The following is a 57,671-nucleotide window of genomic DNA, read 5'->3' as shown; positions in this document are numbered from 1 at the left end:
CATCTTTCATGCTGGCGAGCACGGCGCAGGACAAGTCGCAAAAATCTGCAACAATATGCTGTTAGGTATTCTGATGGCAGGCACGGCAGAAGCGATTAATCTAGGTGTCAAGAACGGCTTAGACCCCAAGGTGCTATCAGACATTATGCTACAGAGTTCAGGGCGTAATTGGACACTAGAAGTTTATAATCCTTATCCAAAAGTCATGGAAAATGTGCCTTCTAGCAATGGCTATCAAGGTGGCTTTATGAGCAAATTGATGCAAAAAGATCTAAACCTTGCGATGCAGACTGCTCAAGACACTGAAGTAGACACGCCAATGGGTGCTAAAGCAACAGAATTATATGCCTCACATACTGTAGAGAATGGTGATAAAGACTTTTCTAGTATTATCGGACGTCATGATGTCTCATTATTGTCTTAAACATGACTCTCTTAACTGTGTCTCTTTTGGGTGTAACCTTCTTAGACATATCAATTTTTAGACATGCTAACTCTTAAAAATACTAATATTAAGAATTTTTAGTATCACTAGTAGATGGCATTAATTAAGAGAATGCATTTGCTAAAAAGAAAAAGGTCTACGCTAAAATCATAGCGTAGACCTTTTTTGATGGCTAATAGATAGTATTAGCTCTGCAGATCATAGACGAGCGTCTGAACGTCTTGTGCGGCTTCTTGCAGTCTTGGTACGTGCGTCAGCAAATCATCTAAGGAGACGCGTATGGTGGGCGCATGCAGATAGAGAGAAGCCAGATAGCGTTGCTTTTTATCCAAGATAGGTACAGCCACTGCCACCATCTCAGAGATAAACTCCTCATTATCAATGCCGATACCAGTATCAGCGATACGATCAAGCTCGGCATTTAATGCATTGATATCAGTAATCGTATTCTTAGTAAACTTATCTAATGGCAACCCTTGTAGAATTTTCATACGGCTAGTTGTAGATAGTTGGCTTAGATAGAGCTTGCCAGTCGCTGTACACCACATGGGTGATTTTGCTCCGACAGGAAGATAAATCTGTAGTGGTAAGGTCGTTTGAGCACGGTTGGTATAGATCATATTCATATGATAAGGAATACCAATGCCGCAAGTTTCTTTTAGCTCGTCAACCAGCTTTTGCAAAATCATCTGCCGTTCGTTAAAAAATAACCGTTGCTGCCAGAGCTCAACGCTCAAATTGCGTACGCGCTTACCAGGGATAATACCGCCACCAATATCAACAGTCAAAAAACCATCATCAACCAAGTTTTGAATCAATCTATGAATGGTCGGTTTAGGGATATCTAGCTCCTGTGAGAGCTCAAGTGGAGAAAGCGGTTTTGAAGCATAGGACACTGCTTCGATGATTTCTAGTACACGGGTAATCGACGATACTTTAGGCATATATATGGCTCAGTAGGAGTAAAGAAATAGAGCAGGCAGCATCACAAGGTTTTCATAAATAAGACAAATAGTGACATTACTAACGTTCTATAACAAATCTATTATAACAACTAATTTAGCATAATATTCGCTTGAGGCAAGCGTTAGTCGCGTTATATGAGATCATTTATATCGTTTTATTTGTTGGCGTAGATTTGCCTATATACGTAACAATAGATACGTCAACTCACAAGGCACACTATTCTGTAAGGTTGAGCCATATAATTGTCATTGATTCAAAGTGCGTTCTAGATAACTATGTGGACATGTTTTGCAATACCCTTACATAAACATTAAGCAAGCGAAGTCTCATGTTTACGCTGTTTGGTTACTTTAAGGACGTTATGTAACATAAAAGCGAATTTTTACAGATTGGTGTAGCAATTATTACAGTACCTATGCAATCTTTACATAATGGCAAATAAAAACAGCATCAGTAGGGGTGACTTTTCAAGTCAGAATTGTTTTAATCACCTCAACAAAATGATGGTTTAACAAAAGCACAATCATCGTTTTTTATGGGCGGGTTTATTTCACACTTTAGGAGAATAATTATGAAATTTATTAAATTGACGGCAATCTCTGCTGCTGTTCTAGCATCAACTGCTGCATTAGCTGCTGATCCAGTTATCGTTGTTGATGACAACGCTGCAGTTGCATATGAAGTTGAGCCAGTTGCTGTTGCCTATCAAGCAGAACCTGCTTCTTACGCATATGATGCTAACGCTGGTGTAGTAAGCAACACTACTGGCGCTGTTGTTGGTGGTACTAAAGGTTTCTTCAGTAAAGTAGTAAACCCAGCATCAGTTAGCGCTGAAGTTGGTACTCTAGGTTATGGTGCGAATATCGGTTGGTCACTTAACGAAAAAACTGAATTGCAAGCTGGTTGGGCAGGTGGCGATGTAGCTGACCTTTTCGGCGGTGATTTTGACGCAAATGACATCAATTATGATGTTGATAGTGATTTTAGCAATCCTTACTTAGGTGTGCAATTGCGTCCTACTGGTAACTGGTTCACGATGGGTGCTGGTATCATCGTTCCTGACAACGATATTGATGTGCGTGCAAATCCTGAGGGTAGTGGTGACGACGCGTATTACAGTGTTAATGGTGAAGAGTATCTATTAAGTGACGTAGGTGCTTTAGAAGGGACTATTGAACATCGTAACAAGTTAGCACCTTACCTAACAGTTGGTTTCCGTCCTAATATTACTAACAATTTTGGTTTGTTTGGTGAAGTTGGCGCAGCATATATGGGTAAAACCACTGCAACAATTAATCGCGTAGCTGGTAATACTAATCCAGATGCAGAACTTGTAGCTGACCAAGCTGAGAAAGATTTAGAAGATAAAGATTGGTTAGAGTGGTTCCCAATTGTTAAACTTGGTGCAACTTACCGTTTCTAATCTAATCACAGTTTAAAGACTGTCATTAGTAGAAAATAAAAAAACGATCCTTTTTAGGGTCGTTTTTTTATGCTTAAAATAAAGTATTAAAAGATATTCTAAAAATCAGGTTTGAACTTTACTTAGAAAACCTTGCTCAAAAAACGATGACAGTCTGCTGCGATTGTAACGCGGCAATACGATAAACAGATTGGTAATCCGTATCCTCACTATCATTGAATACAGAGTCAGAGTTAATCTCTTTGTTATTTTCAATCAAGCTAGGAATAAGGTGAGAGTAATCCATACCCAAGCCTTGAGCTAACGTATATTGGTTCACTTTGATAAAGCTTTCTTTTATTTGCCATAACAGTTTGGCAGCGCGTTCTCGCTGATCTGTAGATAGCTCTTGTAAAATAGCCAACTCACTCTCTGAGTAGAAACGTTTGACTACATGCCATGCAATATTATTGGCCTCTATATCGATACCAGCAGGACGCTGATGACTGATAACAACCGCTATTTTGCTGTGTAAATGCGTAAAATTTGTCTGATTCGATTCTGTAGTTTGCTTTGAACTACTAACTCCTGTATGACTAAAGCATACGTAATGCTGACTATTAACGAGCCGATAGGGAAAGCTTGACTCATCTAAGGTGTCATCTATTTCTAGTTTTCTAAGCAGCTCTTGCAATAGTTGCCTGACGCCTTGTCGCTGCTGCTGACGCTGTTTACGTGCTAGAGTAGGTACTGAGTGTCTAGGTGCTGCTGTCGCCACTTTATAGTGCCATTTTAAGCTACTGAACTTGATGATGTCTTTATACGATGTATTACATGATGACAACCATAATGACTTTTTCCACAAGCTCTCAGTGACTGAATGACTGATTGACTCGCTCACTTGGGCCGTCACACACCATGTCTTGGTGTCGAGTTGAGTATACTGTATCTGGGTAAGGTTGAAAGTCGGCATATATTACTAGTCGTCAAAAACGATTATTATAGAACTGAATATATAAGAGTATGTAAGTTTGAACGCTATGTATTGTCTAAATAATCTATATTTAATTATTTGGTCAAAAATATCAAAAACCCAGCAATATACTTTTGCTGGGCTTTTATTTAATCATCGAACGCTATAAATAACGCTAAATCACAATTTAGTAAGACAGCTCAGCACGACGGTTTTGTGCATACGCGTCTTCTGTGTTACCAGCTGCTGCAGGGCGCTCTTCGCCATAGCTAATCACACGGATGTTGTTTGCAGTGACACCTTGAGCAGCAAGGTAGTTACGTGCAGCTTGTGCGCGTCGCTCACCTAGTGCCATGTTGTATTCACGGCTACCGCGTTCATCAGTGTGACCTGCGATAACGACAGTCGCTGCTGGGTTTGAATTTAGCAGACTTACGTGTTGGTTAAGGACGCTCGCTGATTGAGCAGTAATTTCGCTGCTATCAAAGGCAAAGTAGACTACTGCTTGGATATTCTCAGCGCCAGTAATGACAGCGTTTGAGTTATCAACGATAACCGCACCATTATAGCCAACTTGTCCACCTGGAATACCTAGCGGAGCAACAACAACTTCTGAGGTAGAACGCTTGGTCGCACAACCAGTGGTTAGTGCAACGGCACTTGATAGCACAGCAAGAACAGCGATCTTAGAAAAACTGATTGACATGACGAGCTCCTAAAATTTTAATTAAATTTGTTTTTTTAAACTGCTTCCGATAAAACTTAGGCAATCTCTATCTATAATATACTAAATGTTAATTTATGTAAGTATTTTTACTGTAAATTACGATAGATAAAATTGAGTGTATTACCAGCGATGCTTGCCCCAGTTTTCAGGGTTGGCCCAGTAGTCAGCATTGAGCCAATTTGGTAGTTGTTTGTAGTCATATAGATTAAATTGCCAAAGCGTCGCAGTAACGGTTGATGAGGTAATAGATTGAATGTCATCAATATTTAGAGATGGCTCATTCAATATATCAAATGGCGTAAAGCCATAAGGTTTCAAATCTATCGAGCTGTCCAATGCAATAAGTAAATGCGCGGCATACAGGTCACGGTAGCGCATCAGTAGCGGCACATAGTGTTGAGTCAGCTCTTCTGACAAAGTAGGCAGCCAAAAGCAAGCAAGCTCATAACGATCAGGTACATGCTGTTTAGCAAGATCTGATAGCGTTGATAAGTGTCGTGCGTTCAGCCTTGATTTAGTGTTCTCATTAGTAGATGTAGTATCGTCAAGTTGTGCTTGTAGTGCTAATAAGTCGGCATGGTTATGTGTTACCCATAATGCTTCACTATTATCTTTATTATGCTCAGGTGACTGTTCTGTCTGAGTCGTCAATGAGGGTAGTAGTGCCTCAACATACTCCATAAGCAAAGGTAGGGTAATGTCTGCACGTTTCACCGTATTTTTTGTCATATAATAGGCCGTTAGTTAAATGATTGGTCATCAGTACGACTATTAAATCATTTTCAACGACATTATCCAATTGATAACGTATGTTTCATATTTAAATCATCTTGAACCGACGATATCTTACTATACATACTTGAAATTTGGCGATTTAGGTCAATCTAGCTATAAGCTTAAAGAGAAGGTAAGATTAGCGATTAAAATTAGCTTAATCATTGCAAAGCTTTGTCTATGTGCTTAGTTTACTAAGTGCTTAGCTGATTAGTTAGCCTAAAGATAAAGTCTTTATTTGCACTAGAGCCTTCTGCAAATAGCGAAATGATATTACTCATTACTATCTTACTCATTCCCAGTAAAAATAACTTATAACCAAACCACCGATAATAATAGGACACCATATGTCTACTGCTGAAACTGATGCACAAATCATCAATCCTGAAATGCCAGATGTGCCGCCTCATGCGCCAAGCAAGATTAACTTAAAAGACTATACCAAACCAAGTTTTGATGTCGAGACAGTGCATTTAGATATTAAGCTGTTTGAAGACTATGCGCAGGTAGACAGTACGCTTGAGATGGTACGTCAAACGGCAGGGGACATTGTTTTATTTGGCGAGTCATTAGAGCTGCTAACGATTACGATGAATGGTAAGGTACTGAGCACTGAGGATTATCAGCAGGAAGCGGGTAAGCTGACGATTCATAATTCTCCTGAGCGAGCTACTTTAGATATTCAAGTGCGTATCTGCCCACAGACCAATACGGCGCTTGAAGGTTTATATATGGCGGGCAGTGGCGACGATACTATGTTTGTCACTCAGTGCGAGCCAGAAGGTTTCCGTAAGATAACTTTTTATCCGGATCGCCCTGATGTGCTAGCGATATTTACCACGCGACTTGAAGCAGATAAGCGCTATCCGACGTTATTGGCCAATGGTAACTTAGTCGAAGCAGGTGAAGTGGCCGATGCGCCAGACCGCCATTATGCCATCTGGCACGATCCAACCAATAAGCCAAGTTATCTATTTGCCTGTGTGGTTGCTGATTTAGACGTATTGACAGATTCTTATACGACCAGCGAAGGTCGAGAAGTGTTGCTTGAGTTGTACGCCAAGTCTGCTGATATCGATAAATGCGATGTCGGTATGCAAGCCCTAAAAGATGCCATGGAGTGGGATGAGGTCAATTATGGTCGAGCCTACGATCTAGATCGCTACATGATTGTGGCGGTCAGCCAATTCAATATGGGGGCGATGGAAAATAAGGGCTTGAATATTTTTAACACTGCTTGCGTGTTATCTAGCCCTGATACGACCACTGATGCCCGTAGTTTTAGCGTAAAAGCCATTATTGCTCATGAGTATTTTCATAACTGGACAGGTAACCGTATTACTTGCCGTGATTGGTTTCAGCTGTGCTTAAAAGAAGGTTTTACCGTTTACCGTGATCAGTCATTCTCAGCAGATCAGCAGTCAAGTGCGGTGCAGCGTATTGATGACGTAGCGACTCTACGTGCCCATCAATTCAGCGAAGATGCAGGCCCATTAGCACACCCAGTACGTCCAGAAAGTTTTGTTGAGATTAATAATTTTTATACGACAACTGTCTATGAGAAAGGCGCTGAAATTGTGCGTATGATTGCCAATACATTAGGGCCAGATGATTTCCGAAAAGGAACAGATGAGTACTTCCGTCGTTATGATGGACAAGCAGTAACGGTTGAGGACTTCTTGTCAGCGCTGAGTATCACTGATGACAAAATCGAGAATTTTATCGATTGGTATCGTCAACCTGGTACACCAGTAGTATCAGGCTCTCAAACCTATGATAGCACCGCACAGACGCTGACCATCACTTTGAATCAGCAGACACGCCATGTCAAAGGCTTTGATGCACCAAAACCATTGCCGATCCCTGTAGCAACAGCATTGTTCGATAAAGACTCAGGTGCTATCGTCGCTGAGCGTATGTTATTGCTTGACGAGGCGACGCAAACGTTTGTCTTCGAAAACGTTGCGAGCGAGCCTGTTGTGTCATTACTACGTGATTTTAGCGCGCCAGTACAGCTTAACTATGACTACCAAGATGCAGACTTAGCGTTCTTGCTTAAGCATGAAACCAATGGGTTTAACCGCTGGCAGGTTACTCAAATGCTAGTAAATCGTATTTTGCTGCAAGGACAAGGTGCGAAGAGCAGCCCTGATGTATACCTAGAAGCATTGGCGCAGACGCTGCCTGTCTTAGCGGCTGATGATGCGATGCTAGCGGCACGATTGCTTGATATTCCATCAGCGCAAGAGTTGGCTTCTGCTATTTCTAAAGACTACGATCCAGTGCTGGTTAAAGAGCAGCGCGATGGGCTATATAAGCAAGTAGCTGGTAAGTTAAAAGACCAATGGGTTGAGTTGTACAACAACTTGCCAATGCAGGCTTATGAGGATAGCGCTGAAGCTCGAGGCATTCGTGCGCTGCGTAATGTCGTGCTTGACATGGCGTTGACTGCCAATGTAGATGATGCAGCAGACTGGGCGCAGCAGCAGTATGATAATGCGAGCTGTATGACTGAGCGCTTTGGTGCATTGAAGGCCATGGTCAATCATCAATTGGTAGATGCGGATAAGTACTTAGCGGACTTCTATGAGCGTTTCCAAGCAAATGATTTGGTTATCGATCTGTGGTTCAGTGTACAAGCTGCCGCTGACGATGTAACGCCTGATATGGTCAAGTCGCTACTGACGCACACAGACTTTGATTGGAATACGCCTAACCGTGTCCGTTCGGTTATCAGCGTTTTTAGTTCGCAACCGACGGTACTTTGGACGGCAGAAGGTCTAGAGATGTATACAGGTGTGATTCAGAAATTAGATGATGCCAACCCTGTACTGGCATCGCGCTTACTGCAAGTACTAGCTCGCTGGAATACGTTGGCTGAGCCTCGCCGTCAAATGGCGCATGAGCAGCTGGTAGATTTACGAAAGAATGTCTCGTCTAAGCATGTGCTCGAAAGCTTGGAGAGTGTGTTAGGTGCTGCAAATAGTTAATTGAGAGCAGTGCAATATGCATTGACATGTAATATCAATGTTATAAAAATACTAATGTAAAAATAAGGCTAGCTCTGACCAATTAACGAAACATGTATCGTTGCTGGTCATTGCTAACCAAGTCTTAGAATAGAGTGTTTCTTATAGAATATTCATAAATAAAAAGCCCCTTTCGCACTGGTGCGAAAGGGGCTTTTTATTATTTGCTCGACGATAATTTATCGCGGATAGCTATTAGCGATTTGGTAGTACATCTTTTACCATATCACGTAAGTCACGTAATGCTGTGACGGTGCTATCCCAATCTAGGCAGCCATCGGTGATTGATTTGCCGTACTCAAGCTGGCTCAAATCAGCAGTCAGTTTTTGATTGCCGCCTTTTAAGTGACTCTCAATCATCATACCGATAATTGATTTATTGCCGTTTTGAATTTGTTCGGCAACGTTTTTGATAACCATCGGTTGTAGGTAAGGGTCTTTACCGGAGTTGGCATGGCTTGAGTCAATCATAATCTTGCTATTGGTCTTGCCTTTTGCCAGCTCGTTTTCAACTTGGGCTACCGCAGTTTCATCATAGTTAGGCTTGCCATTACCACCGCGAAGTACCACGTGCGCGTAAGGGTTACCTTTAGATTTGATGATAGAGACTTTACCATCTGATGATAGACCTAAGAAGCTATGACCTTCTTTAACCGCTTGCATGGCATTTACAGCAACTGTCATACCACCATCAGTACCGTTCTTAAAGCCAACTGGGCATGATAGGCCAGAGCTCATTTCGCGATGCGTTTGGCTTTCAGTGGTACGTGCACCAATGGCTGACCAGCTGATTAGATCCTGTATGTACTGCGGTGTATTTGGATCAAGTGCTTCGGTCGCGCAAGGTAGACCTTTTTCATTCAAATCAAGTAGCAATTTACGAGCCGTGCGCAAGCCTTTTTCTATATCAAAGCTGTCATTCATGTCAGGGTCGTTGATCATGCCTTTCCAGCCAACCGTCGTACGAGGTTTTTCAAAATAAACACGCATGACCACAAATACACTGTCTTCAATTTCTTTTGCCAATACGGCCAAACGATCGGCATATTCGTGAGCGGCTTTGATATCGTGAATAGAGCAAGGGCCAATGACCACAAACAAACGCTTGTCTTTACCATCCAAGATATCTTGAATAGTATTACGACCTTTTAGTACGGTGTTATACGCGTCGTCTGACAGAGGCAGCTCGGCTTTTAGCTCGGCGGGGGTAATCAAAGGAATAAATTTTTCAATATTCACGTCGTCAATATCTGCATTATGGGTAACTGATGTTGTCATGGTTATATATCGTCTAGCTGATTTATAGGAATAATCATTATGCGGACAAAAGTGTTGGTTGACAAGGGTAGTCGAGCAGTTAATTGACTGATAACTGGAATGAGGAAACTAAAACTTAGTTATACTTATAGAGACTTAGCGTGATATTTGACGTTCTAAATGCACGTTTAGCATTTGGTTTTTCTATCTATTAATAAGAGTTGGTTGAGTTTTTGATGCATAACGTTCAGATTTTATGTATGAATTTCGCTATTTGTACCATCGTCAAGTATGATAGCAACATTAGCGATGGATGGCCCAAACTGTGGTATTAAAACAGTACGGATGAGTGCGCATATTATTCATGAGGTCGTATCGCTGATTTATTGCGTTATATTTTATAATAACGGTTTATTTTATTTTGTGTATTTCTAATATCGAGAGCTTGTCATGACAGATTCTGCTACGTCTCATCACCATACTGACCTCATTTATCAAGCCGAGACGGATTCTCAAGTAGCAAATATAAATGCTACGCCGCTAGTGATAGGCATCGTCGCAGGTGAGGTATCTGGTGACAGCTTAGGCGCAGATTTTATGCGGCAAATGAATAATCTACGTGATGATATTGTCTGGGTAGGCGTGGGCGGTACAAAGATGCAAGCACAAGGGCTACAGAGTATTTTTCCGTTAGAGCGCTTGGCAGTGATGGGTCTGGTTGAGGTCATGTCGCAGCTACCGGATTTGCTCAAAGCACGTCGCGAGCTATTGAGCGCATTTAAGGCTGCTAATATTGATTGGTTCGTCGGTATTGATGCACCTGATTTCAATTTACGCGTGTCCAAAAAACTAAAGCCCCAAGGCGTGTTTTGTGTGCAGTACGTCAGCCCTTCTATTTGGGCGTGGCGCGAGTCACGTATCCATAATATTAAAGCGGCGACCAATTTAGTGCTATGCCTATTCCCATTTGAGTTGCCAGTTTATGAGCGACATAACCATCCAGCGATCTGTGTGGGTCATCCCTTACTACGAACCATTGATCAGACCCTTATCGATACACCAATCAATCAACGTCGCAGTGAGCTCGTTTGGGACAATGATGGGTTGCAGCAGTTCTTCATCGAACGATTTGATGATGTGAGTCAGCTTATTTGTGTGATGCCAGGCTCTAGGCGCGGTGAAATTATGGCCATTTTGCCATTGATGCTTGATGGTATTCAAAAGTTAATCCTGTTAGATCCTAAGCTGTGCTTCATCATTCCAACGGTCGATCAAAACCATCAATATATCGTGCAAGAAGTGATCGACCAACGCTCAGAGCAGCTACGTGCAGCAATTGTGGTGGTCTATGATGATACCCAGCCAGAGTTTAGCCAACATGCCATGGCGGCATCAGATATCGTGATGCTAGCATCTGGGACAGCAACGCTAGAGGCAATGCTGCTTGAACGTCCGATGGTAGTAGTCTATCAATTAAATCAGCTCACTTACCAAATTGCCAAGCGTCTGGTAAAAGTACCATATGTGGCATTGCCTAATATATTGGCTAATGCACCAATCGTACCTGAGCTGATTCAAGAGCAAGCGAGCGGTGACAATATCTGCCGCATGGTAATGCGATTGCTACAACCACGCGCTTATGCCGAGCAATTACACGACTTACTAGTGACAAAGCAGTCACTACAACAGCAAAGTAACCATGAGCCTGCAAACAGCGTGATTGAACAGTGGTTTATCCAAAATACCGATACCGTCAATCCTAATTAAACGAGAAAGACCTCCTAATATTATGCATATCAACCAACATACAGAAAGCTCAGTTCAAATAATTGACATAAATATTGAGCACATTGATGTTAAAGGACAATATATTCAGTTAGCAGCGCCCATACGTTTATATGGGCAAATGAATACCGCTGAATTGCTTACTCAATATCTGTCTAATGATAACCAAGAGATGGAGCAATCAATACTGCAAATCGGCGTTGATGAAGCAGGGCGCGGCCCATTACTAGGTAGCGTCAATGTGGCGGCGGCAATATTACCTGCGACCTGGTCAGGATTGATTGAGGAACAACCGCTCAAAGACACGCCGTTATCGATACTGACAGATTCCAAACAACTGAGTGAAAAAAAGCGCGATATCCTTTATCCATTGGTTCAGCAGCATGCTATCGGTTATATCATCGCTGATATACCAGCAGCAGTAATCGATCAAGTGAATATCTTGCAGGCAACAATGCTTGGTATGCGCTTATGTACCGAATCGTTGCTAGAAGTGATTTTTAAAAGCTTTTCGACCGCGGAAAATGCTAAAAGTACGTCGCTCAATCAACTTAAAGTCGAAGTACTATTTGATGGAAATCGTTGTCCTGACTTGAATTATGATAGCTTTAAAAAGTTAGAGGTAGCGCCATTTGCAATTGATTGTCAAGCATGGGTAAAAGGCGATGCGCGTCATACTAGTATTGCAGCGGCCAGTATATTGGCAAAAGTAAGTCGTGATGAATCGATGTATACACTGGATGCTAAATATCCGGAATACGGTATTGCCAAACACAAAGGCTATCCGACGCGCGCGCACATGGCAGCAATCGAAAAATATGGTGTCTTGCCAATGCATAGACGTAGTTTTGCACCAGTAAGAAAAGCGCTAGAAATACAGTAGCTATAAAAAAGTGGCTATAAACAAGTGACTATAAACAAGTGACTATAAACAAGTGACTATAAACAAGTGACTATAGGAAAGTGACTATAGAAACGTGATCATAAAAAAGTGACTGTATAGCGGATATAAAAGAATCGTACTTTATAGATGATATCTTTGCCTTAAAAATAGCCTAAGCTTAGTGTTAATCTATAGACCTGAAAAGAAACCTGTTACTTGCAATCAGCGAGTAGCAGGTTTTTTTACAAAATAATGATCAAAAGTTCATAATTTGTATTACAATAGATATGATACTAAAATAAAACACTGTTAAATCAATTACTAACCACCCTGTAACTGATTTTGATTCTCATTGCTTTTCACAAACAGGTTATTATTTTATAGGATGAGCGATGACTTCTTATACTTCTCAGAAAAATCTTGCGGCAGTGCTATTTTTAACGATATTTCTCAGCGCGTGCGGCGGAGGTGGTGATTCTGATAGCAGTTCTACATCTGCTAATACACCAGACAGTTCACAAAATGATGAAACAGCCCAGCCAACAACGTCGGAACCTATTATTTCCGCTCCGATTATAGCGACACCAACTGAACAAAATGGTGATACTCCTAACGTTGATGGCAATGGATCAGCTGATAATAATGTACAAGCAGCACTAAGTGCAAATAATCAGTTCAGTCTAGCAAGAACCAGCTGTGGTCTAAATGGTCTATCTGTTGATACAGAACTAGATGATATTGCTATTCAGCACGCAAATTACATTAAACATGTATTTGCTAATAGCTCACCAACCAGCTTTAACGCGCATTTCGAAAATGAAATCAGCGATATTGCTAGTGTGACAGGTTCTAACAATCCTTTTTTCAGTGGATTAGATCTGGCAGATCGATTGATCAATGCGGACTATGGCAACTCTCAATATGGTGTCACTGAAAACATTGCCCAGTCTGTATATTACAGTTCGGCAGGCAATTTTTTGAGTACAGAAGCCGTGGCAAGCTCTATGGCAAAGTCTTTGTTGTCAGCGCCCTATCATCTACGCTCTTTAATGTTGCCAACCTCAGGCGTAGTAGGAACAGGAGTGGTTACCTATACGCCTAGTAGTAAAAATGCTGCTAACAACAAAGGCTATGTTTTGGTAAGCAATGCTGCAGGGACAAAAACCACGGCAAATAAAACATTGGAAGGTGTTTTTACGTACCCATGTCAAGATGTGAGCGGGACAGTTACTGCACTTTATAACGAAACCCCAAATCCAGTCAGAGGCTCTGGGCGCAATTTGCGTACTGATCCTATCGGACAGCCAGTTTATATCAACATGCCATCCGCTGATAAAGTTAAAGTGAGTAACGTTAAATTCCGAGATGTGCAGCGCAATATAGATGTGCCTATTCAATTACTTGATTCTGACAATGATCCGTACAAAGGTACGAATTATGCGCTACCAACGAATGAAGCATTTATTTTGCCATTAACTGATGCGCTGAAAAGCTGTGAATCAGGTAGTAATAAAGGCGGTAATTGTGGACTTTATGGCAATAGCAAATATAAGGTCAGCTTTGATATTTTGGTTGACGATAAAGTATTAGAGCAGCAATCATTTACGTTTACTACTGGTAAGGTAAATTACTAATAAGTATTTAATACTCTCTAAATATTTGTCGTAAAAAAGAAGGTCTGAACCAGTGATATGATTCAGACCTTTTTTTATATAATAATTCTTTGTGTAACAACTTTGAGTATCTTCAGGCAGTACTAGGAATCTCGCTTAAAACGATGAATTAGGCTGTTTTAAAAAGTTCTTTTCATCTTCGGTTGAGTCGCGATTTAGTACCTCGTTGCGATGTGGATATCGCCCGAATTGATCGATAATTTGTTTGTGACGATGTTCAAAGTCTAATGTGTTTGCATCATTTAGTTGTTCAAATAGCGGTAGATAACGCTTATGAATCATGGCCGACTCAGAGTGCATAAACGGTATAATAATAAATCTACGCCATTGCATTGGTAGAGTATCAAAATAAGGCTGTTGAATGGCTTCTTGGGCGAGTGCTAACGCCATACCGTCTTGCGCAAATGCACTTGCTTGTCCACGACATAAATTGCGTGAAAACTGATCCAGCACAATAATTTCTGCCAAGCGTCCTGCCAACGCCGTTATCGAACTATTACCATCTAATGAAGACTCTGCGATACGCCAAGTGACACATTCGCCTTGTTTTGCTGCATGCCAAATGTCGCCAAACTTATCCTGTATCTGCTTATCAAAACGATCGTTTTGTTCAAACCAGTACGCTTCATTGTTTTTATCAAACCAAAAATCCAACACGGCGCGCGCATTAGGATCTAGATAAGTCAAATCTATGTTTTTCGGATCCAATTGTGATGAATGGGATCGACTGGCTGAGGTGGAATAATCGGTTGAGAGTGCCATAAGATATTCTAATTATGATGAATTTAGTCTACTATAGCGCAAATATTTATATCTGTCTGTCAAGATACCAACAGCAGAGTGTCTATTAGGTAATCTATTATGAATGCAAAAAATCTAGAGAATTCTATCAACGCGTCATTGCCACCAACGCCTTACTATGTGCTTGATGAAGCAGCCATCGTTGCCAATATGAAAATCATTGCTAGGCTATGTGAACTGTCTGGTGCAAAAGCATTATTAGCACTAAAATGCTTTGCCACATGGGGCGTGTTTGATGTGATGCAGCCTTATTTGCATGGCACGACTTCATCTTCACTTAACGAAGTCAGATTGGGCTATGAGACCTTTGGTAAGAACGACGATGCCAGTAGCAGTGATAAGAAAGAAACGCATGCTTATAGCGTCGCCTATAGTGCAGATGAAATCCCTGAAGTACTGAACTATGCGGATAAAATTATCTTTAACTCAATCTCACAGCTCAACGCTTTTAAAGCGCAAGCCGCCGCGCAAAATATACCTGTAGGTCTACGACTCAATCCAAAGACTAGCAACTCATCGTTTTTGATCGCTGATCCTGCGCGTCCATTTAGCCGTCTTGGTGAACATGACAAAGAGAAAATTGCAGCAGTACTTGGTGATATCACTGGCGTCATGATTCACAACAATTGCGAAAATGACAGTTTTGAAGCCTTTAGTGAAAGCTTGGCGGATATTGAAGAAAGATTTGGTGATATTTTAGCGCAGCTTGAATGGGTTAGCTTGGGCGGTGGCATTCATTTTATCGCGCCTGACTATCCATTAGAAAAGCTAGCCGCACGTTTAAAAGCGTTTAGCGAAACCTATGGCGTGCAAGTGTATCTTGAGCCAGGTGAGGCAAGTATTCATGGCGCAGGTACATTGGTGACCACCGTGCTAGACACCATGCACAATCAAAAAAACCTAGCCGTCGTTGATGCGTCTATCGAAGCACATATGCTTGATCTACTAATCTATCGTGAGTCAGCACCGATTGCTGCGATCAATAATACTGCTGCCAATATTGCACCTACTGGTAATCCAACAGAAGCTACGCCACCTGAAACTAATGCTGAGTCAGTAGACCATACCATTATTTATGGTCGTTCTTGCTTGGCAGGGGATATCTTTGGTGAGTATGCATTACCGAGTAATCTTCAGATAGGCGATAAGATTGCCTTTGGCAATGCTGCAGGTTATACGATGGTCAAGAAAAACTGGTTCAATGGGGTCAATATGCCAGCGATAGTGATCCATCGTTTGGACGGTAGCACTGATATCCAGCGTGAGTTTGATTATGAGGAATATAAAGCCAGCTTGTCTTAAGTCTTAGTTTTTAAGACTATGCTATTGTCGAGTTTTTGTATTTTAATTATTAAAAAACAAAGACTTAACCTGTATTAGTAGACATTTTAATATCTCTACTTTTTATACATATTTTTTACCGATAAGGGAATAAAAATTGTTATAATCGCGTCGGGCAAATAATGGAGTATTATTTGCCCGACGGGTGCGTGGGTTTTCCTCGGTCTTCCTTTTTAATTCACGCATATCATTCACTCGTTTCTGTTTTGCATAGCCGCTATCAATGGTATCGACAGGGACACAAAGGAGGATTGTTCATTGAACACAAACCAACAAGCTAAGCCTAACAAAAAAGACGTACTGATCATCGGAGCAGGCGGTGTCGCTCAAGTGGTCGCGCATAAATGCGCGATGCACAATGATGTACTTGGTGAGATTCATATCGCCTCACGTACCAAAGACAAATGCGATGCCATCGCCCAAAGTGTAAAAGAAAAAGACAGCTTTAAGCAGGCTGCGGTCTTGCATACGCATCAAGTCGATGCGATGGACAGTCAAGCACTCGTGCAGCTGATACAAGACACTGGAATACAAATAGTCATCAATGTTGGTTCGGCATTTATCAATATGACCGTACTAGAAGCCTGCATTGAGACAGGTACTGCCTACATAGACACGGCTATTCATGAAGATCCACGTAAGATTTGTGAGACACCGCCGTGGTACAACAACTATGAGTGGCAACGTAAAGAGCGCTGTGCAGACAACAATGTCACTGCCATTTTAGGTGCAGGGTTTGATCCTGGTATGGTCAACGCCTACGCGCGTCTTGGCTATGACATGATGGATGCAGGATCTGTGACGGATATCGACATTATTGATATCAATGCAGGCAGCCATGGTAAATACTTTGCGACCAACTTTGACCCAGAGATTAACTTCCGTGAGTTCACCGGTACGGTTTACTCTTGGCAAGACAGCAAGTGGCAGTCTAACAAAATGTTTGAAGTCAAACGTACGGACGACTTGCCAGTTGTAGGTGTACAGAACAGCTATCTAAGCGGTCATGATGAAGTGCATTCATTGTCAGCCAATCTAGATGTACCAAATATTCGCTTTTGGATGGGTTTTGGTGAGCACTATATCAACGTCTTCACTGTCCTACAGAGCCTAGGGTTGTTGTCTGAGCAGCCAGTGATGACTGCTGAAGGCCAAGAAGTGGTGCCACTAAAAGTCGTTAAAGCGGTACTACCAGATCCAAGCTCGCTTGCACCGAACTATACAGGCAAGACCTGCATTGGTGACAAAGTCAAAGGCAAGATCAATGGTGTTGAGACTGAAGTATTTATCTATAACGTTTCAGATCATAAAGATGCTTACAACGAAGTTGGTAGCCAAGGTATCTCGTATACCGCAGGCGTGCCACCTGTTGCTGCTGCGATACTAGTTGCGACTGGCGAATGGGATGCAGGCAAAATGGTCAATGTCGAAGAGCTAGATGCTAAGCCATTTATCAATCTACTAAACAAGATTGGTCTGCCAACGCGTATTAAAGATAGCGAAGGCGATAGAGCACTAGAGTTTGATATTTAATTAGAAAACGTTATTTAGAAAAGCCTGTCTTATATAGATAGGCTTTTTTATGTCTAAGTAATGAGAGCTAGCGGTGACATTATGTTCTTGCTACTATCGGTTTTCGCTACTATAAATCTCCATCTAAATTACGGTTGCTAAAACAGATACTATACTACTTTTTTATAGACATTAGGCCAGCTGCTTTTGCCCGACAACAACGATAAAAGTACAACAAATATAACTAAGAATGAGAACATGACATGCAACTAGAGATAAACGTCATTGACGCTTTTACTGATACTGTATTCAAAGGTAATTCTGCTGCTGTCATCGTTACAGATGAATGGTTAGATGATAATTTGATGCAGTCTATTGCGTCTGAAAACAACTTGTCTGAAACGGCTTTTATCGTTGCTGATGATAAAGGTGTCTATCATATTCGCTGGTTTTCACCATTGACTGAAATTGACTTCTGTGGTCATGCGACCTTAGCTGCTGCCTTTGTACTGTTTAATAAAAACTCAAACATACAGTCGATTAGATTTTTAGCCAAAGCTGTTGGCACAATGACCATTGTCCAAACAGAATCAGGCAAGATACAAATGGATTTCCCTAATAGAAAGCCTGAAAAAGTTGATGACATTCCTGATAGTTTACTATCTGGTTTATCTATTGCTCCTGCTAAAGTTTACCGTAATGCTCAAGCGTATTTTGTCATCTATGACTCTGAATCTGATGTATTGAATGTTGTGCGTGATAATGAGAAGTTGAAGCAGCTAGCGCCTTATGATGTGGTTGTAACTTGTGAGGCAAACTCAGAAAAATATCATAATTATGACTTTGTCTCTAGATACTTTTGGCCAGCAAATGGTGGTGATGAAGATCCAGTAACGGGATCGATTCATACTGGACTTGCACCTTTATGGGCGGAGCATTTAGCTAAAAATGAATTGGTTGCTTATCAAGCATCTAGTCGAGGCGGCGTGCTTGACTGTATCGTGACAGGAGATAGAGTGCTTATTTCTGGCAATGCTGTACCATATCTGACTGGGTTTATTACGGTCAAGGAGTAGTAATTTTTGACAGAATTAAAGACGGTTGGGCTATTTGCGCTTACTGCATTGGCTGAGATAGCAGGATGTTATCTGCCTTATCTGTGGCTGCGAGAAGGTAAGTCAATCTGGCTACTGATACCTGGTGCGCTGAGTTTGGTTGCATTTGTTTGGCTGCTGTCATTACATCCGACTGCTGCGGGCAGGGTTTATGCTGCATATGGTGGTGTTTATATATGCATGGCGATTTTATGGTTATGGACGGTCAATGGTATACGACCAACCATGTGGGACATAGTGGGTTCGATAGTTGCGCTATTAGGAATGGCGATTATTATGTTTGCACCGCGCGGAGCTTAATCAAAACCTAAGCTTAATCAAAACCTAAGCTTAATCAAAACCTAAGCTTAATAAGACAGTGCTTAGCTAAAGGCCAATGACGAACCAAAAAAATACCAATCAAACGGTTAGGTCAGATTGGCATATTGATGTATTGATTATTAATGTTTACCTAAAATACTACCATTGTCGTCTTTCTTAGCTTGTTTGGCAGCTTTCTTTTCTTTAGCAGTCAAAAGGGGCTTTTTCTTAACGTTCTTCTTACTATCTTGACCTTTGCTCATAATCGTTTCCTTTTTTACAGCACACTACTCTTGACGCCAAGTTAAGCGCATTCAAGACAGGGTGAATACAGCTAACATAGCTGCTTACTGAATAGAGTATAGGCTTAAGCTTTAGTAATAGATAGCGCTCGCACAATTCGTCTACGATTCAATTATCATTCAAATCCTCTATTGTTTTCGCTAAGTGTTCTTTATGCAGAATGACGAGCAACTCCAATAAGGTTAGTCCTAGTCTGTCAATTGATTCGTTCAATCAATCATTGTATTAATAAGTGCTTACTTACGGATACATGGCGATTTGCTATAATGAGTCATAAACCGATTTATAAACGCGGCAAACTCTTATTTATTAACATTTAGCACCATAGTGCTTACTGTTTTGGTCAAATTATTATGCGTATTCGTAAACTGTTCAAATTTGAAAATGCTCACATCGTTCGTAACTGTAGTTCTGAGCGTTGTAAGCACTCGATTCATGGCCATAGCTATCAGATTGAGCTGATCCTTGAGGCCACTCGTTTAGACCATGGGCAAATGGTTTATGACTTTGGTCTACTAAAGTCTTCGATCAAGGACATTATTGATAGCTTTGATCATGCTATTTGTTTTTGGAACAAAGATGATCCTGAGTATGTCGCAGCGTGTAAGAAATTTAGCGCACGTTGGATCAGCTTACCAGTTTCACCATCGGCAGAGCAGTTTTCACGAGTGATATTCTTTTGGGCGCAAGAAATACTACGTCAGACACAAATGCAAAATGGTGAAGCTGATGTCAGCGTGTACTCAGTGATTGCCCACGAGACGGCGACAGGGTATGCGCAGTGCTTTGCTCATGATGTTGCAAACGATCAAATGGGTAAACTGGTCTTAGAAGATTTTGAATTTAGTGAGCAGGTTCGTGCTGAGTGGACTGACTCTGAGCTATATGCCAAGCTGATTCGTGGTGAAAGCTTTACCAATCCAACGGTGACCATGCAGGTACAGACAGAGCAAGTACAAGCAGGTTCAGTCTGATGTGTGATGGTCAATCTATAGAAAATAGCAAATACTTAAAGACTCTGATATTAAACTCTGAGCAAGATACTCAATCATTGGCTGAGCAATTAGCGACATTACCACTGACAGGTAGCGTGTGGCTGGCAGGGGACTTGGGCGCAGGTAAAACGACACTGACGCGTTACTGGTTACAAGCGCTTGGTCATACAGGTGCGGTAAAAAGTCCAACCTATACCTTGGTTGAGCCTTATAGTATTCAGCGAAAAGATGGTTCGATCAAGCCAGTTTATCATGCAGATTTATATCGTCTCCAAGATCCAGAAGAACTGTCTTTTATTGGATTTGACGAGTATCTGGATGAGCCTGAAGCATTAGTCATCATCGAATGGGCTAGCCGTGCTGATAGCTATCTTCCGCCGCCCACGTTATTTATCGATATGACTCAAAGTGTAAGCGATGATAACGGCACTGAAGCTCGCCAAGTGCAGTTGAGACTGTCAAAGGCAGGCCAAGCGCAGGGCTTGGATCTATCGCAACTTGACATCTAAACGAATATCTAAATTATACCAATCGCTACTTTCCAAAAATATGACATCTATCAATGCCAGATAATCATTCTAATACCCGCATTAAAAAACTATCGCCGTTGCTGATCAATCAATTAGCAGCAGGTGAAGTGGTGACACGTCCAGCAGCAGTGGTCAAAGAGCTGCTTGAAAATGCCATCGATGCTGGTGCGACCAGTATTGAGGTGCGCATCACTCAAGGCGGTATGGGCCTGATTGAGGTAGTAGATAATGGGCTGGGTATCCATCCTGATGACATGGTCATGGCCATTACTCGTCATGCGACCAGTAAGGTTGCTGACGTTGCTAATTTGCATGGTATTACGACGTTGGGTTTTCGCGGTGAAGCGTTAGCGGCGATGGCTGCTGTCTCACGTTTGACCTTAATCAGTAGTCATGATGATAGTGGTATTGGCCGTCAATTACAGGTCGCTGGCGTATTAGGTGACACTCCGAAACTTTTACCAGTTGTCCATAACCGCGGCACAACAATCATAGTCAAAGACTTATATTTCAATGTGCCTGCCCGCCGTGGCAACCTAAAATCTATTGCTACTGAATTCGGTCATATCGAAACCATTGTCCGAGAAGTCGCACTGGCGCGTGCCGATGTTGCTTTGACACTTTTTCATGACAATAAACAGCGGCTATCATTATCTGCAAGTGCTACGAGTATTAGTGGTAACAATGACAGTCGCTTGCCACTACCGCGGTTGGAACAAGCAACGGGTATGGCATTGACAGATAATGCATTAGCAATATCGATAGATTTGTCGAGTCTGGTACAGTCGTCTGTAGCGTGCGATGATAGCAATGTTAATCAAGCAGCGATTAGTGGTTGGTTATGGCCGCTACATTATGACAAATCTGACTTACCCAAGCTGATTTATGTAAATGGCAGACTGGTAAAAGAAGCATTGATTAGCAATCAGATACGTCAACTGGCGCAAGGTGCGCAGCTAGCAGGTATGGGGTATGCACTGTATTTTGATTTGCCAACTCAATGGTTAAATATCAATGTGCATCCATCTAAACAACGTATCAAAATCAGTCCATTGAATAATATTATGGCGCACTTAGGCCATACAGTTCGTACGCAGTTGAAAACGATTGATGTAGCTAAGTTTGGGCTTGGAATTGATTCTGCATCTGCGTCCGTAGCGATGACAGACGCTGATAGCCAATATATATCTGCGGAATTATCAAACGTAGATGCTTCTGAAAGTCGTTCGTCTGAAATGCCCATCTCAAGTAGTCAGTCTAGCAATAACCAAAGGCAGAATAATCGAGTAGAATCTACTAGACAGTCTTATCAGTCTACTGCAAACCAATCACTTTCATATAATCCTTCATTGCAAGAGTCAGCGCGATCTTATATCAATGAACGATCAGACCAAAGTAACAATAGTAACCACAGCACTTCACATTATTCTGATGGAGCAGGTACTTTTGCATCTTTACCAATTTGCTTAGATATCATTAACGATGTAGAAGCTGTTGACATGGACTTAAACACAGATGATAAAAAGCTACCTTGGTTATTATTTTATCACCAAGGGCAGTGTGCACTGATAAGTGCTAAAGACTGGCAATTTAAAGTAAGCCAATTGTTCGAATCACTTACCTCTAGTGATCAATTATTCAAAAAAGATAGATTACCAAACAGTGTTACTGAGATTAATCAACAACTTATAATGGTCAATGCGCAAATGTCTGTGCAAGATTCAATGGTTTTCGTGAATGATCTTACTGAAATAATGATGAACAATGCTATCAAGACGATAGATAGCCATCGCTTAGTAAAGCTAATGCTATCCTGAATATCTGAAAATAATTACAACATCTTAAAGCAATTAAACCAATTGATATCTGAGTTATCCATATATTATGAAAGGCCACTTTATGCAACATTCGTCTGATAGCATCTCTCACAAGTTGGCGGATAATAGCGTGGTTTGTCTTATGGCACCAACTGCTAGCGGCAAGACGTCACTGGCGTACGAGCTATACGATACAGGTCGTTTTGAATTAATTTCTGTGGACTCAGCACTGATATATCGTGATATGAATATTGGCACAGCCAAGCCAACAGCTGCTGAGCTGGCGCGTTATCCACATCATTTGGTCGATATCATTGATCCTATGCAAAGCTATAGTGTGGCGGAGTTTGTCAGTGACGTTGCTCGTATTATTGACGAGTGTCACAGAAATGGAAAAATACCATTATTAGTAGGTGGCACCATGATGTATTACATGGCGCTACTCGATGGATTGTCTCCTGTGCCTGATAGCGATGACAGCGTACGGGCGCGCGTAGAGCAGTGGCGTCAAGAGAAAGGTATTAGCGCTCTATATGATTATTTGGAGAGTATCGATCCTATAAGCCATGCGCGTTTGAATGCTACTGATACTCAGCGTATCACGCGAGCAGTTGAGGTCTATCTACAAACAAATATTCCAATAAGTGACTGGCAGCGCAAGCCAAAGCAAGCCCTAGCCCATAACCCAGAGCAGCAGTGGCACGCGCTATCGGTAATGCCAGATCGTTCATGGCTACATAATCGTATCGAACAACGTCTAGATATCATGTGGAATGAAGGGCTAGTGGCTGAAGTCATAGACTTACTAAAAAAGTATCCGCTCACGCCTAATATGCCTTCGATGCGCTGTGTAGGCTACAGGCAAGTACTAGAATATTTGGTACATATTGAGCATCCGATATTTGATGAGACTCATCTAGATAAAGCTCAATTTTATGAAGCTTTTGGAAAGCATACAGATGTCAATGAAGAAAAAGAAATCTCAGATAATGTTGCTCAGTCAGTTGCTCAACCAAACATGGCTAGCCAAGAGACCGAGGCGCTTGCTTGTCAGGAAATGCAAAATAAGGCATTATATGCTACAAGACAGCTAGCAAAACGTCAGTACACATGGCTGAGAAAGGTAATGCAATTGCCCAGCGCATCATCAAATGGCATAGCAGAATCTGAGAGCGGGGCTGATGCTAGCAGTCGTATGATATTACAAACGTTTGAAACCATGGCCGAAACACGAGAGTACTTGTCTTAAGGTGCAATGATAGCTAACACAATTAGTTTCAAAGATTGACATAGATAGCTGTTATAATTCGGCTCAGTGCATTGAGCGTTGTTATGATGTCTGGCTTATGAACTTTTGTAGACAAAAATTATTAATGAAACAACTAGTTACTTAATTATTTACAATAATAACGTATTCGCGATAAAGTGGAATCACTTAAGAGCAACGAATATTTATTTAGATACGTTTTATAAAGAAAACACCTTATTGTATCTACCTTTTAGCCATTATAATTAAATTAACACTTAAAATAATTGGCACCCAAAACATAACTATATAATACTTAGGAGAGATTTCATGTCAAAAGGACAAACTTTACAAGATCCGTTCTTGAACTCGCTGCGCAAAGATCGCATTCCTGTCTCTATTTTCTTGGTAAATGGCATTAAATTACAAGGCCAAATTGAATCATTTGATCAATATGTCGTTCTTTTGAAAAACACAGTGAGCCAAATGGTATACAAACACGCCATTTCAACAGTCGTGCCAGCGCGTAACCCGCGTAGTAGTACGACGACAGGTACAAGTGCTCAGCCTCAGAGCGCAGTACCGACTGGTTATCAAGGCGGTGGCTTTGAACGTGGTAGCAACCCTGCTGCTGGCGGCTTTGAAGAGCGCGGATTTGCATCGAGTCGTAGTGGATTTAATCGTGGTGGTTTTAGCCAAGGTCAGGATCGCGGCTTTGAACGTGGTAGTTTCGGTCAAGGTCAAGAGCGCGGATTTGAGCGTGGTGGCTTCGGTCAAGATCGTGGGTTCGATGTCACAGCAGATACTACAGGCTTTGAAGATAAGCCAAACGACGGTTCTAATGATAGCAACAGCTAACTTATTGCATTAATTGAGCATGTTGTCTAGAAAAATATTAAGACATGATTTATTCGTTTAAAACCTGCTGATATAGTGGGTTTTTTTTGTATAGATAGCAGCAAGCTCTTTATTCAGTGTAAAGCACTATATTAGTGTAGATTTTGTAGACCATTACTAATATGAAAGATAGTGTAGTAAAATGAAGTATTGATTCATTATAAAAATAGAGCGGATTCATGAGTGATACCAAAAACAACTTAACCCATGAGCAATTTATTACCACTGCTATTGAGGCCATTAACACAGAGATATCTGCATTAGCATTACTAACAGAGCAGATTGACGACAGATTTGCACAAGCATGTGACATTATTTTGACTTGTAAAGGTCGAGTGGTAGTCACGGGCATGGGTAAGTCGGGGCTAATTGGACGCAAGATTGCAGCGACCTTCGCCTCAACTGGCACGCCTGCTTTTTTTATGCATCCTGGTGAAGCAGGGCATGGTGATTTGGGTATGCTTGTACAAGGTGATGTGCTGCTTGCTATTTCAAACTCAGGTGAGTCAGATGAAATCAAGATGCTACTACCAGTGGTCAAACATCTAAATATTCCTCTTATCAGTATCAGTCGTGATAAGCGCGGTATGCTACCGCGAGCAGCTGACATTGTATTAACGCTCGGTCAGTCGCAAGAGGCTTGTCCACTTAATCTAGCGCCTACCTCCAGTACGACAGCTACTTTAGCGCTCGGAGATGCGTTAGCGGTGGCTTTAGTACACGCACGTAATTTTACTTCTGAAGATTTTGCATTATCACATCCTGCTGGTGCCCTGGGTCGTCAGCTATTGACGCGTGTTGAAGATTTGATGCATACCAACTCAGAAGACTTGCCTTTGATTCATCAGCAGGCCCCATTGCAACAAGCTTTATTTACCATGTCTGCTGGTCGCTTGGGTATGACAGTGGTGACTGATGATAATAATAAGGTCGTCGGTGTGTTCACAGATGGTGACTTACGCCGAGGGTTAGAAAAAGGCATCGACCTACAAACGCCAATGAATGAAGTGATGGTCAGCAATCCACGCCATATCAGTAAAACGATGCGTGCGTCAGATGCGCTTAGTGTCATGAATGAGAGTAGTATTAGCCAGTTATTGATCATTGACGATGAAGATCGTTTAGAAGCTATTATTACCGTGCATGATTTGCTGCAAGCTGGGGTCAAATAAGGTTTGTGAGTTGCCGTTGAAATAGTTAAGCTATATAGAATAACGCTTCGAAAATAAATATTAAAAAGAGACAAATAATGCAGGACTTGATACAGAAAGCCGGACAAGTAAAACTATTGGTCATGGATGTCGATGGAATTTTATCCAATGGTCAAATTATCTATGATGCTAACGGTGTTGAGACCAAAGCGTTCTCCGTACAGGATGGTGTGGGTGTTAAGTCGTTAGCACGCTACGGTATTTTGACAGCTATCATTACGGGCCGTAGTAGTGCAATGGTGAACAAGCGCGCAACAGAAATGGGCGTCAACCATGTGGTGCAAGGCCGTGATGATAAATTAATTGCGCTAAACGAGCTGCTATCTTCTCTAGATCCTTCCCTGAATATCACTGCTGCTGACTGTGCCTATATGGGCGATGATTTACCAGACATTAAGGCGATGCAAACAGTAGGATTTGCAGCAACCGTACCTAATGCGCATGCTGAAGTTATCAAGCGCAGTGACATGGTAACGACTCGTGCTGGCGGTACTGGAGCGGTGCGCGAGATATGTGATCTTATCTTAAAAGGTCATGGACATTATCAAGACTTTATCGCGCATTACACGCTTGATGAGGCGCAAACTCAGGATAAACAGTCGTGAATACACGTGTATTAATTGTATTAGCCTTAATTATTGCTGGTATCGCGGGTTGGTTTTTTCAGCAGCAAGGCGACGTAACGCCGCCAGTCAATATTGAAACGACAGATGTCGATTATGAAGCTACCGATATTAAAGCCGTACAGACCAATGAACAAGGTGAAACCGAATACGAGCTTACCGCTGAGTCTTTGACACATAATCCTGAGACCAATCAGGATGAAATGTCAGGCATTACCATGAATTGGGAGCCATCTGCAGAGCAACGTTATCGTATTCAAGCGGGCAGTGCAGCTATTAGTCAACAGACAGGGGAGCTTAGTTTATCAGGTGGATTTACACTGGTGAGCGAAGGCAATAAGAGTACCCCTGATATCGAACCGATAAAAGTGACTGGTAGTACGCTAAAAGGTAATACGAAATCAGGCAAAGTATACAGTGACGCGCCTGTGAAAGTCGAACAAGGCATGAATCGATTTGAAGCCTCTAGTATGACGGCCAATCTTGAGACGGGTGAGTACGAATTTGGTCAAGTGGCTGTTGCCTTTTCTCCATCTGAACGCCAAGATAAAGCATTATTTTAATCAAAGTACTTCTTATTTACTGTGTCAAAAAATAGCAGCTAGCATAAAGTTTGCAAATCCTACCACCTATTATGAAATGAGTTATTTATATGAAACTTAAATTTTTGCCTACTTTACGCGCATCATCACTCTGCTTGCACAAATTGCGCGCACTGCCCATGGTGATGTTATTGGCGCTACCGCTATATAGTCACGCACTGCCATCAGATTCTAATCAGCAGATCAAATTACTAGCGGATAAAGCCACTTATAGTGAGCGTACTGGCGTGACCAGTTATGCAGGTAATGTCATTATTACTCAAGGTACGTTTAAGATGACGGCTGACAACATCACGGTCAATCTTTCTCAGCAGCGTAGCATTAACTCAGCGGTAGCAACTGGCCGTCCAGCGACTATGCAGCAAGTAGTCACGCAAGAAAAGGGCTTGGCAAAAGGTCAGGCTAATAAGATTGACTACAACGCAGTGTCTGGGATTATTACGCTAACTGGCAATGCAAAACTGGTTCAAAATGGTGCAAGCTTCGCTGGTAATGTTATCCGTTATAGCCTAAAAGCAGGTGATGTTGAAGCAACTGCTGGCGGCAATCAGCGCGTCGAACTGGTATTCCCGCCTAACAACGGTACAAACCAAAGTGGCGTACGTTAACCCAAATAAACAGGCTATGAGTAAATAAGTCTGCCTTTAGCAATGCTTAAATTTGTGAAAGTAAGAGTAAGTTATGAGCGATGATAAAAATCTAGACCTATCGGCATCAAATAACAATACGGCGCCCGTCGCTCGATTGACTATGCAAAATTTAGGCAAACGCTATGGTAAGCGTTGGGTGGTCAAAGACGTTTCATTTTCTGTCGAACAGGGTCAAGTCGTCGGACTGTTGGGGCCTAATGGTGCTGGTAAAACGACTAGCTTCTATATGGTGGTGGGACTGGTCAATATGGATAAGGGCCGCGTTACATTAGGTAAAATGGACTTATCTAAATACGCAATGCACGAGCGAGCGCGTGCGGGTATCGGTTATCTACCGCAAGAGGCATCAATCTTTCGTAAATTGTCTATCGAAGATAATATCTTAGCTATCCTACAGACTCGTACAGAATTAAGTAAAGCTGAACAACAGCAAGAACTTGAAAAGTTAATTGGCGAGTTCCATTTAGAACATGTGCGCAAGTCTCAGGGTATGAGCGTGTCAGGCGGTGAGCGTCGACGCTGTGAGATTGCGCGAGCATTGGCCGCTGATCCTAAGTTTATCTTATTGGATGAGCCTTTTGCAGGGGTAGATCCTATCTCTGTCGGTGATATTAAAGACGTTATTTTGACGTTAAAAAATCGCGGCATTGGCGTTTTAATCACGGATCATAATGTTCGAGATACACTGGCTATTTGTGAAAAAGCTTATATCGTATCAGAAGGCGCTATCATTGCAGAAGGCACTTCGGCTGAAGTGTTAGAAAATGATTTAGTAAAATCTGTTTATCTAGGTAAAGACTTTCAAGTATAAGTGAGAGCGTTAAATTCCTTATCTCATACTCTATTTTATATAGTGCGCTCAAAACAAAAAGGTGCCGTTAAAGTAGAGTTATGCTGGTATGGATTTTCCTTACTTCCTATTCATTTTGCTTTCCAAATGCTGTGTAAAATTTATACCAACAGTTTTGTATTTTCTGATTAACTAATAGAGCAGGCTAAAACTATTTTATATAGAGCTTATAAGCCAGTTACTACTTATATCTACAATTAATATCTCTACAATTAACACCATCCTCTTCAAGTACAGCTTGCAAAACCAATGGCTGACTTATCATGACAAATATTTTTGAATCAGCGCTTATAAAGCGTGACATTATTACCTTCATTATTCTCGATTGATCCTCTGAATAAGGCTTATAAGCTATGGCAAAAAATAAAAGCAGCTATGTCTGTCAGCATTGCGGTGCGCATTTTGGTAAATGGGCTGGGCAGTGTACGGATTGCGGGGAATGGAACAGTTTAGTCGAAGCCCCAAATGTCAGCATGCCACATCATAATAAGAGCACCGCGAAGCCCAATAACGCACGAGCTGCTACTCGTGGTACCAGTGCGCCAGCTGGTAACTACTCTGGTACTCACAGTGCTGTCATGCCGCTTAATGCAGTAAGTGTGACGCTCGACACGCGCCTACCAACCGGTATCAGTGAGTTTGATCGCGTACTCGGCGGTGGACTAGTGGCAGGTTCTGTGGTGTTAATCGGTGGTGATCCGGGTATTGGTAAATCAACTATCTTGCTGCAAACGGCGACCAATATGGCACGGGCGGATTCACTGGCAGGTAGTGCACTATATGTGACGGGTGAAGAGTCGCTTGCACAGGTAGCCATGCGAGCCAAACGATTAGACTTGCCTGCTGATAGACTGCGTGTGTTGGCCGAAACTAACGTAGAAACTATCTGTGCTGCATTAACGCAAGAGCAGCCAGCCATCGCTATTATTGATTCTATCCAGACGATTTATACGGACGCTATTAACTCTGCGCCAGGTGGTGTCAGTCAAATTAGAGAGTCTGCTGCGATTTTGACTCGCTATGCTAAGCAAACAGGGACAGCGCTGTTTTTAGTAGGACATGTAACCAAAGAAGGTACGCTAGCGGGTCCGCGAGTATTGGAGCATATGGTTGATACCGTACTTTATTTTGAAGGCCAGTCTGACTCGCGTTTTCGTATGATTCGTGCGGTCAAGAATCGCTTTGGTGCGGTTAATGAACTGGGCATCTTTGGTATGACTGATATGGGGCTCAAAGAAGTCGCTAATCCATCAGCGATATTTTTGAGTCGTTATGACAAACCTGTTGCTGGGTCAGTTGTCATGGTCAGTCGTGAAGGTACAAGGCCGTTACTAGTAGAAGTGCAGGCATTGGTAGATGATTCACAAGGCTCGCCTAGAAGAATGGCACTGGGTTTAGACTTCCAACGTTTATCCATGCTACTAGCAGTGATGCATCGTCACGGCGGGATACATACCAGTGGACAAGATGTCTATGTCAACGTCGTTGGCGGCGTCAAAGTCATAGAGACAGGATCTGATTTGGCCGTACTGTTGGCCTGTGCTTCAAGTATTAAAGAGAAAGCGTTACCATCTTCATTAGCCGTGTTCGGCGAAGTTGGTCTATCAGGGGAAATACGCCCAGTACCTAATGGACAAGAGCGCCTAAAGGAAGCGATGAAACATGGGTTTAAGCATGCCATCATTCCAAAGGCCAATGCACCTGCTAAAGATGCGCCTCAGTTTAAGGGTATCAATGTGATTGCTGTTGAGCGTCTGGATGATGCTATCGAAAGCGCATTTGAGTTATGAGATATATAGAACTTATAGTACTTTATTTTGAGTAGTTCAGTCGCTACTATTAGCCTAGAGCGATAAATATAGACCATAAAAAAAGCCTAACTAATGGTTAGTTAGGCTTTTTTTGCTATATAGGCTAGCAATATTATTGATCTTTAAAACTGATACCTAAAATTAAGGTCCTGCGACGCGTTCGATAGCAACGTTACCCACGCCTTTGCTCGTAATACCGAGTTTTTTGGCAGCACCATAAGATAAGTCTAATACACGGTTACCATGGAATGGGCCGCGATCGTTCACTTTTACCACGACACTTTTACCATTAGTCTTGTTAGTAACTTTGACATAGCAGTTCAATGGCAATGAGCGATGCGCTGCAGTTAAACCATTCATATCAAAAGTTTCGCCACTGGCAGTCTTGCGACCATGAAACTTACGACCATACCAAGACGCAAGGCCAGTCTGCTTGAACTTACTGACAGAGTTAGAAGCAACAGCTGTTAAGCGCTCTAATACATCTTCATCATTGGTAACTTGTGTCGTATCATTGGCTAACAATGAGCTGCTAAGTGCCAATGAAGTCGGCTGACGAGCTGACTTTACCAAACTTGATGCACCATCATGCTGACGGCTTAGTTCACCAAGTACACGGTCAATGTGGGAGGCGTTATCTTGCGAAATCATAGCAAGTGTGGTCTTTGCTTCTACAGCATTTGCATTGGTAGCGACTGCAGAGCCAGCAAATAACATTGCTGACATTGTAAGTAAACCAGATAAACGCTTGTTCATAAATACCTCTATAACTTATACATCAAAACCTAACTCTAAATATTTTAGATTGAGCATGGCATTAATCTATTGTTTTCATATTGATTAATGAGCGGCTCTTATAGATATTAATATATGGTAATTTTTCATTTCATTATCATCAGTATTCAGTACATCTAGTAGATAGAGTGACTGACGATACGCTTAAATGATAGTTAGCGATAAGCATTGAATACAAAGTCCAAAATCAGGACTGAATGACAATGTCACTATATGTCGTATTTACATGATGTGCGATATACAAACTTCATTAGAATGCTACATTAATAAAAGGTTCAGAGGACATCGCGTATCGCTTTGTTATCAAACCGTTAATTAAGTAGTGTATTTGAAAGTCTGGAATCTACAAGATGCTAACTATACGGCTATGCTACAACCTAAATATATTTAAATGCAAAGTTTATTAGTAGCTATGTACGGGTTATGTATCAGAGTACAGTAAAACGAGGTTAACGCAATTTTTTGTAAAAAACAAGGAATAAAATCTTTCTAGACTGATAGGTGGTTAACTAATATCGGAAATTGTGTCTATTTACTATTAAAAATAAGAGGCGCTAAAACGAACAATTATTTCAGATTTGTAACTATTATAGTGATTGATACGAACATACATTATATGAAAACCATTAAAATAAAAAAGCCATAGCGCTCAGAAAGAAATTCTTCTTCGCGCTATAGCTCATTGTCTTTTATCGAACCATGGGTAATACAAAACAATTTATCTTAATGGTACTACCATAGTTATTACAATGACTTACTCGAAAGACGAATTATACAGAAAGTATCTTATACAAATTAGCCGGATTTATGTGTATGGATAGACATGAGCAAGCCAAATCCTGCCATCAAGGTGACGATAGCCGTACCCCCATAACTAATGAATGGTAGTGGAACACCTACGACAGGCAAAATACCGCCAACCATGCCGACATTGACGAATATATAAACAAAGAAAGACATAGCGATAGCACCAGCCAACAATCTGCTGTAAACGTCAGGATGGGTGAAAGCGATATATAAGGCGCGTGATAAAAGGCAGAAATAAATGAACATCAGTAGCATCACACCGAGTAAACCAAACTCCTCGGAGAAGGCGGCAATGATAAAGTCAGTATGGCCTTCTGGTAGGAAATGTAGGTGTGACTGCGTGCCCTCCAGATAACCTTTTCCAGTGAGGCCACCAGAACCAATGGCTGTCTTCGATTGCATGATGTTCCACCCGGCACCTTGCACGTCTGCTTCAGGATTAAGGAGTGTCAATACCCGCGTACGCTGATAGTCATGGAGTAAAAAATTCCAAGCAAAACCAATAAACGGCACAGCCAAAATTACAGCAGCAGAAATCAATCGCCATGAAAGGCCTGCTAAGAAAAGCACAAATATGCCACTAGCAGCGACCAGTAGTGATGTACCAAGATCGGGCTCTTTGGCAATTAATAGCACAGGTACAATAATTAATGCCAAGGTAATAGCAATGCTAGACGCTGACGGTGGCAAATCACGCTTAGACAAAAACCAAGCACACATCATTGGCATACCGAGCTTCATAAACTCTGAAGGCTGCACACTACCGAACCCAGGCAAATTGATCCAGCGCTGAGCCCCCATACGTACTTCACCGATAATATCTACCAATACTAATAGTATAAGTCCTAAGACATAAAATATAGGCGTGAAAGTACGATAGAGACTAGGTGGTATCTGCGCCATAGTAAACATCACAGCGAATGCCACACCATAACTGACCATTTGGCGAATGACCATACCAATATCTTGGCTGGCGGCGCTATATAGAATCGTTAGACCAATACAAAAAACCGTCAATAACAGTAAAGTTAACCATGGGTCGATATGAATACGTTGCCATAGTGTCGGTGCATGACCTTGACCCAAATGATGGCTCTGACGTGAAAAACGATATTGCGGGTTAGAAGACATAGGCAGAATTTGGCTAACAATTGGTGTAGGAGGGAAGTACTAACTAAATTATCTCATTATAAATAAGGATGAGAATCGTACTAAAAAGTACCGACTTTAATAAAAGTATGCGAGCAAGCGATGGCTATATCATTCACAAATAATAATAAAGTCACTCAATTATAAAAGTTGTAAGGATAAGTGTTAATTATCAATATTGGACTTCAAATTAGAAGCGATAGTTTAGCCTGCTTGTTAAAAATTTGATAGTATCGATAAAACGTTTTTAGCGGTAGTTTCTTGCAATGATAAAATCAAAAATCCATGCGTATAAGCAAATTCGCCAACCTATTATTACTCTTATCCTATGTGCTGGCAGTGTCAGTGCTCATGCCGTTATTATCAGTGATGACAGTGAACGCCGTATCCAAATACGTCAAAGTAGCAGTACAAGCAATAACACTAATGCGTATATAACGCCATCTACCAACAGCTCATATCAGCGTCCTGGTGTCACCATGTTGAGTGGTGCGAATGCATCAAATGGCGACAGTATGCAAAACTTGATTGTACAAAAACAGCGTGATTTCGAAATTGATGCTAGGTTGTCTATTGAAGAAAACAAACGTGTGAATGTAGTGAGACGCGGTACTACTTATAGTACAGCAAACAACACCTATAATGGTGCTTATAACGATTCTATGAGTATGGACTTTAATGCATGGTTAAATAGCAATAGCTATCGTGCCAGACAAGTAGCAGAGTACGAACGCTATCTCAGCGCACGAGTCGGGTCGCAGAATGTACCGCCATTATCGCAACTGCTGACGACTGCCCGTAGTTGGAGTAAATGCGGGTATGAACCGTATCAATTGCCACCTCAAGAGCTATGGTCTAACATTGTACCAACATTGCGCCTTTATAGTGAGTTGAAAAACCAAGGTATTTTACCACTCAGCAGTGAGATACGTTCGGTATATCGTAACCCGGGTTTGAATGACTGTGCAGGCGGGGCAGACAGTAGTAAGCATATGAATGCAAGTGCTATGGATATCTGGGTGCCTGAGTATGAAGACAATCTATGGCGTTTGAGTACCATGCATGATGGCTTATGTCAGTTTTGGCAGTATCAAGGACAGCCTTATAATTTTGGCTTAGGATTATATGCGACAGGGGCTATTCATTTAGATACTGATGGTTATCGTAAGTGGGGGTTCAATCACGCTAGTAGTTCCTCTTCTTGCCGCTATTAATTGATTTATGAAGAATCGAAAGTTCGAATAAATATAAAGTTAACCGAGATAACACTAGATATATATTCATTTTTATATATACTATTCCAATGCTTACTAAAAATAATAATTTCGTAATTATCTGGTAGGATTCATACGTTAGACACATGAGTTCATTAAAAATTTGTTTGGTCTTTAAAAACTATGCTTTAATAATATGTGTTATCAATCGCCTTTATATTTTCATGGCTTATAAAGAAAACTACAAAATTTACTTTAAGCGAAAACTATGAAAAATCAGCGCTCGACAATAAAAAGCTACCATAGATTAAATAACGAGAAGCAAAGTTCTTTGCACTCGAACTATAAGTATGGCGCTTTGTTTACTTCTGCACTTATGTCGGTATTACTGATTAGTGCGTGTAGTACAGAGATGTCCTCTGAAAACAATATGATAGTGACGGATAAAGCTGATAGACATATACAAAGCTCTAAAGAGATAGAAGATAGTATCAAGAACTCTTATGCTCGTTTGGCCTCTAAGCGCTCTGATGTCTGTCCAAAATTAATTCAAGAAGAAACGGATAATCAGGTTATCGAACGTATATCAGAGGTCATGGTAAATGACTACTGTGATTATTTTTTATATCCGCGAGAGGGTCAGCGCCTCAATGTTAAAGTAGATAACCGTCAAATAGAAGCGCTATTAATTGTGCCGACGCTACATAACTTTGCCAATGGTAATTATAAAGTGACATCTTATGATAAGCATGTTATCCGTTTGAGCTATAACGGGGCTACCCATAAGCCTGAGCATTTTGTCTATGATGTTGCGCTAAAAATTTCTGACGCCAAGTATTCCTAATGCCAAGCATTAAGAATGTTCTGCTTCTTATTTAAAGATTATAGCCGTTCAAATATTTAAATGGACATATTATGAGTAGTATTTTTTACCATTTATAATACGTCCATTGGATTGATAACGCTTATTTCTAATATTGCTTCCTAGCGATTTATTTCTTACTGGTTTTTTCTACCACTTTCTTTTCTTTCCAAGGATCTTCTTGCCCAACCGTAACTATTAAAAAGTTATCAGGCTTTAGCGTATCTCGCATGGTTTGATTGACCTCTGAAAGTGTGACTTGATCAATGCGATTGGTATAGTCAGCTAAGTAATTATTCGGCAATTGGTAAAAATTCATCATTCCAAGTAAGCTATTAATACCAGCATTGCTCGCAAACCCCATCGGGAAGCTGTTTTTCAAATTATCTGTAGTTAAGCGCATCTCCTCATTGGTGATACCCTTGTCTAGCGTCTCATTGATAACCGCTAAGCTTGCATCAATAGCCGCACGCGCCTTGTCATTACGTGTCGAAAAACCAATCTGGTAGGGACCTCGAGAGAGCATGGGATTCATCGATCCTGAGATTCCATAAGTATAGCCGAGGTTCTGTCTTACCTCCGTCATTAGTCGCGCATTAAAGTCACTACCTGCCATAACTTCGTTTCCAACCGCAAAGTTGGTCTGCTGCTGCTGTGCTATTGGGTCGGTTGCCCGTTTGCTACCCAGCTGTCCCATGAGTACAGTGGTTTGAGTGCTTGGGAATGGAATATGAACGTGCTGCGCTTTAGTAAGCGGTTTCGGCTCAGGTAAATCAGTGGCAGCTTGGCCAGTAGGCAATTTAGCAGTGATGTCTTCTGCCAGTTTTTTGGCTTGTTCTAATGTCAGGTTGCCGGTCATAGCAACAGATGCATTTGCTGCCACTAGATATTTGTTTTTAAAGTCTATCAGTTGTTGTTTCTCAATCGTAGGAACGCTTTCTAGTGTGCCGACTGATGGATGCGCGTAAGGGTGAGTACCATATAGAGCATCATTGAAAGCGATGCTTGCTAGGCTATTAGGATCTTGTTTTTGTTGCTGTAGGCCGACTAACAGTCTTGCTTTATTGCGAGCTAGAACTTCCTCGTCAAACGTAGGCTCACTTACCATCTGTGTCATTAAATCAATGGCTGGCAAGAGGTGCTTGTCATCAGATAAGCTACGCAGTGAAACGATAAACATATCCTTATAGGCGCTACTGCTTAGATTGATGCCCAACGTTTCCACTGCACGTGTAAATGCGTTTTCATCTAGGCTTTTTGAGCCCTGTTCTAGCATCGTCGCTGTCATATTCGCAATACCAAAACCATCCTTTTTGATACTACCATCACGTGCGCTACCAGCATTAAAACGCAAATCAACATCTACGATTGGCAAGGTGGTCGTTTGTACAAACATAACAGGTACGCCAGACTTGGTCTTAAACTGTTGAATGGTCGGTACGGTGACTTTTAAAGGTTTGTCATCGTCTAAGCTGGTCAGTTTAGATAAGGCAGCAATTGGCGCACTTGCATCGACTGCAGCAGGTGCGCGGTAATCTTCAGCAGCTGTTGTATCAGCTTGAGCAGTAGTCGCCAAGATGCTAAAAGCAAAAATTACGCTAGCACTGAGGTAGGCTCGCTTTTTAGATGCGATAGTGCTACTTATAGAGGATGAAGTAGTCTTAAAAGATTCTTGTCTTGCTTTAAGGTCGTATTTATTCTGAATCATGAGTTTCTTCTTATTAAGAATACGGTGTTATGGCCATTTTTATGAGACGTTTGATAATAGGCAACTACTATTTCGCTGAGGTTTTATTGTCTTTAGGTGGCACGACATGCATCACCGTTAAGTTGTCCTTGACCAAATATTTTTTACTGGCAGCCTGAATATCAGCCACACTGATACCGTCAAGCTTAGCTGGCAGTTTAGCAAGCAGTCTGTCATCTAGACCGATAGATTGTAACGAGCCTATCATACGTGCTTGTCCTTCCATGCTGTCTTGCGCATAAATCAAACCAGTAACCGTATTGGTCTTGGCGCGACTAATCTCGTCATTGGCAATAGGATCGGTTTTTAGCTTTTCTATTTCTGAGGTTATGGCTTGTTGTGCTTGCTCTAAGCTGACGCCTTCACGCGGTGTTGCTTGAATCAAAAACAGCCCATCACCGCGATCTAACAAGTCGTAAGAAGTACCAACCGTAGTAAGCAGACCTTGCTCACGTATGAGTCGACTCTCTAAGCGTGCAGATAAGCCGCCATCGAGCACATCTTGCGCGAGTGACAGGGAATAAGCTTGTTTTTCATTGTTTGTACCTGCCGTGGCAAGGCTTGGCACGTTATAACCCATCAGTAGAACGGGCACTTGTACGGCTTGCTCAGAGTCTACCTTTTGATAACCACGGAAGCCTTTTTGAGTTACAGAGGTACGTTTGGGTAGGTCACTTTTTTCTAAATCACCAAAGTAACGTTTGACTTGAGTAAGTACTTCTTGTGGTTGCACGTCGCCGACGATGACTAACGTTGCATTATTTGGTGCATACCACGTCTTATACCAGTCTTTTAAATCTGAAAGTTTGATCGATTCTAGCTCGTTCATAGGTCCAATGACAGATTCACCTTTTGGGCTGTCAGGTAAAGCCAGTAGACGAAATGACTCATACGCTTTGGCAAGTGGATTGTCATCAGTACGTTGGCGGCGCTCTTCCATGACCACTTGATGCTCTTTGGCAAATTCTTTGTCATCGAATATAAGTTTTTTCATGCGATCTGCTTCAAGCTCTAACGCTAATGGCATACGATTGGCAGGGAATAGCTCGTAGTACCCCGTATAGTCATAACTGGTAAAGGCATTGTTGACGCCGCCAAACTTAGCAATTAGCCGCTCATAGTCATCACTAGAGACATTGGTCGTGCCCTTAAACATCATGTGCTCGAGTAAGTGAGAGATACCACCTTTATCAAGAGGCTCATCTGCCGAGCCCACTCGGTACCAGATTTGTGTCATAGCAACTGGGGCACGGTGGTCTTCTTTTATGACGACTTTTAGACCATTTTCTAACTGATATTCATGTCGACCTGACATGTCCATTGTCAACTCAGAAGGCTGAGTATCTTTGCTCGTTTTATTTTCATCTGATATGTTTTGAGCTAAGCTATTTTTTGCAATTGAGCTTGTCGCAGTTGCAGAGTCAGTAGGCTTCGTATTGGTTTGACACGCAGCAAGTGACGCTGCTACTGATAAGGCACAAGCCATGCGTAATGGCGCAGCTGCTAGAGGTAAAGACAATGGCATGGTATGGTCTACTTATATAAAATAATAATAGAAGAATTAGATGCTAATCATAGTGATAAATGGCATTACAAAGAGGTCTGAGCACCAACCATAACACTAGCAGTTGGTCTAAATTCTTGCGTCGTGGTGCAACCTGTCACCAATATAGTCGTCGTTAATAAAACAGCCACACTTATGCTGCTGATTTTCTTATAGTGCTTAGAGAATAATGACATAACGGATTCCTAATAAGTATTTATCGAATAAGTCTTGGTAGAGTAGGCGAAGTCTGACAAGTAACAGGTCAGAATTTTGTGTCCAAACCTTAAGCAAAACTTTCTCAAATCATTGAGTGATTTTTTAAACAGATAAATTTTGACGATAGTCTAATAGGGTAAGGGCTGAGCATGACTTGAATTATGCTAAAATAGGTCAAAATTAAGCGTCATGTCGCTCGTAGCCAGATGACAACCTATAAATCCATTAACAATAAACAAATAATTGATTGTGATAACTTTTAGGGCAAATTTATGAACAACCCAAACAATAGCAACCGCGTAGTCATTAACCTTGATGCTGGTCTTGACGACTTAGATGACGATGATATTACCTTACCCAGTCTACCGGTGCAATCTGTGCCCATTATTGATGCAACAGAGAGTATTGCTCCACAAAAGGACAGCACGGTAAACCAAGACGTCTCTAGCAATGACGCTGCAGACAATATTGCTTTGGCTACGCCAATTGTTATGACAGAAGAGCATAACGTCCCTAAAGGTAATTCTGAAAGCTTTTCAAGTGCTACAGAGACAGCCGCTACAAGTCAAACTAATACTGCGTCGACTATTCCTGCTATGCCATTGCAGGAGCAATTGGGTGACACGCCAAGTGTAAACCCAGTGGCTGACAGTGACGCACAAGCAGCTACTAGCAAAGAGCCTGCTACAGAGTCACAAGAGACAAAAGAGAATAAGAAAAAGGGCAGCTGGTTCAACCGTATGAAAACGGGTCTCAGTAAGTCACGCAAAAACTTAGCCGAAGGCATGGTCAGTATCTTAATCGGTGGTAAAGAGATTGATGACGAGCTATTAGAAGAAGTCGAAGATCAACTATTGGTAGCCGATATCGGCGTCAACGCGACGAACCGTATCATCAAGAGCCTCACCGAGCAGACAGATCGTGGTGACTTGATTTATGCTCATTCTTTATATAAAGCGTTGCAAAGTGAATTGGTTGATATCCTTACACCAAAAGTTGAGCCATTGGTGATTGATACTAGCAAAAAGCCGTTTGTTATATTGGTAGTAGGTGTCAATGGTGTAGGGAAAACCACAACGATCGGTAAGCTTGCCAAGCGCCTACAGGGCGAGGGTAAATCAGTTATGCTGGCAGCAGGCGATACGTTCCGTGCGGCAGCTACTGAGCAGTTACAGATTTGGGGCGAGCGCAATCATATTCCAGTGGTAGCGCAAGGTCATGGTTCTGACAGCGCTTCTGTCATTTTTGATGCGATGCAATCAGCCAAAGCAAAGAATATCGATGTGCTCATTGCCGATACTGCTGGACGTCTGCAAAACAAGACACATTTGATGGCAGAGTTAGAGAAGGTCGTACGTGTCATGCGTAAAGCGGATCCAAGTGCTCCGCATGAAGGTATGATTGTGCTGGATGCTGGCACGGGTCAAAATGCTATCAACCAAGTCGAACTGTTTAACAAGGTTGTGCCGCTGACAGGTATTACTATTACTAAACTAGACGGTACTGCTAAAGGTGGTGTGGTGTTTAATATTGCCGAAACGACAGATGTGCCTATCCGCTATATTGGTGTGGGTGAGTCGATTGACGACTTGCGTTCTTTTAGTCCGAAGCAATTTGTCGCCGCTTTGTTCGAGACCGATGATAAAGAATAAGATAGCCAGTTTTAACTGGTAAATCATTTTTAAGATAATATGGAAGTAGACGCTATGATAGTTACCACAGCAGCCTTTGGGTCACATCGATTAACACTGATTGCTCGTGTCAATGAGCATGGTCAGCCTATGCTCGTTGAAGCCAACTGGCTGCTGGCAGGTAACTCGTGGCATAGCTCAAAATCTGTACCTAAACTTAAAAAGTACTATGGCCTGACAGACGAAGATTTTACTTTTATAGACAAAAATAGCCTAAGCATGAATGAACCTGCTCAAGCATTATTGATAGAAACGATTTTCCAACTCAAAGACTATGCTGATGGTAAACGTAAGACATTGGATTTGCCTTTAGACTTCTCTATGGGTACTGAGTTCCAGAAAAGAGTATGGCAGGCACTACAAGGTATTGAGTATGGCGAAACCATCAGCTATGCCACACTCGCGCAGCGTGTCAACAGTCCAAAGGGATTCCGTGCGGTTGCGCAGGCCAATGGCAAAAACCCTTTTAGCATTATTGTTCCTTGTCATCGAGTGATTGCCAGCGACGGTAAGCTCGGTGGTTATACAGGCGGGCTAGATAAAAAAGAGTATTTACTATCATTAGAAGGAAGTTGGACGTAAAACTGAGTCTGGAGCTATCTTAATAAAAAAGGGCCAAATACTTTTAGTATCTGGCCCTTTTTACTGAACAATTAATACGCTTATGCTTCAAGCTGAGCCATGACGTCAGCAGAGAAGTTCACGTTAGTATAAACTTCTTGCACATCATCAGCATCTTCTAGCATATCAATCATCTTCATGATCTTTTCAGCATCATCGACATTGTCGATCTCAGCCGTGGTAGATGGTGACATAGTAACCTCGGCGTTGTCAGAAATAAGACCAGCCGCATTAAGAGCATCTTGGACTTGACCGAAACTTTCCCATTCAGTGATAACGAGTAAGCTTTCACCATCATTTTCGATATCAACGGCGCCCGCATCTAGTGCAACGAGCATGACCTCATCTTCTAAGCTGACATCGTTAAAAGTGATTTCGCCACGTTTAGTGAATAAATACGCCACTGAGCCTGATGTGCCAAGATTACCATCATTCTTGGTAAAAGCATGACGTACTTCGCTGACCGTACGGTTAAGGTTATCCGTCATGGTTTCGACCAATACAGCCACACCACCGACACCGTAGCCTTCGTAACTGACTTCTTCCATATTCTCGTTATCGCCGCCGCCTGTACCACGATCGACAGCACGATTAATCGTGTCGCGCGTCATATTGACGGATAGAGCTTTTTCGATAACGGCACGTAAGCGTGGGTTTTTGTCAGGATCGGGATCGCCTTGTTTGGCAGCTGAAACGATTTCACGAATAATCTTGGTAAATATCTTACCCCTTACTGCATCCTGACGGGCTTTACGGTGTTTAATATTTGCCCATTTTGAATGGCCTGCCATATAACATCCTTAAGTTCTACGTACTATTTTTATGGGTAAAAAGAGTGATCAACAACAACCTTCGGTATCTGATTGCCTGATTTTATACTATCATTACTTTGTCTATTTAAGGTAGTAGCGCTACTGGCACGTTAACGATTTGTATGTTGTTGAGAGTGCTTTTTTGCTACACTGTGGCAACTTATAGATTGTATTCACTGTGATAGGTGAGCGATATTATAAACCAGTTTTAGCTATTTTGACCAACTTGCCCTTATCCATCACATTTTAAGTCATTGCGTGCTATCAAGCCATTGATTTTATAAAGTACTGATTCTATGAAGCAACCAACCGCCGAAGCTCTTACACACTTGCGTAACCGTACGCATATCATTATTGAAGGCACAGATACTCGTCTGGGTAAGCTCTTTGATATTGTATTGCTGATTGCAATTTTAGCCAGTGTGGCCGTCGTCATGCTTGATAGTGTGCTATATATGCGTTTGCAGTATGGCACGTTGTTCTTTTATGCAGAGTGGTTTTTTACCATTTTGTTTACTATTGAGTATGCGTTAAGGCTGTTTTCAGCACCCAACCGCTTACGCTATGCTTTTAGTTTCTTTGGAATAGTAGACTTACTGTCTGTATTGCCAAGTTATTTGAGCCTAATGTTTGTGGGTGTACAGTATCTACTCGTGATACGGGTATTACGTATTTTACGTGTGTTCCGCGTTCTTAAGCTCAAGGCCTATATGCAACAGGCTGGGTTTTTGGCGTCTGCATTAAAAACCAGTCAACAGAAAATCACGGTTTTCTTCTTATCGCTTGTATTATTGGTAACCATCTTCGGTTCAATTATTTACGTGGTAGAAGGGCCGGAAAATGGATTTACCAGTATTCCATTGTCTATCTACTGGGCAGTTGTCACGATGACAACGGTTGGCTATGGTGATATGTCACCCAAAACACCGCTCGGCCAAGCAATTGCAACCATGGTCATGATCACGGGTTATTCGATTATTGCGGTACCAACAGGTATTTTTACGTCAGAGCTAGCACGTAACATGCGCCCACAACTTAACCCGGTGACTTGCCCCAACTGTGGTAAGTTCGGCCATGCAGTAGGGGCAGACTTTTGCGATCGTTGCGGACACGCGCTACATATCTAAAAATAGATTTAATCGTGACAGTCAATATACCTACTACGCATCGATGTATTCATCAACCAGTGGTGAGAGGTCGATCTCGACGCCTAAATTGACCAGATTCCAGTATTGTCCTGATACAGTACGGTCTAGCATCATAGTGGTAGCTGAGGGTTGAAACTGACCGAAGTACTTCAAAGACGTACGCATCTGTGCAATGGCCTCGTGATGGACTTGGCTACTGCCAAAATCAAACTCGCCTTCTTGATAGGGGCTAATGGATAAAGGTTTAAGCCCAATCGATAGCCACTTTTCATAAAATTCACCAGGGATGTTCTTGTCATCTTCGCGGCGAATATCTAGGGCAATCAAATCTTGTTCAAGTGCAGTGACGTCACCTCTTAGCGCATGTTTGACAAAGCGTTTGAATAGCTGCACTTCGCTATCGCTATAGCTGCGGATGCCACCAAAATCATAAGCCACGACGCTACCGTCATGACGGAACGCAAAGTTACCTGGATGAGGGTCGCAGTGCATACGGTATAAGCCAAACAGCTGCCCTGCGGTAAAATGAAACAGACGCTCTGCTATTTTTTGTTTGACGTCATTGTCCCATGTCGCGGCGACAGTCAATGTCTCTCCCATCTCTTCAGTCAACGTTAAAATCCGTCTAGAAGAGTGGCTACTAATCACTTTGGGAATAATAAGGCCTTCATCTTCTGCATGAAAAGCGCCGAATACGCGTAAGTTATGAGCTTCTTTAACATAGTCTAATTCATCGTGCAGACTCTGGCGAATCTCATTAAAAAGCTGCTCTTGTAGTTGCTTACTCATATTGAGCACGCCAGCTATTTTTAATGCCATACGTACTTGTTTGAGATCGCTATCACAGTTTTCATCAACATCAGGATACTGGACTTTGACCACCACTTTTTGACCCGATGGCAACGTTGCTTTGTGCACTTGTCCAATGGATGCTGCGGCAAAAGGTGTCTCTTCAAACTCGCTAAACAACTCTAAGATCGGCGCTTTCAATTCACGTTCAACTTGAGCTTGTATTTGCGCATACGGCATTGGCGGCGCATCTTTCTGTAGCTTTTCGAGTGCTGACGCAACCTCAGGCGGGAATACATCCTTATATTGTGAAGCAATCTGTCCGACCTTCATCACTGCGCCTTTCATCTCACCCAACGTTTCGGCAATTTGAACGCCCACGTCTTGCATCAGATCTGAGCGAGCTTGCAGACGTTTTTCTTCGTCACTTGAGAGATGCTTAAATGAGTTCTTAGCGGCTTTGCCAGCAATACTCGCTGTCATGCCAGCGAGTTTCATAAAGCGTTTTCCGGACGATTTTGCCATTCATGTCACCGTATAATGGGTTGTTTGCTCAGTCGTAATTCTATTATTTTACTTGCAAGATTACTGTTTGACTAATGTGTGAAGACGCGAGCAATTATTTATAAAAAAGTAAGCGCCGCTACATCATTTGTTTGTGTCAACTGCATACATATTGCTCAACCAGTAATCAAGCGCCATTTGATAGCCTAATTGTCCTAAGCCGCAAATGACTCCGACCGCAACGTCACTTAAATATGAATGATGACGGAAAGGCTCACGGGCATGAACATTGGATAAATGTACTTCTATAAATGGTTTTTGGGTGGCCAATAGCGCGTCGCGTAGAGCCACTGAAGTATGCGTAAATGCAGCCGGATTGATAATAATAGCATCAACTTGCGCAGGTTTGTCCGCTAATAATCCGTGATGCTGAATGTCGTCTACTAGCTTACCTTCATGGTTGGACTGTATGCATATTAACTCTATACCGTGGTGGGCCGCGCGCTCGACTAGTTGCTTTTCTATATCAGCAAGTGTCGTATGACCATAAATGTGCGGTTCTCGCTTGCCTAGTAAATTCAAATTTACCCCATTTACCAGTAGTAATTTATGAGTCAGTATTTGATTTGAATTTTCGTTAGTCGATTGTTCGGCTGTTTTTGATGGAGTAGAGGAGGTCATAATGGTCTCGGTAACTATTGAGCGATGTTAATAATTTATTATATTATAAGAATAATCTAAGGTGCGCGGCGTTAAGCTAAAATGGCTTCAACGCATTTTGCTCTTTATCATAACAGCTTGATAGCTAGGTTATAAAAATTTGTCTAAAAAAATTATTTAGATATCAAAAAGCATATTAAAAGTCTTTATGTTGCTAAAAACCCGTGCTATGATATTTTTTATGCAATAAATATTGCAAGTTTGTTGCTATCATCAAATTTCATGACGATAAGTGCGTTTGGCGAATTCGTTATGGAAACACTATGTATGTAATTCAAGAACTACATAGACGATGGTAAGTAGAGTAGTAATACTCTTAATTTTTGATTTCATAATCTTAGACCCTGTTTATATGCAATGTCGCAAAGGAAGCTAGGGCTAAGCGGACTTTTTTAGGAAGTAATATTATGTCAGCTCGTGAGCAAGGTATCGTTAAGTGGTTTAATGACTCAAAAGGCTTTGGTTTCATTCAACGTGACAGCGGAGAAGATATTTTTGTCCATTTCCGCGCGATTCAGGGTGATGGCTATCGTTCTCTAAAGGATGGCGAAAAAGTTGAGTTCAGCGTAGTAGAAGGTGACAAAGGTCTGCAAGCTGAAGAAGTCAGAAAGATAGAAGAGTAATTTACTCAGGCATTAAAGCGGTTTAGTTATAATGTCTGTACAAACTACTGATATACTACTGAGTCAAGCCCATCTTATCTTACCTATGTTGAGTGAACTGCAGCATATTTGGTAGGATTGGATTTGGGCTTGGCTTTTTTTGTGCCTATATGGCTGATGGTTTTCCGCAGACTCGATAAGGCTACTTTTACTGATTACGGTTTAAACGCTACATTTGACACTATAAAGGTTCATTGTGAGCCTATGTATAATTAATAAAATACGAGCAATTCATTTAAAAGGATATTTTTTTGAGCAATTTTACAACGTTTACTGATTTGCCACTTTCAACAGCGACTCTGCGTGCAGTAAGTGATCTAGGCTTTACTGAATTGACGCCCATTCAAGCAAAGATACTACCGCATACATTGGCACATCAAGATGCTATTGGACAAGCACAAACGGGCACAGGGAAAACAGCGACCTTTCTACTGACTATTATGGAAGCCTTGCTTAAGCGCCCATTTACCAATGACGAAGAGCGCTATCTTGGTGAGCCGCGTGCTGTGGTCATGGCACCAACTCGCGAACTGGCTCAGCAAATATTTGATGACTGCATTGCATTAACCAAATATACCTCGCTACATAGCGTCTGTATTATGGGCGGTACTAACTATGAAACTCAGCAGCACGAGCTGGAACGTCAATACGTTGATATCTTGGTAGCGACGCCTGGCCGTCTAATTGATCTTGCTAATAAAGGCATGGTGTATCTAGATAGAGTAGAGGTACTGGTACTTGATGAAGCCGATCGCATGTTAGATATGGGGTTCATTCCTGATATCAAGCGCCTAGTTGGTCGAATGCCTGCCAATACTGATCGTCAAAGCTTGCTGTTTTCTGCAACCTTTAACCAAGATGTTATGAATTTGGCCTATCGCTGGTTACATGAGCCTCAGTTTGTTGAAATTGAGCCTGAACACAAGACTAGCGAGTTAGTAGATCAGCACTTTTATTTGCTGACAGAAGATCAAAAGCTGGATGCCTTGCAGCGTATTATCAGTGATGAAGCAGTAGAGAAGGTCATCGTCTTTGCCAATCGTAAAGACCAAGTAAAGCGTCTGTATCACAAACTGCGTCAAGCGCATAATATTGTGATGCTCTCGGGCGATGTCATTCAGCAAAAACGTGAGAAATACTTACAGCGTTTCAAAGATGGTCACGCGTCTATTTTGGTGGCAACAGATGTAGCAGGGCGCGGTATCCATGTCGATGATATTAGTCATGTGGTTAACTTTACTTTGCCTGATCAGCCAGATGACTATGTACATCGCATTGGTCGTACGGGCCGTGCGGGCCAGACAGGTATTAGTATCAGCTTTGTGAGTGAGGATGATGCCTTTAATATACCGGCATTAGAGAAGCATTTAGAAACCAAGTTTACGCTTGAGCAGTGGCAGGAATAATTGCTATAAACTGAGCATTACTTAACAAGCAAAAGCCCTCAATATCAAAAATGGTATTGAGGGCTTTTTTATATGCTAAGTGTTAATAGTATCTGTTTAGATGTCTTTATTGAGCATGTTCCATCATTTCAGTATGCTCATGGTGATTCATGTCCATTGATTCATCACTCATGTCATGCATATTATGATCCATATGGTCGTCCATATTTTGCATGTTATGATCCATGTCTGCTGCCATATCCATATCATGATTCATTTGGCTCATGTCGTGAGAGTCCATATCAGACATCATAGCAGCGTGGCTACCATGGTTCATCTCACCATGGCCGCCATGCATATTTGCCATGACCATCGGCACGACTGCTACTGCCAAACCTGATATGACCATAACTGCACCGTTTAGCTGTCTTAGGCGAAAACGTCCGATCTTATCACGTAACCAACCGACCGTCTCATGCGTCGCAACCAACATAGGTATGGTTCCTAGACCAAAGACAAACATCAACGCAGCACCGCTTAATGGATTGTGAGCAACGACCGCAATCAGTAGAGCGCCATATACCAAACCACAAGGCAAAAAGCCCCAAAGCAAACCTGCTGTTAATGCGCGCGGAAAAGTATTAAGTGGAAATACCTTTTGGCGCAATGGGCTAAGATACTGCCAAAAGCGCATACCAAAACGTTCGAGCTTAGTCAAAAACGGTGCACCAAGCATCGTCACACCGACGAATACCAGGACCAATCCTAATAAAATACGCGGTGTACTATTACCCATCATCAATGGCTTCAATATAGTAATACCGATAAGCCCTGCGATTAAACCCAATAATGCGTAACTCGTTAAACGCCCAAAATGATACGTGGCCACCAAAGCACGACGTTTGGCGGGGCTGACATCTTTCATAGACAGACCAAATGCGGTCACAAGACCGCCACACATGCCTAAACAATGCGGTGAACCAAAGAATCCCATTAGTAATGCCGCCACAAGTAAAGCGATGGTCATGAATGCGTCTCCTAAGAATGATAAAGGGCGAACTTGCTAGTGCTGAATTATTTAATAAAACGGTACCAATAAATTACGCATTTATAAGGTAGATAAGATTAGATTTCTGAGTTTTTATCCATCTCAGAATTATCGTTATTTTCATCAGTTGCCGCTGTTTTATCTTGCTGCTGGGTAGGTGCTGAGCGTTCATGAGCCTGCATAGTTTGGCGGCGTTCTTGACGGTCATCCAATATAATACGCTGTGATGCATTGTCCAGATCTTCGAATTGATTTGACTTGACCGCATAACGCACTGCCCAAATAGCAACCACAAACAGCATGAGACTTAATGGAATTAATAAAAATATACTGAGCATGGCAAATCTCTTAAATAGCAGTGTCTCTTATCATTATACACCCATCACAAATGTAGTGGATGATCGGTAGTATTTAGAATGCGTCTCTCAATGGTATCGTATACATCTTTAACGTTTATTCGTCAGAGTTTTTTGTGGCATTGCCTCTTGGGGTCAATAGCTGCTGCGAAGTCACATCATTGGCATGGCGGCAGTCCATCTGGGGACGTATCACATCGCGCAGATAGGCTGCGACCTCATAGACAGCGCGCCGTGAGTGACTTAAGTTGTGTGCAGGCTTCATCCAGTCGCGTCTTACTGGCAGTGGCGCAGAGAGTGGTGTGCTATTGATACCATTTAAGGCAAACTGTCTGCGTGCACGCGCCATATGATAGCTATCAGTAATCAGATATACATGGCGTAGCGGAATACGTTTGGCTGTAAAACGGGCGTTTTCACATGTATTCATGCTGGCATTTTCACTGATCAGTCCGTCGATACCGTGTTCCATCAACCATTGACCGAGCCATGGAGCTTCAGCGCCACTCAGTACGATCGGTAGAGGTAAGTCATGGTAAGCGCCTGCAGCGGTACGAGCGCGATTGAGACTATAGCGATTCAAGATAATTTGGTTGTTGTGGTCATTGGTCAGACCGCCGCCTAAGACTACATAGGCAGTAGGCGGTGAGCTCATGGCAGCAGAAGGCATATCAGGTAGCGGCAGTAGAGAAAAGATATAAACGATTGCTTGCGAAAACAGCGGGGTAAATAGGCTAATAATTACTAAAATAACAGACGTGGAGCCTAGTATGAAAGTAATATTGATAATGCGAAATAGTGTCACCATGCGTTCAGAAAACCGCAAGTAATATCGCCATAATCGTTTAGATAATAGCCGCTTAGACCATGATTTTTTAGGCCACATGCTCAGCATATCCAATTGAGCCATCAGCATTTACCCAGACTGGCTCACGTGACAATTGAATGGCAAATTTTTCATAGACAGTAGCAGCGATATGTTTCTGCGCTATGGCTACATCTTCTTGCGTGGCTTGCTGAGGCGTATGATTGGTCAATACTAGTGCTTGCTGTTTATGCGTAAAAATAGGCGCAATGCCGCCCCCTTTTAACCCTGCTTGCTCAATGAGCCAACCTGCAGCAACCTTTACCATTGCATCAGGCATCGCGTAACCAACGATAGCTGGATAAGTTGCTTGCAGCGCTGTGAACCGCTCCTGAGCGATAATAGGGTTTTGAAAAAAACTGCCACAATTAGGTAGCTGCTTTGGGTCTGGTAGTTTTTGTTGTCTAATATCTATAATGGCTTGCATAACATCATGAGGCATCGCTTGCTCGCGCCCTTGTTGCTCCGCATAGCGCTGCGCCACAGTCTGTACATCGCCATAACTGGCTAAAATATTGGCAGGATTAGTATGTAATCTGAAACCCACACGGCTAATAAGCCAAGTGTTTGGTGTACGCTTAAAAATACTGTCACGATAGCCAAATTGGCAATCAGCAGCTGACAAATGGTGCCAAGTTTGTGTCGGCAAATGATAGGCGCGTACATACTGTAAGCGGTCTTCTAATTGTACGCCGTATGCACCGATATTTTGTATGGGTGCTGCGCCCGTTAGACCTGGTATTAGTGCAAGGTTTTCCAACCCATACCAACCTTGACTGACCGTATGTACGACCAAATCATGCCAGTTCTCGCCAGCCATTACTTCGATATCGACATAATCGTCGGTTTGATTGGTTAGATGAATACCACGCATCTTTGGCTGCAATACTATGGCTTTTAACGCTGCAGGCAATAAAACATTGCTACCGCCAGATAAGACAAACAGTGGCAGTTTGTCTGCTGTATCTTCTATATAAGCTGCCATAAAATTATCAAGCTGCGCCTCATTCTTTAATGTCACGACAGAGTCAGCAACACAGGCCAATGCCATAGTATTGTCATGTGACAAGTCGATTGAATCATTGACTACGGGAGTCGCTGAAACATTCGAAACATCAGAGCTGATGGTAGACTGAGTACTGTGGTCAAGGCGTGAAGCTTGGGTCATAACATAGCCTATGTGGCAAAAGGATAATAAATGATAAGGTAGCTATAGTTGATTCAATTTAAAAGAGATACAAGGCAACTGAGTGCAGACGTAACTGTGATATTTCAAGCAAGGTTAACGCTGTAGCTCTTTTATAGAGGATTAACTATATTATAGAGGATACCGGATGCAAGAGTAGCAAAAATATAGACAGTATGGCTAGCAGGCTTTCCAGCTTTCTATCCAAGCTTGGGCGCTTGATTCGATACGCTCGATCACTTCTTCGAAATCATCGTTATCGCCCTTATAGGGATCTGGTACATCGCTGCCGCAATAGGTAGGGTCTTCTTCACTGAACAGCGCTAGTGTGGCCAAATTACCCTCTGACTCTGTAATGCTGTCTTTGATAGCTTGCAGATCAGCTAGATTCTGTGAATCCATGGCTAAGATTAAATCAAAATCACGAAAGTCATTGGCACTGACTTGACGAGCGACCAGCTTATTGATTTTATAGCCGTGTGACTTAGCATGACGTTGTGATCGAGCGTCAGGCGCACTACCAACGTGCCAATCACTGGTGCCTGCTGAGTCTACTTTTATGGATAGTCCAGCAATCGCTGCTTGCTGACGAAAAACTTCTTCAGCAGTAGGGGAGCGGCAGATATTTCCTAAACATACCAATAATACAGACGAGGGAGTACAGGCTTTCATCAGCATAATATGACCTTCTATAACAAAAAAAACATGCTATAAGAGACCAGCATTGTTAATGCGGCTTTTATCAGCATGCAATCGATTGAATCAGCTGCTAGCGTAACGCTTAATGCTTGGAATGGCAAGGATAGAGACTAAACAATAGCGTCATTTAACAATGAAAAATTGGCCATATGATGCATGGCCAAAAGGTGAGATAGTGAAACAGTTTTAATCTTGATTACTTTTAAAACGTTGTAGATCGCGGCGTTCTTTTTTGTTGGGCTTGTTATCAGGACGAGCAAGATTAGCCAGTTTGCGCTGTTCGGCATAGTAAGCACGGCGCGTCTCGCTCTCTTTAGTCTCTGAATATAGTACCTCAGCGGCGGTCGCATTGCCACGCTGTGCAGATAGCGCCTCAACAACGACAGTCTTTTCGGTCATAGCGGTCGCTGAGCCTTGGCGAATGGTTAGCTCATCGCCGACTGAAATCTCTTTACTGGTTTTTACCCGGCTACCGGCATAGTGTACGCGTCCACTCTCAATCGCTTGCTTGGCAAGAGTGCGTGTACGATAAAACCTAGCTGCCCATAGCCATTTATCGAGACGGATTTTCACCAAACCTTGGTTATTATCATCAGCATTAGCATTTTTCTTCATAAGAGTCACTCTGCATTCGTTTTTATATTAAATCATAGTGTTATATAAACAATATTAGGGCAACTTTAATATTTGCAAATAGATTTGATGACTGTGGGTTAGTTGCACCATTGTTGTTCACAAGGTACACCATCGTGGTTACCATCCATTTTGGTATTAGGACAGTAGTTTGTAAAATAGGTGGCTTCTGCACAGGATGTCATTTGTGAGCAATGTGTTCTGCCGTCACATGAAAAGCTTGAAGCCGGTTGTGTCGATAAGACTGGAGTTGTAGTTGGCGCTGATGTTGAAGTAGTACCCAAATCAACGTATGTTGGCGGTATATCATCAATATTATCAACGTCATTAGAGGTAAGAGTAGATTGCGTTACGATATCTGCTGCTGCATTGGTTGCAGGCTGATGTACCGTGTTTTTAGGTTGAAGGACTCTATAACCTATAAGCACGAAAATCAGACAAGTCAATATCACTAATACTTTGTTTATCACTGTGCCATACCTGCCAGCTAATAATCATTATTAATATGAAAATGGCAGTTTTCAATCGACTTAAAAACTGCCATTAGGTAAGAAATATGATATCTATTTTTACTATCTCAAAAACAACTGATAGCCAATGTTGTCATTGACCGTGGCACAGTCATAACCAATATCTAAAAGCGCGTCTTGTAGCTGACGAGAGTTGCCTTCAGAGGCTTGTAGGCCAACCAGTACACGACCTTCAGCAGCACCATGGTTGCGGTAATGGAATAGGGTAATATTGAAGTCATCACCCAACTTTTCTAAGAACGTTAGCAATGCGCCTGGACGTTCTGGGAATACCACTTGTAGCAATTGTTCGTTTTCGACATGAGCATGACCACCAATCAAATGACGGATATGTGATTTGGCGATATCATCATCAGTCAGGTCGTGAGCAGTGTAGCCATCGTCTGACAATTGGTTACTGATGGTTTGACGCTCTTTTTCGCCTTCTTTTAAAGCAATACCGACGAAGATTGAAGCAGGCTCCATTGAGTCTGGTGACTTTTTGCTATCGGCACGGTAGTTAAACTCTGTGATGTTACGGCCGTGTAGACTGCGACAGAAGTTTAAAAAAGCGCCTGTTTGTTCAGGGATGGTAACCCCAAAGATGGCTTCTTTTTTCTCACCAATTTCAGTACGCTCAGCGATATAACGCAGGCGGTCAAAATTCATATTGGCACCGCAAATGATGCCGACGCAGTTTTTGTCTTGGATATTGTTGGCTTCGATATATTTTTTCATACCAGCGACTGACAACGCACCAGCAGGCTCAACGATGCTGCGATTTTCTTCAAAGATATCTTTGACAGCCGCACACACTTCATCATTGGTACAAGTGATCACTTCAGGCTCAACGATAGGACCTGAGTTATCGCTTTTTTGTGTACGGACAACGTCAAAAGGCAATTCGCCAATCTGCGCCACTGCCACACCATCCACGAACAATCCTACTTGCTCGAGCTTGACACGCTCACCTGTTTCAAGCGCGGCTTTTAGACAAGCTGACTGCTCAGCTTCTACCGCAATCACTTTAACATGTGGTGCAACTTCGCCTAAGAATGCGGCCACACCAGAGATTAGGCCACCACCACCAACGGCAACGAATACATAGTCCATGTTGCGCCACTGTTGGGTCAGCTCAAGACCGATGGTACCTTGTCCTGCGATGACCAGTTCATCGTCATAAGGTGGTATAAAGGTCAGTCCTTCGCGTTCAGCACGGTCAATCGCATAGCGGTTTGCTTGATCAAAGCTATCACCGTGCAGATCTACATTGCCACCAAGTGCTCTTACCGCATCTACTTTGATGTCGGGAGTCGTGGTTGGCATGACGATGATGTTATTTAGAGATAATTTGCGCGCAGAGTAAGCCACGCCTTGCGCATGATTACCTGCCGAAGCACAAATCACACCGCGCGCTTTTTGCTCGTCGCTCAACTGACTGATACGGTTATAGGCACCGCGCAATTTAAATGATTTGACCGGTTGTAAGTCTTCACGCTTAAATCGAATATCATTGGCAAAACGTTGGGTCAGCTTGGGCGCCGTTTCAAGTGGTGTTTGAATAGCAACGTCATAGACGGTGGCTTGTAAGATGGCTCGTACCCAGTGTGACAGCATAGTAATCCCTAAACAGAATGAATATAAAAAGTGTAGATGAATATAAAAACGAAATAGATTAGCCTATGCCGATTTTTAGTATCTTGCAAGACTCAATTGCAGTTTTCTTTGGATTTCGTGCTTGAATTTACATGAAGTGTAGGTATTTGCATACGTTAAGTCTTAGATAGGCACGATAGGACTCACAAATTAGCGTCATGATGCGCTAACATCCATTAATATCATCGGTTATAATAGCCGCGCATTTTATCTGTTTTAGCCTTTTACTTTTTTTAAGACCATACGTTTATTTTCCAAGGATTTATGATGAGTGATCAGCAAGCACAAAAGCAAGCCGCGGCCAAAGCTGCTCTAAGTTATATCGAAGACGATATGATACTTGGGGTAGGGACAGGTAGTACGGTCAACTGTTTGATTGAGTTGTTGCCACAATTGAAGCTTGCTGGCGCTGTCGCTAGCTCACAGGTGACAGAAGACAAACTTCGTGCGCTTGGTATCGAAATAGTTGATTTGAACTTTGCTGGCACGTTAGATGTTTATATCGATGGTGCGGATGAAGTCAATGAGCACTTGCAACTTATCAAAGGCGGTGGCGGTGCATTGACTCGCGAAAAGATTGTGGCAGCCGCTTCAAAAAAGTTCGTCTGTATGGTCGATGAGAGTAAAAGTGTTGATATATTAGGTCGCGCGTTTCCAGTACCGATTGAAGTATTACCGCAAGCACGCTCGTATGTGGCTCGCCAATTGGCCAAATTGGGCGGTGAGCCAGTATATCGTGAAGACTTTGTCACTGATTATGGTAATGTTATTCTAGATACTTATGATTTGGATGTGAGTAATCCAATCGCGCTCGAAAAAGAGCTAAATAATATCGTAGGTGTGGTCTGTAATGGTATCTTTGCGGCAAACCAAGCAGACGTTTTGCTAAAAGCAGGTGCTAATGGTGTGACAACGCTCACGCGTTAATTTATATCCATACGCTTGCTAAAAATTGAATAATAAAAAAGGCAGACTAATATATAGTCTGCCTTTTTTGTGTCTTGCTTTACAAGTAACTTACTTTGCTTAGTTATGAGGGCGTTTAAGTGATTAAGTCAACTTGATTTTGTCTTTAAGTAAAAACTCCATCAACGCTTTTTGGGCATGCAAGCGGTTTTCAGCTTCGTCCCATACGACAGAGCGTGGATCATTAAGCATGTCATGAGAGATTTCCTCGCCGCGATGGGCTGGCAAACAATGCATAAACACCACTTCAGGATCGGCTTTGTCTAATAGAGATGGCGTCACTTGATAAGGGGCAAAACGACGTGCACGTGTGTTTTGCTCTGATTCTTGACCCATACTTGCCCATACATCTGTGACAATTAGATTAGAATCTTTGGCTGCGTCTTGTACGTTTTCTACCAAGCTCACGCAATGTGAAAAGCGTTCCATAAGTTTCGGATCAGGCTCAAACCCATAAGGCGCTGCCACGCGTAATTCAAAACCAAACTGATTAGCAGCTTGCATAAATGACGAGCACATATTGTTGCCATCACCGACCCACGTGACGATTTTATTTTCGATACTACCGCGATGCTCATAATAGGTTTGCATATCAGCGAGCAACTGGCATGGATGATAGTCATCGGTCAATGCATTGATAATAGGCACACTGGAGTATTCAGCAAAGGTTTCAACTTTTTCGTGCCCAAAGGTACGAATCATAATGATATCTACCATACTAGAAATCACGCGTGCTGAGTCTTCTAGTGGCTCGCCGCGACCGAGCTGGGTATCATTTGGTGATAAAAATATGGCGTTACCACCAAATTGACCCATGCCCGTCTCAAATGAGATACGAGTACGCGTTGAAGATTTTTCAAATATCATGCCAAGCGTACGACCAACAAAAGGCTGGTATATCTCGCCTGCGTGTTGCATCTTACGCAATTCGCTTGCGCGTTTGATTAAGTTTTCTAGTTCTTGTTTGGTTAAATCAGATAAGGTTAAAAAATGGCGCAAACTCATAGTAATCCTAGCAGTCGATCGCAGTCAGTGAAACGTCATCAGTCTTCAATAGCATCGCGTCAGTGCGTATACTGGGTTGACAACAAACTTTTAGTATAGCGTATTTACTTTCAATGTAAACGTTCATTTTTATCAAGATCAAATGGCTTGCTAAATAGACCGAAATCACATTAGCAAGCCACGATATCTTGTACGCTAATGACTGTGCCGCTAATGATTATGCCTGTGTACGGTTTGGACGTATGCTTAGGCGACATAATAACTCATAGCTAATCGTCCCAGCATGACCTGCAACTTCGTCGACACGAGGCGCATCGCCCCAGAGCATGACCTTGCTATCTATAGCAAGACTCTCAGGTGCGCTACTGATATCAATGACAATCATATCCATAGCCACGCGCCCAATCACTGGGCAGCAGTAGCTTTGGCTTTCGTTAGCATCCATGACAATGACATATGCATCATCCGTGACCACACGTGGGTAGCCATCGCCATATCCAACGCTGACCAAAGCGGTTCTGGTATCTTGCTTGGCACGCCAGCGGCTACCATAGCCGATCGCATCATTTGCGCTAACGGTTTGTAGAGCAATGATTTGAGCACTAAATTCCATCGCGGGCTGCAAGTCTAATTCTTGTGCGCTCTGATCGACGACAGGCGAGCTACCGTATAAAATAATACCTGGACGTACCCAATCATAATGATGTTCTGGGAAGTTGACGATACCAGCAGAGTTGCATAATGAGCCTTGGATATCTGGGCTAATGGTATCTTTCAAAGTCGTTAGTACGCTTGAGAAACGTTCAATCTGCATCGCATTTAATGGGTGATCGTGGTCGTCAGCATTGGCAAAATGCGTGGCTAGGATCAGCTGATAACCTGCTTTATGTAGACGATTTGCTGCTGATAAAACACCCTCAGCATTGAAGCCTAAGCGATTCATACCCGTATTGTATTTTAGCCAAACCACATTAGTTGCACTATCGGCGGGTGGAATGTTTTGTAATGCCCATTCTAGCTGTGGTCCGTGGTGAATCACGCAGCTAATATCATGATCAATGGCTTGCTGCCACTCATCAGCGCTAAATGCCCCTTCTACTAGACCGATGGTTTTCTCCCAACCTAATTGTCTGGCTTCTAATGCTTCGGTTAAAGTCGCGACTCCAATACCATCTGCTTGCTGCAGGGCTGGCAAGACTGCCGCCACGCCATGCCCGTAAGCATTGGATTTAACCATAGCCAACACTTTAGATTGGGGTGCTCGTTGTTTGACTTGATTTAGGTTATGAGTAAGGGCTTTTGATTTTATAGTAATTGTGCGCATAATCGCCTTCTATATGAGTAGAATTATGAAGTTATAAAGCCAGTACGACATCGGTTGGGCGGATGCAGCACTGGCTGTGTTATTAAGAACTGGTCATTAAAAATTATTTTTGGGGCTGTCCTAGATAAGTAAAATTATTTAGGATAGCACTATGAGAAAGAGTAAACTAAGTTGGTATAAACAAAGCAGACTAATCGAGTTATTTGTTGCCGGTTCTACCGCGAGAACAGCAGCAAGC

53 protein-coding genes and 2 pseudogenes (1 of these 55 running past the window's edge) are annotated in these 57,671 nt (G+C 42.2%); 30 read left to right on the top strand and 25 right to left on the bottom strand.

The genetic code is table 11. From position 1 onward, the window contains the following. Window positions 1–424, top strand: the 3' end of a protein-coding gene (gene mmsB, locus QL898_RS11290; protein ID WP_356639171.1) for a 3-hydroxyisobutyrate dehydrogenase. Its footprint begins 521 nt before the window's first position; 424 of the gene's 945 nt are visible here — the last part of the coding sequence; the start codon falls outside the window, past its left edge; it ends in the stop codon at window positions 422–424. Window positions 425–630: 206 nt separating this feature from the next. Here mmsB and QL898_RS11285 read toward each other — a convergent pair whose 3' ends face one another. After that, window positions 631–1,389 carry an IclR family transcriptional regulator gene (locus QL898_RS11285; RefSeq protein WP_290176865.1) on the bottom strand — a complete coding sequence of 253 codons (759 nt, stop codon included), beginning with the start codon at window positions 1,387–1,389 and terminating at the stop codon, window positions 631–633. Window positions 1,390–1,982: 593 nt separating this feature from the next. Here QL898_RS11285 and QL898_RS11280 point away from each other — a divergent pair. Beyond that, window positions 1,983–2,834, top strand: a complete 852-nt coding sequence (locus QL898_RS11280; protein WP_290176864.1) for a hypothetical protein — start codon at window positions 1,983–1,985, stop codon at window positions 2,832–2,834. Window positions 2,835–2,970: 136 nt separating this feature from the next. Here the strand turns inward: QL898_RS11280 and QL898_RS11275 are convergent, their stop codons facing one another. The 3 genes from QL898_RS11275 to QL898_RS11265 all read right to left on the bottom strand — a co-directional run bounded on the left by QL898_RS11275 (window position 2,971) and on the right by QL898_RS11265 (window position 5,242). Next, complete coding sequence (locus QL898_RS11275) at window positions 2,971–3,786, bottom strand: 4'-phosphopantetheinyl transferase superfamily protein (protein WP_290176863.1); 816 nt, start codon at window positions 3,784–3,786, stop codon at window positions 2,971–2,973. A gap of 187 nt (window positions 3,787–3,973) precedes the next feature. After that, on the bottom strand, window positions 3,974–4,492 hold the full coding sequence (gene pal / locus QL898_RS11270; protein ID WP_057760480.1) for a peptidoglycan-associated lipoprotein Pal: 519 nt from the start codon (window positions 4,490–4,492) through the stop codon (window positions 3,974–3,976). 141 nt (window positions 4,493–4,633) lie between these two features. Next, window positions 4,634–5,242 carry a DUF6231 family protein gene (locus QL898_RS11265; protein WP_290176862.1) on the bottom strand — a complete coding sequence of 203 codons (609 nt, stop codon included), beginning with the start codon at window positions 5,240–5,242 and terminating at the stop codon, window positions 4,634–4,636. Between the two features lie 434 nt (window positions 5,243–5,676). On the opposite strand from QL898_RS11265, the gene pepN reads away from it, so the two are divergent. Further along, window positions 5,677–8,277: an aminopeptidase N gene (gene pepN / locus QL898_RS11260; protein WP_290176880.1), complete on the top strand. Its 2,601-nt coding sequence runs from the start codon at window positions 5,677–5,679 to the stop codon at window positions 8,275–8,277. Window positions 8,278–8,511: 234 nt separating this feature from the next. On the opposite strand, the gene QL898_RS11255 is transcribed toward pepN, so the two are convergent. Further along, window positions 8,512–9,594 (bottom strand): 3-deoxy-7-phosphoheptulonate synthase, encoded by a 1,083-nt coding sequence (locus QL898_RS11255; protein WP_102078467.1) that lies wholly within the window; start codon window positions 9,592–9,594, stop codon window positions 8,512–8,514. A 429-nt stretch (window positions 9,595–10,023) separates the two neighbouring features. Between QL898_RS11255 and lpxB the strand changes: the two genes are divergently transcribed. The 3 genes from lpxB (at window position 10,024) to QL898_RS11240 (ending at window position 13,875) form a co-directional block, all read left to right on the top strand. Continuing rightward, on the top strand, window positions 10,024–11,340 hold the full coding sequence (lpxB, locus tag QL898_RS11250) for a lipid-A-disaccharide synthase (protein ID WP_290176861.1): 1,317 nt from the start codon (window positions 10,024–10,026) through the stop codon (window positions 11,338–11,340). Window positions 11,341–11,362: 22 nt separating this feature from the next. After that, window positions 11,363–12,241 carry a ribonuclease HII gene (locus tag QL898_RS11245; RefSeq protein ID WP_290176860.1) on the top strand — a complete coding sequence of 293 codons (879 nt, stop codon included), beginning with the start codon at window positions 11,363–11,365 and terminating at the stop codon, window positions 12,239–12,241. Between the two features lie 392 nt (window positions 12,242–12,633). After that, window positions 12,634–13,875 (top strand): CAP domain-containing protein, encoded by a 1,242-nt coding sequence (locus QL898_RS11240; RefSeq protein ID WP_290176859.1) that lies wholly within the window; start codon window positions 12,634–12,636, stop codon window positions 13,873–13,875. Window positions 13,876–14,010: 135 nt separating this feature from the next. Here QL898_RS11240 and QL898_RS11235 read toward each other — a convergent pair whose 3' ends face one another. After that, window positions 14,011–14,676 (bottom strand): DUF924 family protein, encoded by a 666-nt coding sequence (locus QL898_RS11235; RefSeq protein ID WP_290176858.1) that lies wholly within the window; start codon window positions 14,674–14,676, stop codon window positions 14,011–14,013. A gap of 99 nt (window positions 14,677–14,775) precedes the next feature. On the opposite strand from QL898_RS11235, the gene QL898_RS11230 reads away from it, so the two are divergent. From QL898_RS11230 to QL898_RS11215, 4 genes are all read left to right on the top strand, one after another. Continuing rightward, window positions 14,776–16,017, top strand: a complete 1,242-nt coding sequence (locus QL898_RS11230; protein ID WP_290176857.1) for a carboxynorspermidine decarboxylase — start codon at window positions 14,776–14,778, stop codon at window positions 16,015–16,017. A 297-nt stretch (window positions 16,018–16,314) separates the two neighbouring features. Further along, window positions 16,315–17,589 carry a saccharopine dehydrogenase family protein gene (locus tag QL898_RS11225; protein WP_102091503.1) on the top strand — a complete coding sequence of 425 codons (1,275 nt, stop codon included), beginning with the start codon at window positions 16,315–16,317 and terminating at the stop codon, window positions 17,587–17,589. Window positions 17,590–17,831: 242 nt separating this feature from the next. After that, window positions 17,832–18,644, top strand: a complete 813-nt coding sequence (locus QL898_RS11220) for a PhzF family phenazine biosynthesis protein (protein ID WP_290176855.1) — start codon at window positions 17,832–17,834, stop codon at window positions 18,642–18,644. Between the two features lie 6 nt (window positions 18,645–18,650). Continuing rightward, window positions 18,651–18,983, top strand: coding sequence for a YnfA family protein (locus QL898_RS11215; RefSeq protein ID WP_102091506.1), 333 nt, complete (start codon window positions 18,651–18,653; stop codon window positions 18,981–18,983). 140 nt (window positions 18,984–19,123) lie between these two features. On the opposite strand, the gene QL898_RS11210 is transcribed toward QL898_RS11215, so the two are convergent. Further along, window positions 19,124–19,246: a hypothetical protein gene (locus QL898_RS11210; protein ID WP_021815223.1), complete on the bottom strand. Its 123-nt coding sequence runs from the start codon at window positions 19,244–19,246 to the stop codon at window positions 19,124–19,126. 393 nt (window positions 19,247–19,639) lie between these two features. Between QL898_RS11210 and QL898_RS11205 the strand changes: the two genes are divergently transcribed. From QL898_RS11205 to radA, 11 genes are all read left to right on the top strand, one after another. Then, window positions 19,640–20,260 (top strand): 6-carboxytetrahydropterin synthase, encoded by a 621-nt coding sequence (locus QL898_RS11205; RefSeq protein WP_290176854.1) that lies wholly within the window; start codon window positions 19,640–19,642, stop codon window positions 20,258–20,260. Then, the gene (tsaE, locus tag QL898_RS11200; protein WP_290176853.1) at window positions 20,260–20,790 is read left to right on the top strand and encodes a tRNA (adenosine(37)-N6)-threonylcarbamoyltransferase complex ATPase subunit type 1 TsaE; all 531 of its coding nucleotides are present in this window, start codon (window positions 20,260–20,262) and stop codon (window positions 20,788–20,790) included. Before QL898_RS11205 ends, tsaE begins: the two co-directional genes overlap by 1 nt. 53 nt (window positions 20,791–20,843) lie before the next feature. After that, window positions 20,844–22,628: a DNA mismatch repair endonuclease MutL gene (gene mutL / locus QL898_RS11195; RefSeq protein ID WP_290176852.1), complete on the top strand. Its 1,785-nt coding sequence runs from the start codon at window positions 20,844–20,846 to the stop codon at window positions 22,626–22,628. 82 nt (window positions 22,629–22,710) lie between these two features. Next, window positions 22,711–23,877 carry a tRNA (adenosine(37)-N6)-dimethylallyltransferase MiaA gene (gene miaA, locus QL898_RS11190; protein WP_290176851.1) on the top strand — a complete coding sequence of 389 codons (1,167 nt, stop codon included), beginning with the start codon at window positions 22,711–22,713 and terminating at the stop codon, window positions 23,875–23,877. A 327-nt stretch (window positions 23,878–24,204) separates the two neighbouring features. Continuing rightward, on the top strand, window positions 24,205–24,732 hold the full coding sequence (gene hfq, locus QL898_RS11185) for an RNA chaperone Hfq (RefSeq protein ID WP_290176850.1): 528 nt from the start codon (window positions 24,205–24,207) through the stop codon (window positions 24,730–24,732). 218 nt (window positions 24,733–24,950) lie between these two features. Then, window positions 24,951–25,943 carry a KpsF/GutQ family sugar-phosphate isomerase gene (locus QL898_RS11180; RefSeq protein WP_290176849.1) on the top strand — a complete coding sequence of 331 codons (993 nt, stop codon included), beginning with the start codon at window positions 24,951–24,953 and terminating at the stop codon, window positions 25,941–25,943. Between the two features lie 77 nt (window positions 25,944–26,020). After that, on the top strand, window positions 26,021–26,587 hold the full coding sequence (locus QL898_RS11175; RefSeq protein ID WP_290176847.1) for an HAD hydrolase family protein: 567 nt from the start codon (window positions 26,021–26,023) through the stop codon (window positions 26,585–26,587). Continuing rightward, entirely contained in the window at window positions 26,584–27,168 is a 585-nt protein-coding gene (gene lptC, locus QL898_RS11170) for an LPS export ABC transporter periplasmic protein LptC (RefSeq protein ID WP_290176846.1), read from the top strand. Before QL898_RS11175 ends, lptC begins: the two co-directional genes overlap by 4 nt. Before the next feature lie 158 nt (window positions 27,169–27,326). Then, the gene (gene lptA, locus QL898_RS11165; protein WP_179799007.1) at window positions 27,327–27,815 is read left to right on the top strand and encodes a lipopolysaccharide transport periplasmic protein LptA; all 489 of its coding nucleotides are present in this window, start codon (window positions 27,327–27,329) and stop codon (window positions 27,813–27,815) included. Window positions 27,816–27,888: 73 nt separating this feature from the next. After that, window positions 27,889–28,668, top strand: coding sequence for an LPS export ABC transporter ATP-binding protein (lptB, locus tag QL898_RS11160; protein ID WP_102078865.1), 780 nt, complete (start codon window positions 27,889–27,891; stop codon window positions 28,666–28,668). Window positions 28,669–29,060: 392 nt separating this feature from the next. After that, window positions 29,061–30,497, top strand: a complete 1,437-nt coding sequence (gene radA / locus QL898_RS11155; protein WP_290176845.1) for a DNA repair protein RadA — start codon at window positions 29,061–29,063, stop codon at window positions 30,495–30,497. Between the two features lie 162 nt (window positions 30,498–30,659). On the opposite strand, the gene QL898_RS11150 is transcribed toward radA, so the two are convergent. Beyond that, window positions 30,660–31,274 (bottom strand): septal ring lytic transglycosylase RlpA family protein, encoded by a 615-nt coding sequence (locus QL898_RS11150; protein WP_101205034.1) that lies wholly within the window; start codon window positions 31,272–31,274, stop codon window positions 30,660–30,662. An 834-nt stretch (window positions 31,275–32,108) separates the two neighbouring features. Next, window positions 32,109–33,251: a rod shape-determining protein RodA gene (rodA, locus tag QL898_RS11145; protein WP_290176844.1), complete on the bottom strand. Its 1,143-nt coding sequence runs from the start codon at window positions 33,249–33,251 to the stop codon at window positions 32,109–32,111. Between the two features lie 284 nt (window positions 33,252–33,535). Between rodA and QL898_RS11140 the strand changes: the two genes are divergently transcribed. Both QL898_RS11140 and QL898_RS11135 read left to right on the top strand, forming a co-directional pair. Continuing rightward, entirely contained in the window at window positions 33,536–34,483 is a 948-nt protein-coding gene (locus tag QL898_RS11140) for a D-Ala-D-Ala carboxypeptidase family metallohydrolase (RefSeq protein ID WP_160022680.1), read from the top strand. A 268-nt stretch (window positions 34,484–34,751) separates the two neighbouring features. Then, the gene (locus tag QL898_RS11135) at window positions 34,752–35,327 is read left to right on the top strand and encodes a hypothetical protein (RefSeq protein ID WP_290176843.1); all 576 of its coding nucleotides are present in this window, start codon (window positions 34,752–34,754) and stop codon (window positions 35,325–35,327) included. Between the two features lie 148 nt (window positions 35,328–35,475). On the opposite strand, the gene QL898_RS11130 is transcribed toward QL898_RS11135, so the two are convergent. The 3 genes from QL898_RS11130 to QL898_RS11120 form a co-directional block, all read right to left on the bottom strand. After that, on the bottom strand, window positions 35,476–37,053 hold the full coding sequence (locus QL898_RS11130; RefSeq protein ID WP_290176842.1) for a pitrilysin family protein: 1,578 nt from the start codon (window positions 37,051–37,053) through the stop codon (window positions 35,476–35,478). A 67-nt stretch (window positions 37,054–37,120) separates the two neighbouring features. Then, window positions 37,121–38,617, bottom strand: a complete 1,497-nt coding sequence (locus tag QL898_RS11125) for a pitrilysin family protein (RefSeq protein WP_290176841.1) — start codon at window positions 38,615–38,617, stop codon at window positions 37,121–37,123. 65 nt (window positions 38,618–38,682) lie between these two features. Further along, window positions 38,683–38,832, bottom strand: a complete 150-nt coding sequence (locus QL898_RS11120) for a hypothetical protein (protein ID WP_156410696.1) — start codon at window positions 38,830–38,832, stop codon at window positions 38,683–38,685. Window positions 38,833–39,450: 618 nt separating this feature from the next. On the opposite strand from QL898_RS11120, the gene ftsY reads away from it, so the two are divergent. Together ftsY and QL898_RS11110 are read left to right on the top strand one after the other, a co-directional pair. Next, on the top strand, window positions 39,451–40,506 hold the full coding sequence (ftsY, locus tag QL898_RS11115; protein WP_290176879.1) for a signal recognition particle-docking protein FtsY: 1,056 nt from the start codon (window positions 39,451–39,453) through the stop codon (window positions 40,504–40,506). A 54-nt stretch (window positions 40,507–40,560) separates the two neighbouring features. Beyond that, window positions 40,561–41,127 (top strand): methylated-DNA--[protein]-cysteine S-methyltransferase, encoded by a 567-nt coding sequence (locus QL898_RS11110; protein ID WP_290176840.1) that lies wholly within the window; start codon window positions 40,561–40,563, stop codon window positions 41,125–41,127. An 80-nt stretch (window positions 41,128–41,207) separates the two neighbouring features. Here the strand turns inward: QL898_RS11110 and QL898_RS11105 are convergent, their stop codons facing one another. Beyond that, the gene (locus QL898_RS11105) at window positions 41,208–41,957 is read right to left on the bottom strand and encodes a YebC/PmpR family DNA-binding transcriptional regulator (protein WP_102091781.1); all 750 of its coding nucleotides are present in this window, start codon (window positions 41,955–41,957) and stop codon (window positions 41,208–41,210) included. A 317-nt stretch (window positions 41,958–42,274) separates the two neighbouring features. Here QL898_RS11105 and QL898_RS11100 point away from each other — a divergent pair, with 317 nt between their 5' ends. Then, the gene (locus tag QL898_RS11100; RefSeq protein WP_057760421.1) at window positions 42,275–43,105 is read left to right on the top strand and encodes an ion transporter; all 831 of its coding nucleotides are present in this window, start codon (window positions 42,275–42,277) and stop codon (window positions 43,103–43,105) included. Between the two features lie 33 nt (window positions 43,106–43,138). Here the strand turns inward: QL898_RS11100 and QL898_RS11095 are convergent, their stop codons facing one another. Beyond that, window positions 43,139–44,440, bottom strand: coding sequence for an AarF/ABC1/UbiB kinase family protein (locus tag QL898_RS11095; RefSeq protein WP_290176839.1), 1,302 nt, complete (start codon window positions 44,438–44,440; stop codon window positions 43,139–43,141). A 123-nt stretch (window positions 44,441–44,563) separates the two neighbouring features. After that, a complete protein-coding gene (gene aroQ, locus QL898_RS11090; protein WP_290176837.1) occupies window positions 44,564–45,100 on the bottom strand; it encodes a type II 3-dehydroquinate dehydratase in 537 nt (178 codons plus the stop codon). A 446-nt stretch (window positions 45,101–45,546) separates the two neighbouring features. Here aroQ and QL898_RS11085 point away from each other — a divergent pair, with 446 nt between their 5' ends. Continuing rightward, window positions 45,547–45,762 (top strand): cold-shock protein, encoded by a 216-nt coding sequence (locus tag QL898_RS11085; RefSeq protein ID WP_057760416.1) that lies wholly within the window; start codon window positions 45,547–45,549, stop codon window positions 45,760–45,762. 290 nt (window positions 45,763–46,052) lie between these two features. Beyond that, on the top strand, window positions 46,053–47,207 hold the full coding sequence (locus QL898_RS11080; RefSeq protein ID WP_102091784.1) for a DEAD/DEAH box helicase: 1,155 nt from the start codon (window positions 46,053–46,055) through the stop codon (window positions 47,205–47,207). Between the two features lie 106 nt (window positions 47,208–47,313). On the opposite strand, the gene QL898_RS11075 is transcribed toward QL898_RS11080, so the two are convergent. The 8 genes and pseudogenes from QL898_RS11075 to ilvA form a co-directional block, all read right to left on the bottom strand. Continuing rightward, the gene (locus QL898_RS11075; protein ID WP_290176836.1) at window positions 47,314–48,213 is read right to left on the bottom strand and encodes a sulfite exporter TauE/SafE family protein; all 900 of its coding nucleotides are present in this window, start codon (window positions 48,211–48,213) and stop codon (window positions 47,314–47,316) included. Window positions 48,214–48,311: 98 nt separating this feature from the next. Next, a complete protein-coding gene (gene ccoS / locus QL898_RS11070; protein WP_290176835.1) occupies window positions 48,312–48,572 on the bottom strand; it encodes a cbb3-type cytochrome oxidase assembly protein CcoS in 261 nt (86 codons plus the stop codon). A 115-nt stretch (window positions 48,573–48,687) separates the two neighbouring features. After that, a complete protein-coding gene (locus QL898_RS11065) occupies window positions 48,688–49,416 on the bottom strand; it encodes a YdcF family protein (protein WP_290176834.1) in 729 nt (242 codons plus the stop codon). Window positions 49,417–49,465: 49 nt separating this feature from the next. Next, on the bottom strand, window positions 49,466–50,506 hold the full coding sequence (gene murB / locus QL898_RS11060) for a UDP-N-acetylmuramate dehydrogenase (protein WP_290176878.1): 1,041 nt from the start codon (window positions 50,504–50,506) through the stop codon (window positions 49,466–49,468). Window positions 50,507–50,821: 315 nt separating this feature from the next. Further along, entirely contained in the window at window positions 50,822–51,319 is a 498-nt protein-coding gene (locus QL898_RS11055) for a low molecular weight protein-tyrosine-phosphatase (RefSeq protein ID WP_290176832.1), read from the bottom strand. A 207-nt stretch (window positions 51,320–51,526) separates the two neighbouring features. Further along, window positions 51,527–51,955 carry a S4 domain-containing protein gene (locus QL898_RS11050; protein WP_057760405.1) on the bottom strand — a complete coding sequence of 143 codons (429 nt, stop codon included), beginning with the start codon at window positions 51,953–51,955 and terminating at the stop codon, window positions 51,527–51,529. Between the two features lie 98 nt (window positions 51,956–52,053). After that, a pseudogene (locus QL898_RS11045) lies at window positions 52,054–52,191 on the bottom strand (excalibur calcium-binding domain-containing protein); the annotation flags it as partial. A gap of 354 nt (window positions 52,192–52,545) precedes the next feature. Beyond that, window positions 52,546–54,099, bottom strand: a complete 1,554-nt coding sequence (gene ilvA / locus QL898_RS11040) for a threonine ammonia-lyase, biosynthetic (RefSeq protein ID WP_101205019.1) — start codon at window positions 54,097–54,099, stop codon at window positions 52,546–52,548. Between the two features lie 306 nt (window positions 54,100–54,405). Between ilvA and rpiA the strand changes: the two genes are divergently transcribed. Next, window positions 54,406–55,065, top strand: coding sequence for a ribose-5-phosphate isomerase RpiA (gene rpiA, locus QL898_RS11035; RefSeq protein ID WP_290176831.1), 660 nt, complete (start codon window positions 54,406–54,408; stop codon window positions 55,063–55,065). Window positions 55,066–55,188: 123 nt separating this feature from the next. On the opposite strand, the gene argF is transcribed toward rpiA, so the two are convergent. Next, entirely contained in the window at window positions 55,189–56,109 is a 921-nt protein-coding gene (argF, locus tag QL898_RS11030) for an ornithine carbamoyltransferase (RefSeq protein WP_290176830.1), read from the bottom strand. Between the two features lie 217 nt (window positions 56,110–56,326). Beyond that, window positions 56,327–57,433: an alanine racemase gene (alr, locus tag QL898_RS11025; protein ID WP_290176829.1), complete on the bottom strand. Its 1,107-nt coding sequence runs from the start codon at window positions 57,431–57,433 to the stop codon at window positions 56,327–56,329. Window positions 57,434–57,584: 151 nt separating this feature from the next. Here alr and QL898_RS11020 point away from each other — a divergent pair. Next, window positions 57,585–57,671, top strand: a pseudogene (locus QL898_RS11020) (IS1595 family transposase); the annotation flags it as partial.

It is taken from the genome of Psychrobacter sp. APC 3279 (assembly GCF_030407795.1).
In the GTDB taxonomy this organism is placed as follows: domain Bacteria; phylum Pseudomonadota; class Gammaproteobacteria; order Pseudomonadales; family Moraxellaceae; genus Psychrobacter.
This window is presented reverse-complemented; position numbering and strand designations above follow the sequence as displayed.

Coding starts and splice junctions, on each gene's coding strand:
- QL898_RS11285 (WP_290176865.1), bottom strand. CDS start 1,389: ATGCCTAAAGTATCGTCGATTACCCGTGTACTAGAAATCATCGAAGCA.
- QL898_RS11280 (WP_290176864.1), top strand. CDS start 1,983: ATGAAATTTATTAAATTGACGGCAATCTCTGCTGCTGTTCTAGCATCA.
- QL898_RS11275 (WP_290176863.1), bottom strand. CDS start 3,786: ATGCCGACTTTCAACCTTACCCAGATACAGTATACTCAACTCGACACC.
- pal (WP_057760480.1), bottom strand. CDS start 4,492: ATGTCAATCAGTTTTTCTAAGATCGCTGTTCTTGCTGTGCTATCAAGT.
- QL898_RS11265 (WP_290176862.1), bottom strand. CDS start 5,242: ATGACAAAAAATACGGTGAAACGTGCAGACATTACCCTACCTTTGCTT.
- pepN (WP_290176880.1), top strand. CDS start 5,677: ATGCCAGATGTGCCGCCTCATGCGCCAAGCAAGATTAACTTAAAAGAC.
- QL898_RS11255 (WP_102078467.1), bottom strand. CDS start 9,594: ATGACAACATCAGTTACCCATAATGCAGATATTGACGACGTGAATATT.
- lpxB (WP_290176861.1), top strand. CDS start 10,024: ATGACAGATTCTGCTACGTCTCATCACCATACTGACCTCATTTATCAA.
- QL898_RS11245 (WP_290176860.1), top strand. CDS start 11,363: ATGCATATCAACCAACATACAGAAAGCTCAGTTCAAATAATTGACATA.
- QL898_RS11240 (WP_290176859.1), top strand. CDS start 12,634: ATGACTTCTTATACTTCTCAGAAAAATCTTGCGGCAGTGCTATTTTTA.
- QL898_RS11235 (WP_290176858.1), bottom strand. CDS start 14,676: ATGGCACTCTCAACCGATTATTCCACCTCAGCCAGTCGATCCCATTCA.
- QL898_RS11230 (WP_290176857.1), top strand. CDS start 14,776: ATGAATGCAAAAAATCTAGAGAATTCTATCAACGCGTCATTGCCACCA.
- QL898_RS11220 (WP_290176855.1), top strand. CDS start 17,832: ATGCAACTAGAGATAAACGTCATTGACGCTTTTACTGATACTGTATTC.
- QL898_RS11210 (WP_021815223.1), bottom strand. CDS start 19,246: ATGAGCAAAGGTCAAGATAGTAAGAAGAACGTTAAGAAAAAGCCCCTT.
- QL898_RS11205 (WP_290176854.1), top strand. CDS start 19,640: ATGCGTATTCGTAAACTGTTCAAATTTGAAAATGCTCACATCGTTCGT.
- tsaE (WP_290176853.1), top strand. CDS start 20,260: ATGTGTGATGGTCAATCTATAGAAAATAGCAAATACTTAAAGACTCTG.
- mutL (WP_290176852.1), top strand. CDS start 20,844: ATGCCAGATAATCATTCTAATACCCGCATTAAAAAACTATCGCCGTTG.
- miaA (WP_290176851.1), top strand. CDS start 22,711: ATGCAACATTCGTCTGATAGCATCTCTCACAAGTTGGCGGATAATAGC.
- hfq (WP_290176850.1), top strand. CDS start 24,205: ATGTCAAAAGGACAAACTTTACAAGATCCGTTCTTGAACTCGCTGCGC.
- QL898_RS11180 (WP_290176849.1), top strand. CDS start 24,951: ATGAGTGATACCAAAAACAACTTAACCCATGAGCAATTTATTACCACT.
- QL898_RS11175 (WP_290176847.1), top strand. CDS start 26,021: ATGCAGGACTTGATACAGAAAGCCGGACAAGTAAAACTATTGGTCATG.
- lptA (WP_179799007.1), top strand. CDS start 27,327: ATGGTGATGTTATTGGCGCTACCGCTATATAGTCACGCACTGCCATCA.
- lptB (WP_102078865.1), top strand. CDS start 27,889: ATGAGCGATGATAAAAATCTAGACCTATCGGCATCAAATAACAATACG.
- radA (WP_290176845.1), top strand. CDS start 29,061: ATGGCAAAAAATAAAAGCAGCTATGTCTGTCAGCATTGCGGTGCGCAT.
- QL898_RS11150 (WP_101205034.1), bottom strand. CDS start 31,274: ATGAACAAGCGTTTATCTGGTTTACTTACAATGTCAGCAATGTTATTT.
- rodA (WP_290176844.1), bottom strand. CDS start 33,251: ATGTCTTCTAACCCGCAATATCGTTTTTCACGTCAGAGCCATCATTTG.
- QL898_RS11140 (WP_160022680.1), top strand. CDS start 33,536: ATGATAAAATCAAAAATCCATGCGTATAAGCAAATTCGCCAACCTATT.
- QL898_RS11135 (WP_290176843.1), top strand. CDS start 34,752: ATGAAAAATCAGCGCTCGACAATAAAAAGCTACCATAGATTAAATAAC.
- QL898_RS11130 (WP_290176842.1), bottom strand. CDS start 37,053: ATGATTCAGAATAAATACGACCTTAAAGCAAGACAAGAATCTTTTAAG.
- QL898_RS11125 (WP_290176841.1), bottom strand. CDS start 38,617: ATGCCATTGTCTTTACCTCTAGCAGCTGCGCCATTACGCATGGCTTGT.
- QL898_RS11120 (WP_156410696.1), bottom strand. CDS start 38,832: ATGTCATTATTCTCTAAGCACTATAAGAAAATCAGCAGCATAAGTGTG.
- ftsY (WP_290176879.1), top strand. CDS start 39,451: ATGCCATTGCAGGAGCAATTGGGTGACACGCCAAGTGTAAACCCAGTG.
- QL898_RS11110 (WP_290176840.1), top strand. CDS start 40,561: ATGATAGTTACCACAGCAGCCTTTGGGTCACATCGATTAACACTGATT.
- QL898_RS11105 (WP_102091781.1), bottom strand. CDS start 41,957: ATGGCAGGCCATTCAAAATGGGCAAATATTAAACACCGTAAAGCCCGT.
- QL898_RS11100 (WP_057760421.1), top strand. CDS start 42,275: ATGAAGCAACCAACCGCCGAAGCTCTTACACACTTGCGTAACCGTACG.
- QL898_RS11095 (WP_290176839.1), bottom strand. CDS start 44,440: ATGGCAAAATCGTCCGGAAAACGCTTTATGAAACTCGCTGGCATGACA.
- aroQ (WP_290176837.1), bottom strand. CDS start 45,100: ATGACCTCCTCTACTCCATCAAAAACAGCCGAACAATCGACTAACGAA.
- QL898_RS11085 (WP_057760416.1), top strand. CDS start 45,547: ATGTCAGCTCGTGAGCAAGGTATCGTTAAGTGGTTTAATGACTCAAAA.
- QL898_RS11075 (WP_290176836.1), bottom strand. CDS start 48,213: ATGACCATCGCTTTACTTGTGGCGGCATTACTAATGGGATTCTTTGGT.
- ccoS (WP_290176835.1), bottom strand. CDS start 48,572: ATGCTCAGTATATTTTTATTAATTCCATTAAGTCTCATGCTGTTTGTG.
- murB (WP_290176878.1), bottom strand. CDS start 50,506: ATGGCATTGGCCTGTGTTGCTGACTCTGTCGTGACATTAAAGAATGAG.
- QL898_RS11055 (WP_290176832.1), bottom strand. CDS start 51,319: ATGCTGATGAAAGCCTGTACTCCCTCGTCTGTATTATTGGTATGTTTA.
- QL898_RS11050 (WP_057760405.1), bottom strand. CDS start 51,955: ATGAAGAAAAATGCTAATGCTGATGATAATAACCAAGGTTTGGTGAAA.
- ilvA (WP_101205019.1), bottom strand. CDS start 54,099: ATGCTGTCACACTGGGTACGAGCCATCTTACAAGCCACCGTCTATGAC.
- rpiA (WP_290176831.1), top strand. CDS start 54,406: ATGAGTGATCAGCAAGCACAAAAGCAAGCCGCGGCCAAAGCTGCTCTA.
- argF (WP_290176830.1), bottom strand. CDS start 56,109: ATGAGTTTGCGCCATTTTTTAACCTTATCTGATTTAACCAAACAAGAA.
- alr (WP_290176829.1), bottom strand. CDS start 57,433: ATGCGCACAATTACTATAAAATCAAAAGCCCTTACTCATAACCTAAAT.